General features: G+C 71.0%; 46 protein-coding genes (2 of these 46 only partly in view). 26 read left to right on the top strand and 20 right to left on the bottom strand.

Annotated elements, in window-relative coordinates; translation table 11 throughout:
* The 4 genes in view from ACO2Q3_RS21010 to ACO2Q3_RS20995 are tightly spaced (each overlapping or abutting the next) and all read left to right on the top strand, a layout consistent with a single transcriptional unit that may run on beyond the window.
* On the top strand, nucleotides 1-225 hold the 3' portion of the coding sequence (locus tag ACO2Q3_RS21010; RefSeq protein WP_423310140.1) for a hypothetical protein. It extends 66 nt beyond the left edge of the window; only the last 225 of its 291 coding nucleotides appear in the window; its start codon lies beyond the left edge, outside the window; the stop codon is at nucleotides 223-225.
* Nucleotides 225-695, top strand: a complete 471-nt coding sequence (locus ACO2Q3_RS21005; protein WP_423310138.1) for a glycoside hydrolase family 73 protein — start codon at nucleotides 225-227, stop codon at nucleotides 693-695. Before ACO2Q3_RS21010 ends, ACO2Q3_RS21005 begins: the two co-directional genes overlap by 1 nt.
* Complete coding sequence (locus tag ACO2Q3_RS21000) at nucleotides 692-1,033, top strand: hypothetical protein (protein WP_423310136.1); 342 nt, start codon at nucleotides 692-694, stop codon at nucleotides 1,031-1,033. The genes ACO2Q3_RS21005 and ACO2Q3_RS21000 overlap by 4 nt, the downstream gene beginning before the upstream one ends.
* Nucleotides 1,030-1,497: a hypothetical protein gene (locus tag ACO2Q3_RS20995; RefSeq protein WP_423310134.1), complete on the top strand. Its 468-nt coding sequence runs from the start codon at nucleotides 1,030-1,032 to the stop codon at nucleotides 1,495-1,497. Before ACO2Q3_RS21000 ends, ACO2Q3_RS20995 begins: the two co-directional genes overlap by 4 nt.
* Before the next feature lie 26 nt (nucleotides 1,498-1,523).
* Here the strand turns inward: ACO2Q3_RS20995 and ACO2Q3_RS20990 are convergent, their stop codons facing one another.
* A complete protein-coding gene (locus tag ACO2Q3_RS20990) occupies nucleotides 1,524-2,168 on the bottom strand; it encodes a TetR/AcrR family transcriptional regulator (RefSeq protein WP_423310132.1) in 645 nt (214 codons plus the stop codon).
* Nucleotides 2,169-2,293: 125 nt separating this feature from the next.
* Between ACO2Q3_RS20990 and ACO2Q3_RS20985 the strand changes: the two genes are divergently transcribed.
* The 3 genes from ACO2Q3_RS20985 (at nucleotide 2,294) to ACO2Q3_RS20975 (ending at nucleotide 4,768) form a co-directional block, all read left to right on the top strand.
* A complete protein-coding gene (locus ACO2Q3_RS20985) occupies nucleotides 2,294-3,565 on the top strand; it encodes a cytochrome P450 (RefSeq protein ID WP_423310130.1) in 1,272 nt (423 codons plus the stop codon).
* Between the two features lie 83 nt (nucleotides 3,566-3,648).
* On the top strand, nucleotides 3,649-4,209 hold the full coding sequence (locus tag ACO2Q3_RS20980; protein WP_423310128.1) for a TetR/AcrR family transcriptional regulator: 561 nt from the start codon (nucleotides 3,649-3,651) through the stop codon (nucleotides 4,207-4,209).
* 115 nt (nucleotides 4,210-4,324) lie between these two features.
* On the top strand, nucleotides 4,325-4,768 hold the full coding sequence (locus ACO2Q3_RS20975) for a tautomerase family protein (RefSeq protein ID WP_423310127.1): 444 nt from the start codon (nucleotides 4,325-4,327) through the stop codon (nucleotides 4,766-4,768).
* Nucleotides 4,769-4,774: 6 nt separating this feature from the next.
* Here ACO2Q3_RS20975 and ACO2Q3_RS20970 read toward each other — a convergent pair whose 3' ends face one another.
* Nucleotides 4,775-5,731, bottom strand: a complete 957-nt coding sequence (locus ACO2Q3_RS20970; protein WP_423310125.1) for a LysR substrate-binding domain-containing protein — start codon at nucleotides 5,729-5,731, stop codon at nucleotides 4,775-4,777.
* Between the two features lie 746 nt (nucleotides 5,732-6,477).
* Between ACO2Q3_RS20970 and ACO2Q3_RS20965 the strand changes: the two genes are divergently transcribed.
* Nucleotides 6,478-7,155 (top strand): TetR/AcrR family transcriptional regulator, encoded by a 678-nt coding sequence (locus ACO2Q3_RS20965; RefSeq protein WP_423310123.1) that lies wholly within the window; start codon nucleotides 6,478-6,480, stop codon nucleotides 7,153-7,155.
* A gap of 10 nt (nucleotides 7,156-7,165) precedes the next feature.
* Nucleotides 7,166-8,833 (top strand): carboxylesterase/lipase family protein, encoded by a 1,668-nt coding sequence (locus ACO2Q3_RS20960; RefSeq protein ID WP_423310400.1) that lies wholly within the window; start codon nucleotides 7,166-7,168, stop codon nucleotides 8,831-8,833.
* 10 nt (nucleotides 8,834-8,843) lie between these two features.
* Here ACO2Q3_RS20960 and ACO2Q3_RS20955 read toward each other — a convergent pair whose 3' ends face one another.
* Together ACO2Q3_RS20955 and ACO2Q3_RS20950 are read right to left on the bottom strand one after the other, a co-directional pair.
* Nucleotides 8,844-9,632 carry a hypothetical protein gene (locus tag ACO2Q3_RS20955; protein WP_423310121.1) on the bottom strand — a complete coding sequence of 263 codons (789 nt, stop codon included), beginning with the start codon at nucleotides 9,630-9,632 and terminating at the stop codon, nucleotides 8,844-8,846.
* A 97-nt stretch (nucleotides 9,633-9,729) separates the two neighbouring features.
* Nucleotides 9,730-10,152, bottom strand: coding sequence for a secondary thiamine-phosphate synthase enzyme YjbQ (locus ACO2Q3_RS20950; protein ID WP_423310119.1), 423 nt, complete (start codon nucleotides 10,150-10,152; stop codon nucleotides 9,730-9,732).
* A gap of 148 nt (nucleotides 10,153-10,300) precedes the next feature.
* Between ACO2Q3_RS20950 and ACO2Q3_RS20945 the strand changes: the two genes are divergently transcribed.
* The gene (locus tag ACO2Q3_RS20945; protein WP_423310117.1) at nucleotides 10,301-10,789 is read left to right on the top strand and encodes a hypothetical protein; all 489 of its coding nucleotides are present in this window, start codon (nucleotides 10,301-10,303) and stop codon (nucleotides 10,787-10,789) included.
* A gap of 180 nt (nucleotides 10,790-10,969) precedes the next feature.
* Here ACO2Q3_RS20945 and ACO2Q3_RS20940 read toward each other — a convergent pair whose 3' ends face one another.
* A complete protein-coding gene (locus ACO2Q3_RS20940) occupies nucleotides 10,970-12,199 on the bottom strand; it encodes an argininosuccinate synthase (RefSeq protein ID WP_423310115.1) in 1,230 nt (409 codons plus the stop codon).
* A 144-nt stretch (nucleotides 12,200-12,343) separates the two neighbouring features.
* On the opposite strand from ACO2Q3_RS20940, the gene ACO2Q3_RS20935 reads away from it, so the two are divergent.
* Both ACO2Q3_RS20935 and ACO2Q3_RS20930 read left to right on the top strand, forming a co-directional pair.
* Complete coding sequence (locus tag ACO2Q3_RS20935) at nucleotides 12,344-12,802, top strand: Lrp/AsnC family transcriptional regulator (protein WP_423310113.1); 459 nt, start codon at nucleotides 12,344-12,346, stop codon at nucleotides 12,800-12,802.
* Nucleotides 12,803-12,906: 104 nt separating this feature from the next.
* A complete protein-coding gene (locus tag ACO2Q3_RS20930; RefSeq protein WP_423310111.1) occupies nucleotides 12,907-13,140 on the top strand; it encodes a hypothetical protein in 234 nt (77 codons plus the stop codon).
* A gap of 48 nt (nucleotides 13,141-13,188) precedes the next feature.
* Here the strand turns inward: ACO2Q3_RS20930 and ACO2Q3_RS20925 are convergent, their stop codons facing one another.
* Both ACO2Q3_RS20925 and ppsA read right to left on the bottom strand, forming a co-directional pair.
* Nucleotides 13,189-13,641, bottom strand: coding sequence for a host attachment protein (locus ACO2Q3_RS20925; protein WP_423310109.1), 453 nt, complete (start codon nucleotides 13,639-13,641; stop codon nucleotides 13,189-13,191).
* 137 nt (nucleotides 13,642-13,778) lie between these two features.
* Nucleotides 13,779-16,187, bottom strand: coding sequence for a phosphoenolpyruvate synthase (ppsA, locus tag ACO2Q3_RS20920; RefSeq protein ID WP_423310107.1), 2,409 nt, complete (start codon nucleotides 16,185-16,187; stop codon nucleotides 13,779-13,781).
* A 267-nt stretch (nucleotides 16,188-16,454) separates the two neighbouring features.
* Between ppsA and ACO2Q3_RS20915 the strand changes: the two genes are divergently transcribed.
* Nucleotides 16,455-16,658 (top strand): hypothetical protein, encoded by a 204-nt coding sequence (locus tag ACO2Q3_RS20915; protein WP_423310105.1) that lies wholly within the window; start codon nucleotides 16,455-16,457, stop codon nucleotides 16,656-16,658.
* A gap of 54 nt (nucleotides 16,659-16,712) precedes the next feature.
* Nucleotides 16,713-25,322, top strand: a complete 8,610-nt coding sequence (locus tag ACO2Q3_RS20910) for a GH36-type glycosyl hydrolase domain-containing protein (RefSeq protein WP_423310103.1) — start codon at nucleotides 16,713-16,715, stop codon at nucleotides 25,320-25,322.
* A 26-nt stretch (nucleotides 25,323-25,348) separates the two neighbouring features.
* Here ACO2Q3_RS20910 and ftsH read toward each other — a convergent pair whose 3' ends face one another.
* From ftsH to ACO2Q3_RS20890, 4 genes are all read right to left on the bottom strand, one after another.
* Nucleotides 25,349-27,247, bottom strand: a complete 1,899-nt coding sequence (gene ftsH / locus ACO2Q3_RS20905; protein ID WP_423310101.1) for an ATP-dependent zinc metalloprotease FtsH — start codon at nucleotides 27,245-27,247, stop codon at nucleotides 25,349-25,351.
* Between the two features lie 89 nt (nucleotides 27,248-27,336).
* Nucleotides 27,337-28,542, bottom strand: coding sequence for an efflux RND transporter periplasmic adaptor subunit (locus ACO2Q3_RS20900; protein WP_423310099.1), 1,206 nt, complete (start codon nucleotides 28,540-28,542; stop codon nucleotides 27,337-27,339).
* 2 nt (nucleotides 28,543-28,544) lie between these two features.
* Nucleotides 28,545-30,908, bottom strand: coding sequence for an ABC transporter permease (locus tag ACO2Q3_RS20895; protein WP_423310398.1), 2,364 nt, complete (start codon nucleotides 30,906-30,908; stop codon nucleotides 28,545-28,547).
* 5 nt (nucleotides 30,909-30,913) lie between these two features.
* Nucleotides 30,914-31,624 carry an ABC transporter ATP-binding protein gene (locus tag ACO2Q3_RS20890; protein WP_423310097.1) on the bottom strand — a complete coding sequence of 237 codons (711 nt, stop codon included), beginning with the start codon at nucleotides 31,622-31,624 and terminating at the stop codon, nucleotides 30,914-30,916.
* A gap of 156 nt (nucleotides 31,625-31,780) precedes the next feature.
* On the opposite strand from ACO2Q3_RS20890, the gene ACO2Q3_RS20885 reads away from it, so the two are divergent.
* Entirely contained in the window at nucleotides 31,781-32,065 is a 285-nt protein-coding gene (locus ACO2Q3_RS20885) for a hypothetical protein (protein WP_423310095.1), read from the top strand.
* A gap of 22 nt (nucleotides 32,066-32,087) precedes the next feature.
* On the opposite strand, the gene ACO2Q3_RS20880 is transcribed toward ACO2Q3_RS20885, so the two are convergent.
* The 6 genes from ACO2Q3_RS20880 to ACO2Q3_RS20855 form a co-directional block, all read right to left on the bottom strand.
* Nucleotides 32,088-33,863 carry a PHA/PHB synthase family protein gene (locus tag ACO2Q3_RS20880; RefSeq protein ID WP_423310093.1) on the bottom strand — a complete coding sequence of 592 codons (1,776 nt, stop codon included), beginning with the start codon at nucleotides 33,861-33,863 and terminating at the stop codon, nucleotides 32,088-32,090.
* A gap of 91 nt (nucleotides 33,864-33,954) precedes the next feature.
* Nucleotides 33,955-36,243: a CoA transferase gene (locus ACO2Q3_RS20875; protein ID WP_423310091.1), complete on the bottom strand. Its 2,289-nt coding sequence runs from the start codon at nucleotides 36,241-36,243 to the stop codon at nucleotides 33,955-33,957.
* Nucleotides 36,244-36,373: 130 nt separating this feature from the next.
* Nucleotides 36,374-37,048 carry a glycerol-3-phosphate 1-O-acyltransferase PlsY gene (gene plsY, locus ACO2Q3_RS20870; protein ID WP_423310089.1) on the bottom strand — a complete coding sequence of 225 codons (675 nt, stop codon included), beginning with the start codon at nucleotides 37,046-37,048 and terminating at the stop codon, nucleotides 36,374-36,376.
* A gap of 5 nt (nucleotides 37,049-37,053) precedes the next feature.
* The gene (locus ACO2Q3_RS20865; protein WP_423310087.1) at nucleotides 37,054-38,280 is read right to left on the bottom strand and encodes a CaiB/BaiF CoA transferase family protein; all 1,227 of its coding nucleotides are present in this window, start codon (nucleotides 38,278-38,280) and stop codon (nucleotides 37,054-37,056) included.
* Between the two features lie 167 nt (nucleotides 38,281-38,447).
* Nucleotides 38,448-38,735 (bottom strand): PAAR domain-containing protein, encoded by a 288-nt coding sequence (locus ACO2Q3_RS20860; protein ID WP_423310085.1) that lies wholly within the window; start codon nucleotides 38,733-38,735, stop codon nucleotides 38,448-38,450.
* Nucleotides 38,736-38,816: 81 nt separating this feature from the next.
* Nucleotides 38,817-39,362 carry a DUF6931 family protein gene (locus ACO2Q3_RS20855; protein WP_423310083.1) on the bottom strand — a complete coding sequence of 182 codons (546 nt, stop codon included), beginning with the start codon at nucleotides 39,360-39,362 and terminating at the stop codon, nucleotides 38,817-38,819.
* Nucleotides 39,363-39,503: 141 nt separating this feature from the next.
* Here ACO2Q3_RS20855 and tssA point away from each other — a divergent pair, with 141 nt between their 5' ends.
* The 10 genes from tssA (at nucleotide 39,504) to ACO2Q3_RS20805 (ending at nucleotide 50,904) form a co-directional block, all read left to right on the top strand.
* The gene (tssA, locus tag ACO2Q3_RS20850; protein ID WP_423310081.1) at nucleotides 39,504-40,640 is read left to right on the top strand and encodes a type VI secretion system protein TssA; all 1,137 of its coding nucleotides are present in this window, start codon (nucleotides 39,504-39,506) and stop codon (nucleotides 40,638-40,640) included.
* Nucleotides 40,641-40,690: 50 nt separating this feature from the next.
* Entirely contained in the window at nucleotides 40,691-41,203 is a 513-nt protein-coding gene (tssB, locus tag ACO2Q3_RS20845; protein ID WP_423310079.1) for a type VI secretion system contractile sheath small subunit, read from the top strand.
* Nucleotides 41,203-42,696, top strand: a complete 1,494-nt coding sequence (gene tssC, locus ACO2Q3_RS20840; RefSeq protein ID WP_423310077.1) for a type VI secretion system contractile sheath large subunit — start codon at nucleotides 41,203-41,205, stop codon at nucleotides 42,694-42,696. Before tssB ends, tssC (ACO2Q3_RS20840) begins: the two co-directional genes overlap by 1 nt.
* A complete protein-coding gene (gene tssC, locus ACO2Q3_RS20835; protein WP_423310075.1) occupies nucleotides 42,693-44,270 on the top strand; it encodes a type VI secretion system contractile sheath large subunit in 1,578 nt (525 codons plus the stop codon). The genes tssC (ACO2Q3_RS20840) and tssC (ACO2Q3_RS20835) overlap by 4 nt, the downstream gene beginning before the upstream one ends.
* A 24-nt stretch (nucleotides 44,271-44,294) precedes the next feature.
* Complete coding sequence (locus tag ACO2Q3_RS20830) at nucleotides 44,295-45,095, top strand: type VI secretion system accessory protein TagJ (protein WP_423310073.1); 801 nt, start codon at nucleotides 44,295-44,297, stop codon at nucleotides 45,093-45,095.
* 7 nt (nucleotides 45,096-45,102) lie between these two features.
* Nucleotides 45,103-45,594, top strand: a complete 492-nt coding sequence (gene tssE, locus ACO2Q3_RS20825; protein WP_423310071.1) for a type VI secretion system baseplate subunit TssE — start codon at nucleotides 45,103-45,105, stop codon at nucleotides 45,592-45,594.
* Nucleotides 45,587-47,401, top strand: coding sequence for a type VI secretion system baseplate subunit TssF (gene tssF / locus ACO2Q3_RS20820; RefSeq protein ID WP_423310069.1), 1,815 nt, complete (start codon nucleotides 45,587-45,589; stop codon nucleotides 47,399-47,401). The genes tssE and tssF overlap by 8 nt, the downstream gene beginning before the upstream one ends.
* Complete coding sequence (tssG, locus tag ACO2Q3_RS20815) at nucleotides 47,365-48,420, top strand: type VI secretion system baseplate subunit TssG (protein ID WP_423310067.1); 1,056 nt, start codon at nucleotides 47,365-47,367, stop codon at nucleotides 48,418-48,420. Before tssF ends, tssG begins: the two co-directional genes overlap by 37 nt.
* Before the next feature lie 52 nt (nucleotides 48,421-48,472).
* Nucleotides 48,473-50,008 carry a class I SAM-dependent methyltransferase gene (locus ACO2Q3_RS20810; RefSeq protein ID WP_423310065.1) on the top strand — a complete coding sequence of 512 codons (1,536 nt, stop codon included), beginning with the start codon at nucleotides 48,473-48,475 and terminating at the stop codon, nucleotides 50,006-50,008.
* A 197-nt stretch (nucleotides 50,009-50,205) separates the two neighbouring features.
* The gene (locus ACO2Q3_RS20805; RefSeq protein ID WP_423310063.1) at nucleotides 50,206-50,904 is read left to right on the top strand and encodes a hypothetical protein; all 699 of its coding nucleotides are present in this window, start codon (nucleotides 50,206-50,208) and stop codon (nucleotides 50,902-50,904) included.
* A 15-nt stretch (nucleotides 50,905-50,919) separates the two neighbouring features.
* On the opposite strand, the gene ACO2Q3_RS20800 is transcribed toward ACO2Q3_RS20805, so the two are convergent.
* The 3 genes from ACO2Q3_RS20800 to tssH form a co-directional block, all read right to left on the bottom strand.
* Nucleotides 50,920-52,788 (bottom strand): type VI secretion system Vgr family protein, encoded by a 1,869-nt coding sequence (locus ACO2Q3_RS20800; protein ID WP_423310061.1) that lies wholly within the window; start codon nucleotides 52,786-52,788, stop codon nucleotides 50,920-50,922.
* Nucleotides 52,789-52,903: 115 nt separating this feature from the next.
* Complete coding sequence (locus ACO2Q3_RS20795; RefSeq protein WP_423310059.1) at nucleotides 52,904-53,389, bottom strand: Hcp family type VI secretion system effector; 486 nt, start codon at nucleotides 53,387-53,389, stop codon at nucleotides 52,904-52,906.
* Between the two features lie 177 nt (nucleotides 53,390-53,566).
* Entirely contained in the window at nucleotides 53,567-56,284 is a 2,718-nt protein-coding gene (gene tssH, locus ACO2Q3_RS20790) for a type VI secretion system ATPase TssH (RefSeq protein ID WP_423310057.1), read from the bottom strand.
* Between the two features lie 312 nt (nucleotides 56,285-56,596).
* Here tssH and tagH point away from each other — a divergent pair, with 312 nt between their 5' ends.
* A protein-coding gene (tagH, locus tag ACO2Q3_RS20785; protein ID WP_423310055.1) for a type VI secretion system-associated FHA domain protein TagH crosses the window boundary here: on the top strand, nucleotides 56,597-56,863 show its beginning. 1,290 nt of this gene lie beyond the right edge of the window; the window shows 267 of its 1,557 coding nt (coding positions 1-267); the start codon lies at nucleotides 56,597-56,599; its stop codon lies off the right edge, out of view.

The raw sequence follows: 56,863 nt of genomic DNA, 5'->3' as shown, positions 1-56,863 counted from the left end.
GCGCTGGTCCTGGCTGCGGCCTTCCCGGACCTGCGCCACGACGACCTGTTCAAGACCCTGGCCCAGGCGATCGTCATCACCGGCCTGATCAACCTGGCGGCCGGGTTCTATTTCGGCGCCAGCAAGGCGGCCGAGCGACGCCCCGGCCCCGGCGACCCGCCGCCGCCCGCGACCGCTGATCCGCTCCCGGAGTCCCCCGCCCTGCAACAAGGACATGGCCTGTGATGCTGAACCCCGACGTCATCGCTGCGGCCAGGGCCGCAGAGGGCAAGTGGAAGATCCCGGCGAGCATCAGCCTCGCGCAATACGGGCTGGAGAGCGGCTGGGGCCAGCACATGCCGCCAGGTTCCTGGAACCCCTTCGGCATAAAGGCCCTGCCCGGCCAGCCGTCAGTGAGCGTGCCGACGCGGGAGTTCGTGCACGGCCGCTACATCCTGGTGAATGCGCCATTCCGCGCCTTCGCATCCATCGCCGACGCCTTCGAGCACCATGCGCGGCTGCTGGCCACCGGCGCGCCTTACGCCCGCGCGCGGAGCCTGCTGCCGAACGTCGAGGCCTTCGCCAACGCTCTCACCGGCGTCTATGCCACCGACCCGCACTACGGCGCCGAGCTGGTCGCCATCATCCACGGCGACGAGCTGGCGCAGTACGATGCGCTACAAGGCGCAGCCGCCCCGGTGGCGCAGCCGGCGTGAGGCCGCTCGCCGCCCTGGCGCTGCTCCCGGCGCTGGCCGGGTGCGCGGTGGTCTCGGTGCGGGCCGAGGGCGGCCGGCCGAGCGTCGGCGTCTATCCGTTCGGCGTGCATATCAGCCGCGGAGACGCGCAGGCCGTGAGTGTCAGCGCCCGGGCCGCCGGCCTGTCCTATGGCTGCGGGTTCGGCACCGCCGGCCTCGCGCGCCTGGACTGCGACCTGATCGATGTCCGCGCCTGCAGCGCGGCCCTGGTCCATGCGCCGGTCTCCGATCCTTCCCTCCTCGACCGCTTGGCCGGGGCAACCCGGGCGCAATGCCCGAAAATCGAGGTGACGCCGTGAAGATCCTGCTCATTTCAGCTGCGGCCGGCTCAGCACTGGGCCTGGCCGCCTGCGCCACCCCCTTCAAGGGCGACATCGCCTCGATGGACGCCTCGGCGCAGGGGGCGAACATCAATGGCGGCACCGGGGCCACGGCCGGCGCCGTGACGCTGAAAGGCCACTTCGTGCCGGCGCTGGCCGCCGACGGCAAGACGCCGATCCTGGGCCAGGACGAATGCGGCCGGGCCGTGCCGCTGGACGCCTATTCGATCCTGCACGGCAGCGCGACGGCCTCGGCCACGGGTACGGGCGGTGCCAGCCCGCAGATCGCCGTGGCGGCCAACACCATGTCGGCCGCAGGCGCCTCGGCGCGCTATGCCGCGCTGGGCGGGGGCGCAGCGCCGACCGCGGACGTGGTCGCCGCCTCCAAGGACTGCAGCAAGGCCGTCCCCGAAACCGCCTCGGCCACGGCCCTCGCCCACTAGGGCGCGGCTGGCCGGTCAGCCAAGGCTCAGGCGCCGAAGCTCGCCCGCACGGTGTCCAGCGCCGTGCGGCGGATGGGGTCCAGGTCCATCTTGGGGTCGACCAGCAGCTGCACCGAGAGCCCCAGCTCCAGGCTGCCGATCATCAGGGCCGCGGCGTCAGCGTCGAGGCCGGGCCGGATGGATCCATCGGCCTGGCCCTGGGCGACCAGGGCGGCGAGGCGCTCGCGGACCCGCTCGTGCTGGGCGGCGAAGGCGGCGCGCAGTTCGCTGACCTCGGCGACCGCGCTCGACAGCAGCATGAAATAGGTGCGCAGCTCCTCGCTGGTCGCCAGGGCGGTCAGATAGACGTCCATCATCAGCAGCAGCGCCTCGAGGCCGGTCAGTTCGTCGGGGCGACGATCCAGGCGGACGGCCTCGAAGGCGGTGTGCGCGTGCTCGATCACCGCATCGATCAGGCCCCGCTTGGAGCCGAACCTCTGGGTCACCAGGCTGCGGCTGTAGCCGGCGCGGGCGCCGATCGCTTCGAAGGTGGCCGCGCCGACACCCTGCTCGGAAACGATCGACACCACGGCCTGCACCAGCCCGCGCCCAGACTCCGCACGGCGAGCGGCCTGGGTGCGTCGAGCCTTCGGGGGTGTCGCTGGGGAATGCTTGAGCACGTCGTCAGCCATTTAGTAGTTGTCCGGCTAATATGTTGCGGCTATCGACTCCGCAAGGCCAGCGCGGCGTCGCGGACGATAGCTTTCTGACGCCCGCGCGCCCTCCTGCCAACGCCTGACCCGGAGCCGTCCTGCCCATGGCCCTCACCACCGCCGAATGCGTCGCCACCGTCGTCGACCCCAAGGCCCACGCCGACCCGGCGCGGCTGAACGCGGCCTATGCCTGGCTGCGCCAGAACGATCCGTTCGCCCGGGCGCAGATCGACGGCTTCGACCCCTTCCACCTGGTCACCCGCCACGCCGACATCCTTGAGATCAGCCGCGACAACAGCCTGTTCCCGTACGGCGACTTCCCCTCGACGCTGGCGCCGCACCAGGCCGTCGAGGCGGGACGCGCCGCCAAGGCTCAGGGGCGTCCGCTGCTCTACACCCTGGTGCAGATGGATGAGCCGGATCACATGAAGTACCGCGCCCTGACCCAGGCGTGGTTCATGCCGCAGAACCTGCGCAAGCTGGAGGGCCGCATCCGCGAGCTGGCCCGCCAGGTGGTGGCGCGCATGGAAGCACTTGGCGGCGAATGCGACTTCGTCAACGAGGTGGCGCTGCACTATCCGCTGCACGTGATCATGGAGATCCTGGGCGTTCCGGCCGAGCACGAGCCGCGCATGCTGCAGCTGACCCAGGAACTGTTCGGCGCCACCGATCCCGATCTGCGGCGCGGGGGCGACGAGTCGCCCGAGGCTCGGCAGATGGCCATCCAGGCGGTGCTGGCCGACTTCTTTGGCTACTTCAACGCCCTGACCGAGGACAGGCGGGCCAACCCGCGCGACGACGTCGCCAGCGTGATCGCCAACGCCGAGATCGACGGCGAGCGGATTTCCGCCTTCGACGCCGTGTCCTACTACGTGATCATCGCCACCGCCGGCCACGACACCACCTCGTCTTCGACGGCCGGCGCCATGTGGGCCCTGGCCGAACGGCCGGACCAACTGGCCAAGGTCAAGGCCGATCCCTCGCTGATCGGCGGCCTGGTGGACGAGTCGATCCGCTGGACCACGCCGGTTCGCCACTTCATGCGCAGCGCCGCGCGCGACACCGAGATCGCCGGCCGGCGGGTAAAGGCGGGCGAGTGGTTCATGCTCTGCTATCCGTCGGGCAACCGCGACGAGACGGTGTTCGAGGCGCCGCTCGAGTTCCGCGTCGACCGGAGCCCCAACCGGCACCTGGCCTTCGGCTATGGCGCCCACCTCTGCCTGGGTCAGCATCTGGCCAAGATGGAGATGCGCATCCTCTGGGAGGAGCTGCTGCCCCGCCTGAAGTCGGTCGAGCTGGCCGGCGAGGCGCAGCTGTCCGAGGCCAATTTCGTCAACGGGCCCAAGAAGCTGCCGATCCGCTACGTGTTCGAGTAGCGCCGCGGAGGCCGCAAGGGACGGTTGATATCCAGCCCACGGCGCTCAATGATGTCGGCCGACCTCATTGAGACAGGGCTTCCATGCGCATCACGTCAGAGCAGGCGAGCGAGAACCACAGGCGGGTGGTCGAAGCGGCCTCGAGGCTGTTTCGCGAGCACGGCTTCGATGGGGTCAGCGTGGCCGACATCATGAAAGCCGCCGGCTTCACGCATGGCGGCTTCTACAATCACTTCCGGTCCAAGGAAGCCCTGGCCGTGGAGGCGCTGGAGCACGCCTTTGCCGAGATGGCCGCCCAGCGTGAACGCGCCGCAACGCTTCAGGCCATGACGGACGACTACCTTTCCGATCTGCATCGACGCGCGCGGGGCCGGGGCTGCCCGGCGGCCGCCCTGGCCGGCGATGCCCCGCGCCAGCCGGACCCTGTGCGCAGCGCCTTAGCCAGGGGAACGGAGGAGATGATCAACGCCTTTGCCTCGCGCCTGTCACCGGCGCTGGGCGACGCTGAGCGCCGGACCCAGGCGGTGGACTTGCTCTGTCGCCTGACCGGCGCCCTTACCCTGGCCCGCGCGACCCCCGACGGCGATCCGCTGAGCGAGGAACTGCTGGCGGCCGCCCGCGCCGCCTGCGCCGCGATGATCTGAGCGTATATCCGATCGCCTGGCCCGGGCGTGTCCCTTGACAGCCACGCGGACTCAATGATGATATTTATCATCATTATTGTTCGTCCACGACGCCCGATGGGGCGGGAGATCGCCGATGCCGCTCTGGAAGATCTATCATCCCGTCGACGCCTTCTCGGCGCAGGACAAGCGGGCCATGGCCGAGCGGATCACCTCGATCTACGCCCAGCTGCCCAAGTTCTACGTCGGCGTCGTGTTCCAGGAGGTTTCCACGGACAACTTCTACATCGGCGGCGAGCCGGCCGACGACTTCGTGCGCATCTGGGTCGACCACATCGCCCGGCAGTTCAGCGAAGAGTCGATGAAGGGCAAATTCCTCAAGGCGGTCAGCCGCCTGCTGTCGCCCTATCTGGGCGAGCGGGACCTGCGCTGGGAGATGCACGTCGACGAGACGCCGTTCAGCCTTTGGTCGATCGAGGGTCTGCGCCCGCCGCTGCCGGACTCGGTGGCGGAGGTTCGCTGGAAGACGGACAACCGCGCCACGGCGTACGCCGAGGGCGAAGGCGCGCCAGCCGGGTAGCGGCCCTCAGGCAGCGACGTCCAGCAACAATTCGGTGTGTCCGGTCTCGCCCTGCGGCAGCTCGGCCTGGATCCAGTCGATGAACCGCCAGAGGTCGTCGGCGGGGCGCGGCGTGCGCCGCCACACCACCCACGTGCGCCGCCCCGTGGGAAGCGAGACGTCGATCGGCGCCACCAGCCTGCCCTCGCCGATAGCCGCCCAGGCCACCACGGTGCAGGCCAGGAACAGCCCCTGCCCCGCCAGCGCGGCCTGCATGCCGAGGGCCGGATCGCCGATCTCGACACCGCGCAGCACCGGCTCACTATAGAAGCCCGCCCGGTTCAGCCATGACCGCCACGCCCGCCGGCTGTGCAGCAGTAGCGGCAGCCTGGCGACTGCCGAGGGTGTCGACAGGTCGTGATCCGCCGCATAGGCGGGCGAGCACACGGGAAACACGCGCTCGTCGAACAGGGCCAGTCCTTCGAAGCCGTCCGGCGGCGTCACGCCGCCGGCGATGATCGCGACGTCCACACGACGGAAGTCCGGCATTTCGCCGTCGGCATGGGTGCGCACCGCCGCGTCGGGGATCTGCGCCTGGAGACGGCCGAACGCCCCGGAAAGCCATGCCGCCGCCGCGCAGCTGGGCATGCTGATGGTGATAGACGCCGGACGGGCGCGTTGCACGTCCTCCACGGCGCGGCCCAGCAGGTCTGCTGCGCCCCGATAGGCCTCGATCAGTTCAAGGCAGGCAGCGGTCGGGGTCAGCGCGCCGGGTTCGCGGTTGAACAGCAGCGCGCCCAGCCTCTGCTCCAGCTTGGAGAGCGTCGTGCTGATGGCGGCATGGGTAATACCCAGTTCCTCACCGGCGCTGCGCATCGTGGGATGGCGCGAAAGGGTCTCCAGGACGCGCAGAGCGCTGAGCGTCGGCAGGTCCGTCTCCTGACCGCCGCGAACAACAACTGATGTGGTGCTGATCCTCTTCATCCTGCCGCCCGCCGATTGGTACTGTTAAGCAATGACAATCAATGCATCGAAATAGATTTGCACCATTGTCACAAATGCGCAGACGGTGACGTTGCGACAGAGCATTTTGTCACTACGGTACAAATATCGCGCGCAATCGAATGGGATAAATACATTCGATTTCGGCCCGGCGCGGCGCAGCCTATAGCAGCAGCCAGTGGGCTCTGCCACGGACAATTTTGACGTGAGCGGCATGGCCTTGCCGAAAAATGGCAGGATAGCGCACGTCTTGGATTATTCTTTGCTGATTTGGCGCTTCGGAGAAACGCCGCATCCGTTCTGGCGTCGGCGCGCGGCACGAAATTCCGACCGCAGTGCCGCCGCGTCTAATCTTGAGGAGCAAGAGGTGTAGCCGGCAGCGGACAATGCGCGCTCCCCACTCGCCCCCCCAGCAACCTGCGCACCCGGCGAAGCGCTTCGGCGGCCCGCCTCGTCGGACGACGGAAACACGCACGGGCGTGTCGCCCGGCCGGCGCGCCTCGATCTCAATGATCTTCACTATCGACTGAATTACTGTTGACAGGTCCGCCGAGCAAACACAGCCTCTGCTCACGCGACATAGAGCGCGGGGCCGAACCGGCTGCGGAGGAACCACCCTGAAGACCCACGTACTGAGGTTGGGCGCCCCGCCCGCGTGCAGGATTGACAAGGCCCGGCGGCGTGCAGACTACGCGCATCGCGGGCGCGGCCCGTCGCAGGAGGGCCTGATGAGCGAGCGTTCCACGGCGAAGCGGACGAGCCGCACCAAGGCCGAGCAGCGCGCCGAGACCCTGGAGCAGATTCTCGACGCGGCCGAATACCTGTTCTCGCGCAGCGGGCTGCATGGGGTCACCCTGCGCGACGTGGCCCTGCGGGTCGGCGTGCACACCACGCTGCTGCACTACTATTTCGCCGACAAGCGCGAGCTGTTCGACGCCGTTTTCGCCCGCCGCGCCGCCACCACCAGTGGACGGCGGATCGCGGCCCTCGAGCGCTATGAGGCCGAGACCGGCGACCATCCGACCGTGGAGGGCGCGCTGCACGCCTTCCTCGATACCGATCTGGACCTCTACATCCAGGGCGGCGAGCCGTGGATGAACTGGGCCGCCTTCTGCGCGCGGGTCAGCAATACCCCCGAGGGCGCGGCGCTGATGGACGAGCATTTCGACCCCGTGGTGCTGAAGCTGGTGTCGATCCTCAAGCGCGCGCTGCCGGGCACGCCGGAGGCGGACATCTTCTGGGGCTACCACTTCGTCACCGGCTCGCTGATGAATACCCTGGCCCGCACGGGCCGCATCGATCGCCTGTCCGGCGGTCTTTGCGCCTCGGCCGACTTCGAGGCGGTGAAGCAGCGGATGGCCAGGTTCATGGCCGCCGGCTTCCTGGCCCTGAGCGCCCAGCCTTGAGCGCGCCGCCCTGACCCGCGCGCGCGCCATCGTTCGGCGGATCGCCGGATGCCTGGCCGGGGCGCTGTTCGCCCTGGCCACGCAAACCCACGCCCAGACGCCAGGCGACAACGCGCTGACCGTCGAGGCGCAGGCCGGCGCCGTGCATGGCGCGGTCGAGGGCGGCGTGCGCGTGTTCCGCGGTCTGCCGTATGCCCAGCCGCCTACCGGGGCCTGGCGCTGGCGACCGCCGCGGCCGGCGGACCCCTGGACCGGCGTGCGCGAGGCCACGACCTTCGGTCCCGCCTGCATGCAGCCCGTGGCCCCGCCCGGCGGCCTCTACGGCGACAGCCCCGCGCGGATGGACGAGGACTGCCTCAGCCTCAACATCTGGACGCCGCCACAGGCCAAGGGCGCTCCGGTGCTGGTCTGGATCCATGGCGGCGCCCTGCTCGGCGGCTCCGGAAGCGACGCGTCCTACGACGGCGCGCGGCTGGCCGCGCAGGGCCTGGTGGTGGTGACCATCAACTACCGGCTGGGCGTGCTAGGCTGGCTGGCGCACCCAGAGCTCAGCGCCGAGTCGCCGGCAGGGATATCCGGCAACTATGGCCTGATGGACCAGATCGCCGCCCTGGCCTGGGTGAAGCGCAACATCGCCGCCTTCGGGGGCGACCCGGACAAGGTGACCATCGCCGGGCAGTCGGCGGGCGCGCTGTCGGTGCTCTACCTGATGGCCGCGCCGCCCGCCCGCGGCCTCTTCCAGCGGGCCATCGTGCAGAGCGGCTACATGGTCCCGGCCCCGGCCCTGAAGCGCGCCGGTTTTGGCGCCCCTGCGGCCGAGAAGGTGGGCGAGCTGATCGGCTTGAGCCTGGGCGCCCAGGACCTGACCGCGCTCCGCGCCCTCGACGCGCGCACCCTGACCAACCGGGCGACGATGGCCGGCTTCCTACCCATGGGCGTCGCCGACGGGCGCCTGTTGCCGCGCCAGCTGACGGAGACCTTCGACCGGGGCGAGCAGGCGCCTGTGGCGGTCATGGCCGGCTTCACCACCGGCGAGACCCGATCACTGCGCGGCCTGGTCCCCAAGCCCCCTTCAGGCGGGGCCGCGGGGTACGAGGCGGCCATCCGCAGCCGCTATGGCGACCTCGCCGACGCCTACCTCAAGCTCTATCCGGCGGCGACCGAAGACGAGTCGCTGCTGGCCGCCAGTCGCGACGCCCTTTACGGCTGGACCGCCCAGCGCGTGGCGGACAAGCAGACCGCCCTGGGCCAGCCGGCCTATCTGTACGTCTTCGATCACGGCTACCCCGCCGCCGACGGCGCCGGCCTGCATGCCTTCCACGCCGCGGAGATTCCGTTCGCCTTCGGCACGCTGGACCGGCTGCCGCCCCACTGGCCGCGGCCGCCGGACACGCCCGCCGAAGCCGCCCTGAGCGACGCCATGGTCGGCTATTGGGCCAGCTTTGCGCAGGGCGGGGCGCCGACCGCCGCCGGCGCGCCGGCGTGGCCGGCCTATGGTGACGCGAAAGGCTATATGGACTTTGCCGCCACGCCGGTGGCCGGGCACGATCCGATGCCGGGGATGTATCCGCTCAATGAGGCCATCGCCTGCCGCCGCGCCAAGGCCGCCCGGCCCTGGGGTTGGCTGCCGGGGCCGGCGGGACCGTCGACGCCGGCCAAGGTCTCCGGCTGCGACTGACGCCAGGCCTTCAGGCCGCCGGTCTGGCCGCCGGCGCGTGGCCGCCGGCCCGCTGCGGCAGCACCATGATCAGCAGCACCATCACCACGCCGATCACCAGGCTGGCCATCGGTCGGCTGAGCGCCAGACCGCCGTCGTTCAGCGGCTTGTCCAGGAAGTCCCCCACGGTCGCGCCCAGGGGGCGGGTCAGGATGAAGGCGGCCCAGAACAGCGGCACGCGCGAGACCCGGGTGAAGAAATAGGCTGCGGCCACAAGGGCGATCGCCGCGGCGAACACGGCCGCGCCCCCCAGGTAGCCCAGGCCGGTGTCGTCGGCCATCCAGTCGCCCAGCGCCGTGCCGAGGGTCTGCGAGAAGGTGATGGTCAGCCAGTAGAAGGCTTCCGCCCTCGGCGTGGTGACGCTGTCCACCGACACCGTGCCCTCCACCCATCGCCACGCGGCCAGCGAGATCACCACCAGAGTCAGCAGCAGGCTGGCGCCGCCCGCATAGCCGATGCCCAACGAGCGGTCGGCGAAGTCGGCCATGGTGGTGCCCGCCGTGGTCGAGGCCACGATGGTCGCCCAGTACAGCGCCGGGTGGAACCGCCGGGCCCGGATCTGCACCACCACCAGCACGGCCAGCAGCCCCAGGAACAGGGCCGTCCCGGCCAGATAGCCCCAGTTGAAGGTCATGGTGACCGTATCGCCGCCGGTCTCGCCCAGGGTGGTCGCCAGGATCTTGATCACCCAGAATCCGAGGGTCACCGCGGGCGCCTTGCTGGCGACGAAGTCCTTGGGGGCAGTGGCGGCGGTGGTCAAGCGAGGGTCTCCACGAGGCTTCGCGCATGGTCCTATAGCGCGCCGCATCGCCGCCGCCTTGCGCCGAGATTGGCGATTCCCAATGCGGGGGCGCGACCTATTCTCCTTGCAGCAGGCAGACGACCTGACGGCTATGCGGCGCACGGCGGTGCTCGAACAGGTAGACGGCCTGCCAGGTCCCCAGCGCCAGGCGCCCATCGATCAGCGGAATCTGCAGCGACACCTGGGTCAGGGCCGTCCGGATGTGCGCCGGCATGTCGTCCGGCCCCTCGTCGTCGTGAGCGTAGAGCCGGCGATCCTCCGGCGCGATCCGCGCGAAGAAGGCTTCGAGGTCGGAGCGCACCTCCGGTGCAGCGTTCTCCTGGATCAGCAGCGACGCCGAGGTGTGGCGGCAGAAGAGGGTCAGCAGGCCAGTGTTCATCCCCTGGTCGCCGACCCAGCCGCGCACCGCGCGGGTGATATCGACCAGGCCCTGGCCGTGGGTCTCGAAGCTCAAGGTCCCCGCCGCCTGCCGCATCATGGCGCGATCTCCACAGTGGCCCCGGTGGCCAAGCGCCCCGGCCGCGGCCTGGTTTCAGCCACGCTTCCCAGGCTGTCCAGGGCTGGCGGGTCACGTCCGTTTCTGACGCAGCGACCAGCCAAGGTCTCCTCATACGCCGGAGGACATCATGGCGCCGCAACCTCGCTCCCTTTCCCGCCCCGCGCTTCGCCGCCTTCGCCAGCGCATCGAGGCGCGCGACGCCGCCGATCGCCGCGCCCTGGACGTGGAGCTGTTCCATCTGGTCAGCGACCAGCCGGTGCGCCTGACCGGCGAGCACGAGAGCAGCGTCTGCCGCCGGTGCGGCCTCCGGCTCCGGGGCGCGCACTGGGTGATCGAGGGTGGCGCGCCAGGTTGCGGCGGCCAGGCGGGGCGCGCGGTGGTCCCCTTCTACCTGACCTGCGCGGAGGACGCCTTCGCCTGGACCTGCCAGACCGGCCTGTCCGACCAGGCGCTGCGGCTGGAGCTGCTCGACGTCGACAGTCCGCTCTGGGAAGCCCAGCTCTCCCGCCCCGGCGAGCCGCCGGCGTGCGGCCGCTCCGCGGAGATGGGCGAAGCCCTGATCCTGGCGGCCCTGACCGCGCTGATCCGCACCGAGGCGGAGGTTATGGCGGAGTAGCCGGCGCCGCACTCTGCCTCCCTCCCCCTTGTGGGGAGGGAAAGATCGCGCAGCGATCAGGGTGGGGAAGTGCGGGGCCGTGCGCCGGCCAGTCCGATGAGTCTATGCACCGGCAGGCGTTCCCCACCCTGCCCGCTTTGCGGGCTGTCCCTCCCCATGAAGGGGAGGGAGGAACGGCGCCTACGCCCTGCGGTCCCGGTTGGCCTTGACCCTCAGGCGCAGGGCGTTGAGGCGGATGAAGCCGGCGGCGTCGCGGTGGTCGTAGGCGACCTTGCCCTCCTCGAAGGTGACCAGGTCCTGGTCGTAGAGGGAATAGGGGCTGGTGCGGCCGATGACGGTGACGTTGCCCTTGTAGAGCTTCACGCGGACCTGGCCGGTGACCATCTGCTGCGACAGGTCGATGGCGGCCTGCAGCATCTCGCGCTCGGGGGCGAACCAGAAGCCGTTGTAGATCAGCTCCGCATAGCGGGGCATCAGCTCGTCCTTCAGGTGCATCGAGCCGCGGTCGAGGGTGATCGACTCGATGCCGCGGTGGGCGGCCAAGAGGATGGTCCCGCCGGGGGTCTCGTAGACGCCGCGCGACTTCATGCCGACGAAGCGGTTCTCCACCAGGTCCAGGCGGCCGACGCCGTTGTCGTGGCCGAGCTGGTTCAGCTTGGTCAGCAGCGCCGCCGGCGACAGGCGCTCGCCGTCGATGGCGACCGGGTCGCCCTTCTCGAAGTCCATCGTGAAGATGGTCGGCTTGTCGGGCGCATCCTCCGGCGAGATCGTCCGCTGGTGCACGAACTCGGGGGCTTCCAGCGCCGGGTCCTCCAGCACCTTGCCCTCCGACGAGGAGTGCAGCAGGTTCGCATCGACGCTGAACGGCGCCTCGCCGCGCTTGTCCTTGGCGATCGGGATCTGGTTCTGCTCGGCGTATTCCAGCATCGCCTCGCGGGACTTGAAGTCCCACTCCCGCCAGGGGGCGATCACCCGCAGGTCCGGGGCCAGCGCAGTGACGGCCAGTTCGTAGCGCACCTGATCGTTGCCCTTGCCTGTCGAGCCGTGCGCCACGGCGTCCGCCCCGGTCCGCCGGGCGACCTCCACCAGAGCTCTGGCGATCAGCGGCCGGGCGATCGCCGTGCCGAGCAGGTACTGGCCCTCGTAGACGGTGTTGGCGCGGAACATCGGGAACACGAAGTCGCGCACGAAGTCCTCGCGCAGATCCTCCACGAACACATGCTCGGGGCGCACGCCCAGCCCGAGAGCCTTCTCGCGCGCCGGACCCAGTTCATCGCCCTGCCCCAGGTCGGCGGTGAAGGTCACCACCTCCGCCCCCAGCCGCGACTGCAACCAGCGGATCACGATCGAGCTGTCCAGCCCGCCCGAATAGGCCAGCACCACCTTTCTCGCCGGCGCCTGCGCGTCCATGCCCTGTCTCCTGTCCGCGACCGAACGGGGCCGCTGCGCAAGGTTAGGCAAGTCAGCGCGCCATTTCCGTGCAAAGATGCCGCGATAGAGAGCTGAATTGGCTCAATGTGCCAAACATGGCGCAATAATCAGGAGCTTCTGCCAATGACGTTGGACGCCCTGGACCGCCGCATCCTGCGCGCCCTGCAGCGCGACGGGCGGATGGCCAATGTCGAGCTGGCGCGCGAGGTGGGTCTTTCGCCCTCGCCCTGCCTGCGCCGGGTGCGGCTGTTGGAAGAGGCCGGGGTGATCGAGCGCTATGCGGCGGTGGTCGACGGCGGCAAGGTCGGCCTGGGGCTGACGGTGTTCGCCCGGGTCTGGTTCCGGGGCCAGGACGCCGAAAGCACCGCCGGCTTCATCGCCGCCATCCAGGACCTGCCGCAGATCGTCGAGTGCCACCTGATGGTCGGCGACTGCGACGCCCTGCTGCGCATCGTGGTGGCGGACCTCGACGCCTACTGGCGTTTCCAGGCCGACCGGCTGACGCGCATCGCCAATGTCCGCAACGTCAAGACCGACGTGCCCATGGCGACCGTCAAGCGCGCCGGCGAAATTCCGGTCTAGAGCGCCCGCCAGGCCCGTCGGGCGACGGTGGCGGATTGTCCGAGCAACCCGCGCCGAGCTTGCGCGTTGGGCGTGTCGGGAACCCGACATCGTTGGGGCAGGCAGTGATCTATCGCGCGTTCAGCATGACAACGGCCGGCGGCTATGCCGGGTGGACCGAAATCACCGCCGACTCCGACGAGGCGGCGCTGGCTCAGGCCCGCCGCCAGAGCGGGCGCAGGCCAGTCGACCTGTGGTGCGGCGGCCGGTTCGTGGGCCGGATCGAGCATGGCGACGTGGAGCCTCTGGAGCACCGCGGCGAACGTGATGGCGGCGGCGCCGCAAGCGATGCAGCCTGAAGTCCGGATCCCGCGCGCCTCGGAAGCAAGGCGTCAGAAGCCTTCACCTCAGACCTGGGCGATCCGGCTGTAGTTCAGGCCGCCGAACCATTCGCCCAGATCGTGATCGCGCACCTTGGTCAGATCCTTGCCCAGCACGTCGACGACATGGACGTCCTTGCCCAGCCCATCGCGGAGTTGGCCGACCAGGCGCTTCGGCGCCGCCAGCACCACGCCGTCCAGCGCCCTGCTGCGCGCCAGGCTGGTGACGCGTTCGGCCACCTGCGAGACGAACGCCTCCTTGCCGGCGCGGGCCTGATCCTCGCGCGCCACGGCATGGCGATGGCCGTCCGGCCCGCCCATGGTCTCGGTCGGCGCGCCGCCGCGCCCGGCGTAGGGCGGACCCTTGCGAGCGCTGTGGTTCTCCAGCTTCTCCACGGTGATGAAGTCGCCCGTTTCAGATGACCGTTCCACCAGTCGCGCGTGACCGCCATCGGTGATGACGAACAGGAACCTGGCCATGGGCTTAACCTCAGAGATCGCGCAATGCGTCGGGCCGCCCTGCGCGCGTGGCCGCCGAAAGGCCCGGAACGAAGGGCCTCTCCCGAGCGGAGACGGCCTCAGGATGCGCCTTGTCCGGCGCCGCGCCTTGACCTGCCTCAAGCCGGCCGGGCCGCGGCCGCCTCCGCCTCGGCGACGATCTGCAATGTCCGGAGCAGGCTGTCGGCGTTGACGCTGAGGCTGTCGATGCCGGCGGCCACCAGCATGGGCACGATCTCAGGATAGGTCGCCGGCGCCTCGCCGCAGATGCCCACCGGCCGGTCGTTGCGCCTCGCCCCGGTGATCGCCAGGCGCAGCATTTCCAGAACCCCCGGGTCGCGCTCGTCGAAGTCGAACGCCACCACCTCGGAATTGCGGTCCACACCCAGCACCAGCTGGGTCAGGTCGTTGGAGCCGATGGAAAAGCCGTCGAACTCGGCGGCGAAGGCGTCGATCTGGATGACGTTGTTGGGGATCTCGCACATCACGTAGACCTCCAGCCCGTCCTCACCGCGGCGAAGGCCGTGCGCGGCCATGGCGGCCAGCACCTGGCGCGCCTCGTCCACCCGGCGGCAGAACGGGACCATCACCTTGAGGTTGGTCAGGCCCATCTCCTGGCGTACGCGCCGCAGCGCAGCGCATTCCAGGGCGAAGCCGTCGGCATAGCGTGGGTGGGCGTAGCGGGCGGCGCCGCGGAAGCCCAGCATCGGGTTCTCCTCCGCCGGCTCGAAGTCCGCGCCGCCCACCAGCTGGGCGTATTCGTTGGTCTTGAAGTCGGACAGCCGCACGATCACCGGCCGTGGATGGAAGGCGGCGGCGATCATGCCCACGCCCTCGGCCAGGCTGCGCACGAAATAGTCCCGCGGGCTGGGGTCCGCGCGGCTGAGGCGCGCCACTTCCGCCCGCTCCCTCGCCGAGGTCAGGCGCTCCGGATGCGCCGCCGCCATGGGGTGCAGGCGGATCTGTTCGGAGATGATGAACTCCATGCGCGCCAGGCCCACGCCCGCGGCGGGCAGCGCGGCGACATGGAAGGCGCGGCCGGGCTGGGCCAGGTTGAGCATCACCCGGGTGCGCGGATGGGCCACCGTATCCAGATCCACGCGCTCCACCCGGAACGGGACCGCCCCATCGTAGACATGCCCCGCCTCCCCCTCGGCGCAGGACACCGTCACCGTCTGACCGGTGGCCAGGCGCGTGGTGGCGTCCCCGGCGCCCACCACCGCGGGCACCCCCAGCTCGCGCGCGACGATGGCGGCGTGACAGGTGCGCGCGCCCTCGTCCGTGACGATGGCGCCGGCGGTCTTCATCACCGGCTGCCAGTCCGGGCTGGTGGTTCGCGCGACCAGCACTTCGCCGGGCTGGAACGCCTCCAGGTCGGCGGAGCCGTCCACCCGGCGCACGATCCCGCCGGCGATCCGCTCGCCCACCGCCCGGCCGGTGACCAGGGCGGCCGCCGGCGGCGCATCGAGGCGCCAGGTCTCGAGCGTGGCGGCGTCGCGGCGCGAGGCGACCGTCTCCGGCCGGGCCTGAAGCACATAGAGGCGCCCGTCGCCGGCGTCCTTGGCCCACTCGATGTCCATCGGCGTGGGCCGGCCGGCGCGGGTGGAATAGTGATCCTCGATGCGCACGGCGACGTCGGCCAGGTCCAGCACCTCGGCGTCGGTGAGGCAGAAGCGATCGCGGTCCCTGCGGGCGACGGCGAAGGTCTTCAGCGCCCCGCCCTGCCGGACCAGCCGCGTCGCCTTCTCGCCGAGCGTGCGGTGCAGCACCATGCGATGGCCCTGCCGCAGGGTGGGCTTGTGCACATAGAACTCATCAGCCCCTACGGCGCCCTGCACCAGGGTCTCGCCCAGGCCGTAGACGCCGGTGACGAAGACCACGTCGCGAAAGCCGGTCTCGGTGTCGAGGGTGAAGGTCACCCCGCTGCTGGCGCGGTCGGAATGCACCATGCGCATCACCGCGACCGACAGGGCGACCTTCATGTGATCGAAGCCGTTGTCCGCGCGGTAGACCACCGCCCGGTCGGTGAACAGCGAGGCGAAACATCGTCGGCACGCGTCGACCACCGCCGCCTCGCCCTTCACATGCAGAAAGGTCTCGTGCTGGCCGGCGAAACTGGCCGTGGGCAAGTCCTCGGCCGTGGCCGAGCTGCGCACCGCCACGGTGAGTCCGGGTCCGTACTGGCGTTTCAGGGTGCGGTACGCCCGGCGGATCTCACCGGCCAGGCGCTCGCCTCCCGTGGCCGCATAGACCAGCGCCCGGGCCTGCGCCGCCCGCTCGGCGAGGCTCGCCACGTCCGTCAGGTCCAGTCCGCTGAACAGGGCGGCCAGCTGGCTGGCGATCCCCGCCCCGGCCAGGGCGTCGCGATAGGCCGCCGCCGTGAGGGCGAAGCCGTCGGGCGCGGTCACCGCCGCCCCCTTCAGCAGCCGATGCAACTCGCCCAGGGACGCGGTCTTGCCGCCGACCAGCGGTACGTCGGCAAGGCCGATGTCATCGAACCAGCGGACGTAGCCTGTCGCCTCGGCCATGTGCTGGGTCCTTCCGCCAGATTCAGCCAGCACCCTGCCTTGCAGGACCGAACGTGCGCCTTGACCTCCCTCAAGGCGGCGCCCTGTCGAGGGCGCCGTGCTCGCGAACGTCCAATGGTCGGGCAACCTTGATCTGCATCAAGGGCCTCGCCCCGGAAGGCGTGGTTAATGAAACCCTTATGGCGAGCAGGGACGCCGGGCATGCATACCTTCAGGGTCGTCAGAGAGCCGCAGGGGTGGAGCGTACGGCTGGGCAATGGAATGTGCATGCCCTTCTGGTCGCGCGCCCTGGCAGTCCAGGAGGCGAGCAGCCTGTGCGAGGCGCTCCGCCGCCATCACCAGCAGGCGGAAGTGGTGATCGACGACCCGGAACCGGGCGGTCCGCCAGGGGCAGGCGACCGCCTTTCGGCCGACCGCCTGTCATTCTTGCTGCGTTCGATCCAACGGGTCCCGCACGGCAGGCAGACCTGATCGGGGTTGATGATGGCTGCAGCCGCGCCCCACCGACGCAAGGCGTCGCGAAGCGTGCGGGAGCAGCCTCGGTTCGCGCCAGGCCTTCTTGCGCAGGACGGCCAGCGGTTCCGGTGGGATAGCCAGCCGATCCGGTCGGAACTGTTCGGCGTCGAGCGGCTGGAGGAGCATGCGCGCGCCCTGGCCGCAGCCCAGACGACCGCCCCAGGCCATGGTCGCGGCCATGACGAACTGGCCCGGCGGCTGGCCTCCAACGAAGCGGCCCTGATCGGCGCCTTCCGCGACACGGCGACGGCCGTCGAGGAAGGCTCCGCCATCACACCTGCCGCAGAGTGGCTGATCGACAACTTCCACGTGGTCGAGGAGCAGATCCGGGACGTCCGCGCGCATCTGCCACCCGGCTACTACCGCCAGCTGCCCAAGCTGGCGGGGGGGCCGTTCGCCGGGCTTCCGCGGGTGTTCGGCCTCAGCTGGGCCTTCGTCGCCCACAACGACAGCCTGTTCGATCCTGGGGTGCTGTGCCGCTACGTGCACGCCTATCAGGAGGTCCAGCCGCTCACCATCGGCGAACTGTGGGCGATCGCCATCAGCCTGCGCCTGGTGCTGGTTGAGAACCTGCGGCGGCTGGCGGATCGGGTGCTGGCGAGCCGCACCGCCCGGGAGCAGGCCAACGCCCTGGCCGACCGTCTGCTGGGCGCGGGCGGCCAGGCGCCGGAGCCGCCGCAGGTCGCCCTGGCGCCGCTGCAGCAGGCCGACTTCCCTGACGCCTTCTTCGTACAGCTGGTCCAGCGCCTGCGCGACCAGGACCCCGGCCTCGCCCCCGCCCTCGCCTGGGTCGAGGCGCGACTGGCGGCGCGGGGCGCGAGCGCCGAGGCGGTGGTGGCCGAAGAGCATCTGCGCCAGATGTCGGGCAGCATCACCGTGCGCAACATCATCACCAGCATGCGCCTGATCTCGAACGTGGACTGGACGGAACTGGTCGAACGGGTGAGCCTCGTCGACGCCGTGCTGGCGGCCGGCAGCCGCCTGGCGGAAATGGATTTTCCCACCCGCAACCTCTACCGCAGCGCCATCGAGGCGCTGTCGCGCGGCTCGGACCTGAGCGAGATCGAGGTGGCGCGCGCCGCCCTGACCGCGGCCCGCACCGCCGGCGCCCTGGCCACCGACAGCGTGCAGGCGCGGCTGTCGGATCCCGGGTACTATCTGATCGCCGCAGGACGACCGGCCTTCGAGGCGGCGATCGGCTATCGCTCGCCCTGGCGCGACAGGCCGGGCCGGCTCTACCGCGGGCTGGGCATCAGCGGGTACGTCGGCGCCGGGGCTGTGGTGGCGTCGCTGATCCTGGCCGCCCCACTGCTGCTCCTGGCCGGGCTCGGCGTGCACGGGGTCTGGCTCGCGGCGCTCGGGGTCCTGGGCGTGGCGCCCGCGATCGACCTGGCCGTGGCCGTCGTCAACCAGATGGTCACGCGCGGCTTTCGCGCCACCCTGCTGCCCGCCTTGGGCCTGGAGGAGGGCATCCCCGACCGCCTGCGCACCCTGGTGGCGATCCCCACCCTGCTGACGTCGCGCCCGGCGATCGACACGCTGATCGAGCGCCTGGAGATCCACTACCTCTCCAGCCCGAAGGGGGCGCTGCACTTTGCCCTGGTCACGGACTGGGCCGACGCCGACGCCGAGACGGCGGATGGCGACCAGACCCTGCTGGAGGCCGCGCGGGCGGGGGTTGCCGACCTCAATCGCCGCCATGGCCCCATGCCCGGCGCCGACCGGTTCCTGCTGCTGCACCGCCGCCGGCTCTGGAACCCCGGTGAAGGGCGCTGGATCGGGTGGGAGCGCAAGCGTGGCAAGCTCTCGGAGCTCAACCGCCTGCTGCGGGGGGCCAGCGACACCAGCTTCATCGACCCGCCATCGGTTCCGGCCGACGTCCGCTACGTGATCACCCTGGATTCCGACACCCGCCTGCCGCGCGAGACCGTCACGCGGCTGATCGGCAAGATGGCGCATCCGCTGAACCGTCCGCGCCTGGACCCGCAGCGCGGCCGGGTCGTCGAGGGCTACGCCCTGTTGCAGCCCAGGGTCACCCCGTCCCTGCCGGTGGGCCGGGAAGGTTCGCTGTTCCTGCGCATATTCTCCAGCGCGAGCGGCATCGACCCCTATGCCGCCGCCGTCTCCGACGTCTACCAGGACCTGTTCGGCGAAGGATCCTATACCGGCAAGGGCATCTACGATGTCGACGCCTTCGAGGCGGCGCTCGCCGGGCGCACGCCGGAGCGCACCCTCCTGAGCCACGACCTGTTCGAGGGCGTGTTCGCCCGGGCCGGCCTGGCGTCGGACACCGAGGTGGTGGAGGACTTTCCCGCCCGCTACGACGTGGCCGCCCTGCGTCACCACCGCTGGGCGCGCGGCGACTGGCAGTTGCTGCCCTGGATCGTCGGGCGCGGACCGCCCGGTTGCGATCCCGCCGCCTATGCCGGCGTCCCGGCCATCGGGCGCTGGAAGATGCTGGACAACCTGCGGCGGTCGCTGTCTGCGCCGTCCAACGTCCTGGCGCTGCTGGCGGCCTGCGCGGCGCCCAGCCCTGCGCCGGCCGTGTGGACCGGGTTCATCCTGCTCACCATGGCCCTGCCGCCGCTGCTGCCCGTGGCCGCGGCCGTCGCCCGGCGGCGACCGGGCGTGCCGTTGCTGGCGCACCTGCGCGCCATCGGCGGCGATGTGCGGCTGGCCGGCGTGCAACTGTCGCTGATGCTCGTCTTCCTGGGCCACCAGGCCTGGCTGATGGGCGACGCCATCCTGCGCACCCTGTGGCGCCTGACCGTGACCCATCGACACCTGCTGGAGTGGACGCCGACGGCGCAGGCGGCCTTCGGACCACGCCCGACCCTGGGCGCCTTCTATCGCCGCATGTCCGGGGGCGTCGCCGCCGGGGCCGCCGCCGCGGGCGTCGCCTGGTGGTCCGGCGGCGCGGCCTGGCTGATCGCCGGCCCGCTGGCCGCGGCCTGGATCGCCTCCCCCGCGGTGGCGCTCTGGGCCAGCCGTTCGGAGCCCTCCCGCGATCGCCGTCCCCTGACGAGTGAGGAACAGGCCGCCTTCCGGCGCATCGCCCGGCGCACCTGGCGCTTCTTCGAGACCTTTGTCACCGGCCGCTCGCACCATCTGCCGCCGGACAATTTCCAGGAAACGCCCGAGCCGGTGGTGGCCCGGCGCACCTCGCCGACCAATATTGGCCTCTACCTGCTGTCGGTGATCTGCGCCCAGGATCTGGGCTGGATCGGCCTGGGCGAGGCCGTCGCGCGCCTGGAGGCGACCCTGGCCACCATGGGCCGGCTCGCCCGCAGCCACGGCCACTTCTACAACTGGTACGACACCGAGGACCTTCGCCCGCTCGAGCCCGGCTATGTCTCGTCCGTCGACAGCGGCAATCTGGCGGGTCACCTGATCGCGCTGGCGGGCGCCTGCCGGGCGTGGACAAGCGACCGACCAGACCCCGCCACGCGCCGCGCCGGCCTGCTGGACGTCCTCGGGCTCGCCCGGGAGGCCCTGGAGGCGCTTCCGGGCGTGGGCGCCGGCTGGTCGCCGGCCCGGCGCCGCGTCGCCGCGGAACTGGAGGCGTTCGCGCGGCGGCTCGACCTTGATCGACAGACCTGGGACACGGAGGCGATGGTCCCCGAGCCGCTGCCCGGGCCGCTGCCCGATCCGCTGCCCGATCCGCTGGACGACATCCTGGAGCGGTTGTCCGACGCCGCTCACGCCGTGGCCATCGAGGAAGGTGAGCCGGACGGCTCTGACCTGCTGTTCTGGGTGGAGGCGGCGCGGCGTTGCCTCGAGAGCCACCGCCGTGACGGTGAGGCGCCCGCCGGCGCCCCCCTCGCCGAGCGGCTGGCCCTCCTGGAGGCCTCGGCCCGATCGATGGCGCTGGCGATGGACTTCGCCTTCCTGCTGGACCCGGACCGGCTGCTGCTGTCGATCGGCTTCCAGGCCTCCGAGGGCCTGCTCGACGAGAACTGCTACGACTTGCTGGCGTCCGAGGCGCGCCTGGCCAGCTTCATCGCCATCGCCAAGGGCGACGCGCCGGCCCGCCACTGGTTCCGCCTGGGCCGCGCGGTGACGCCGATCGGCGATGGCGCGGCGCTGATCTCATGGTCGGGCTCGATGTTCGAATACCTGATGCCGGCCCTGGTCATGCGCACCCCGAGCGGCGCCCTGCTGGAACAGACCGGGCGACTGGTGGTGCGCCGGCAGATCGAATACGGCCGCGCCCAGCACCGGCCCTGGGGCATATCGGAATCCGCGTTCAACGCCCGCGACCTGGAATTCACCTACCAGTATTCGAACTTCGGCGTGCCGGGCCTGGGCCTGAAGCGTGGCCTGGCGGACAATCTGGTGATCGCTCCCTATGCCACGGCGCTGGCGGCGATGGTCGACCCCCGCGCGGCCGCCCGCAATTTCCAGCGGCTGGCCGAGCTGGGCGCGAGCGGGCGTCACGGCTTCTACGAGGCGATCGATTTCACGCCCCCTCGCGTGCCCGAGGGGGAACAGGGCGCCATCGTCCGCACCTTCATGGCGCACCACCAGGGCATGAGCATCGTCGCCCTGGCCGACACCCTGCTGGATGGCCGCATGCGCGAGCGCTTCCATGCCGACCCCATGGTCCAGGCCACCGACCTGCTGCTGCAGGAACGGGTGCCGCGCGACGTGGTCGAGGTCCCGCCGCTGGTCGCGGAGTCGGCCACCGCGATCCGCGCCCGCACGGCGGAAGGCGGCGGCTGGCGCGAGGCCGACCCGTGGAGCGCGACGCCGGACACCCACATGCTGTCGAATGGCCGCTATGCGGTGATGCTCACCGCGGCGGGCTCGGGCTTCAGCACCTGGCGCGACTTCGCCGTGACCCGCTGGCGCGAGGACCCGACCTGCGACGACTGGGGCAGCTACATCTTCCTGCGCGACGTGCAGAGCGACGAGGTGTGGTCGGCCGGGCTGCAGCCCACCCCCGCCTCGGCCGGCGACTATCAGGTGGTGTTCAACGAGGAGAAGGCCGAGTTCGCGCGCCGGGACGGAACGATCACCACCACCCTGGAAGTCGTGGTCTCCGCGGAGGACGACGCCGAGGTGCGCCGGCTGACGATCACCAACCAGGGCCCCACCGTGCGCGAGATCGAGGTGACGTCCTATGCCGAGCTGGTGCTCGCCCCAGCCGCCGCCGACCGTTCACACCCGGCCTTCTCCAAGCTGTTCGTCGAGACCGAGCACCTGCCGGCGACGGGAACGTTGCTGGCGCATCGCCGCCGCCGCGCGCCGGAGGAACCCGAGATCTGGGCGGCCCACCTGGCGGTGGTGGAAGGCGAAGTCATCATCAAGCGCGAGTTCGAGACCGACCGCGCGCGCTTCATCGGCCGCGGGCGGGGCATTCATGCGCCCATCGCGGTGGTCAGCGGACGGCCCCTGTCCGGCACCACCGGAACGGTGCTGGACCCGGTGTTCGTCCTGCGCCGGCGCGTGCAGGTCGCGCCGGGCCGCAGCGCGCGCATCGACTTCTGGACCATGGCGGCCGCCTCGCGCGGCGAGATCCTCGGCCTGGTGGACAAGCACCACGACAAGGGGGCGTTCGAGCGCGCCGCCGCCCTGGCCTGGACCCAGGCCCAGGTGCAGCTGCACCACCTCGGCATAGACCGCGGCCAGGCGGGCCAGTTCCAGCGGCTGGCCGCGCGCCTGATCTACGCCTCCCCGACCCTGCGGCCGCCCTCGGACGTGGTGCGCGCCGGCGCCGGCGGACAGCCCGACCTCTGGAGCGTCGGCATCTCCGGCGATCTGCCGATCATCCTGGTGCGGATCGACGATGCGCATCAGGCGCCCCTGGCGCGCGAGGCGCTGGACGCCGTCGAATACCTCCGCGCCAAGCGGCTGGCGGTAGACCTGGTGATCCTGAACGAGCGCGGCGCCTCCTATGTGCACGACCTGCAGGTCGAGCTGGAGGCCGTGGTCCGCGCCAACCAGTCCCGGCCGCAGATGGCCCAGGACCGGGCGGCCGGCCATATCTACATCCTGCGCGCCGACCTGATCAGCGACGGCCTGCGCGCCCTCCTCGCGTCCACCGCGCGGGTGGTGCTTGTGGGCGAGCGCGGCCGGTTGTCCGACCAGATCGCCCATGCGCCGCAGCTCAGGGCGCTGTTCCGGCCCTCGACGCGCCGTCCGCCCCCGCCCTCCGACCTGCAGATCGCCCACCCGCCGCCGGAGGTCGAGTACTTCAACGGCCTCGGCGGCTTCGCCGACGACGGGCGCGAATACGTGGTCGTCACCGCGCCGGGGCAGTCCACCCCGGCCCCCTGGGGAAACGTGATCGCCAACGCCGAATTCGGCTTCCAGGTGACCGCGGAGGGCGGCGGCCACACCTGGTCGGGCAACGCCAAGGAGCGCCAGCTGACGCCATGGTCGAACGACCCCGTATCGGAGGTCGCCGGCCAGGTGATCTATGTGCGCGACCAGGCCAGCGGCGAGCTGTGGACCGCGACGGCCCAGCCGGTGCGCGACGAGGCGGCGACCTATCTCGCCCGGCACGGGTTCGGCTACAGTCGCTTCGAACACGCCGCGCGCGGCCTCGCCCTGGACCTGCTGGAGTACGTCCCGCTGGACCTGCCGGTGCGCATTTCCCGCCTGACCATCCGCAACACCGCCACGCGCGCCCGCCGGCTGTCGGTGACCGGCTATGTCGAATGGGTGCTTGGCCCGTCCCGCGAGGCCGCCGCGCCGTTCGTCTCCACGCGCATCGACGATCGGACCGGCGCCATGCTGGCGCAGAACGCCTGGTACCCCGGCTTCGCGGAGCGGGTCGCCTTCCTGGACATGGCCGGCCTGCAGCAGAGCTGGACCGCCGACCGCCGCGAGTTCATCGGTCGCAACGGCGTGCTCGACGACCCGGCCGCCCTGGCGGACGGCGCTCCCCTTTCCCGGCGGACCGGAGCGGGTCTCGATCCCTGCGGCGCCCTGCAGCGGGTGTTCGACCTGGCGCCGGGCGCAAGCATCGAGGTCGTGCTGCTGCTGGGCGACGCGGCCGACGAGGCGGACGCCCGGCGTATCGTCGGAACCCTGCGCGCCGCCGACCTCGACGGCCTGCTGGAAGACGTCCGCGCGCACTGGACGCGGACCCTGGGCGCCCTGCAGGTGCGGACCCCGGACCGGTCGATGGACATCATGCTCAACGGCTGGCTGCTGTATCAGACCCTGGCCTGCCGCATCTGGGCCCGCACCGGCTTCTACCAGGCCAGCGGCGCCTACGGCTTTCGCGATCAGATCCAGGACGTGATGGCTCTGGCCGCCAGCCGGCCGGAGATCATGCGCGAGCACCTGATCCGCGCGGCGGGGCGGCAGTTTCCGGAGGGAGACGTGCAGCACTGGTGGCTGCCGCACACCGGCCAGGGCGTCCGAACGCGGATATCCGACGACCGGCTCTGGCTGCCGCTGGGGGTCTGCCACTACCTTGAGGCCACCGGCGATGAATCCCTGCTCGAGGCGACGGCGCCCTTCATCGGCGGTCCCGTGCTGGCGGCCGACCACGCCGAAGCCTTCTTCCAGCCCGACACGACGCTCGAGGTCGCCGACGTCTACGAGCATTGCGCCCGCGCGATCGAGGTCAGCCTGGCGCTGGGCGCGCATGGCCTGCCGCTGATCGGCGGCGGCGATTGGAACGACGGCATGAACCGCGTGGGCCTCGCCGGCCGAGGCGAAAGCGTCTGGCTGGGATGGTTCCAGATCGTCGTGCTCTCGCAGTTCGCCGCCGTCGCCGAGCGCCGCGGCGACGCCCGGGCCGCCGCCTGGCGCGCCCACGTCGACGCCCTGCGCCGGTCGCTGGAGCACGAGGCCTGGGACGGCGAGTGGTATCGCCGCGGCTGGTACGACGACGGCGCGCCCCTGGGGTCGGTGGCCAGCGACGAGTGCCGCATCGACTCCATCGCCCAGTCGTGGGCCGTGCTGTCCGGCGCGGCGGACCCGGCGCGGGCGCGGGCGGCCATGGCGTCGCTGGAACGCGACCTGATCCTGCCGCAGGAGAACCTGGCCCTGCTGTTCACCCCGCCGTTCGATCGTTCCGACCACGACCCCGGCTACATCAAGGGCTATCCGCCGGGGGTGCGCGAGAACGGGGGCCAGTACACCCACGCCGCGCTGTGGACGGTGCTGGCCTTTGCCGAGTTGGGGGAAGGCGACAAGGCGGCAGCCCTGTTCTGGATCCTCAACCCGATCAACCATGCGCGCACCCGCACCGACGTGCACCGCTACAAGGTCGAGCCCTATGTGGTCGCCGCCGACGTCTATGCCGCCCCGCAGCATCTCGGCCGTGGCGGCTGGACCTGGTACACCGGCTCGGCCGGCTGGATGCAGCGCGCTGGCGTCGAGGGCATTCTCGGCCTGCGGGTCACGGCCGGAGGGCTGAGCATCCAGCCCCGTATCCCGCACGCCTGGCCGGGCTTTTCGGCCACCTTGCGCCACGGCGGCGACGTCTACGAGATCACCGTCGACAACCCTGCCGGCGACGGCGGCGCCGTCGCGACCCTGACCCTCGACGGTCGCCCGCTGGACCCCGCGGGCAAGGTCCCCCTGGTTGGCGATGGCGAGACCCATCGGGTGCACGTCACCCTGGGTCCGGGCGCCGAGGGCGCGCACGCACCCGGTTGAGGGCGATCGGCGCGCTGCGCGACCGCTCAGGCGTCCGCGTGTTCGGGGGCGGGCGCGGGCGCCAGGGCGCGCAGGGCCGGAAACTCGTCGCCGGTCAGGGTCTCGCGGGTCAGCAGCAACTCGGCCCCCGCGTCGAGATCCGCACGGCGGCGCACCAGCACCCCGGCGGCCACCACCTGGGCGGCGTCGATGATCCGCCGCACCGCCAGGTCGATCTCCCGCGCCGTCCCTTCGGCGGCCGCGACATAGCGGTCTTCCGGCGCCAGCAGGAACGCCTGCGGATGTGGGGCGTAGACCCGCTCGCCGACGGTGGCGTCCATGCCGTGCCTGGTGACCATCTCGACGGCGATCTCGGTGGCCCGCTGCAGATCGTCCGCCGCCCCTGTCGAGACGTCGCCGTCATAGATCAGCGCCTCGGCGGCGCGGCCGCCCAGCAGCACGGCGATGCGGCTTTCCAGGTCGCTGCGCGCCAGCAGGAAGCGGTCCTCGGTCGGCCGCTGGATGGTGTAGCCCAGGGCCCCCACACCGCGCGGGATGATCGAGACCTTCTGCACCGGGTCGCCCCCCGGCAGGCTGGCGGCCACCAGGGCGTGGCCCATCTCGTGGAAGGCGACACGCCGGCGTTCGGCGGCGTTCAGCACCCGGCTCTTCTTCTCCGGCCCGGCGATGATCCGCTCGATGGCGACGGTGAAGTCGGCCAGGGTCACGGCGGCGCCGCGCCGGCGGGTGGCGACAATCGCAGCCTCGTTGACCAGGTTGGCCAGGTCCGCGCCGGTGAAGCCGGTGGTCAGCCCCGCGACCTGGTCGAGCTCCAGGTCGGGCGCGGTGGAAATCTGCCGCGCATGCACCTTGAGAATCTCCAGCCGGCCCTTGTGATCCGGCCGGTCGACCAGCACCTGCCGATCGAAGCGCCCGGCGCGCAGCAGCGCGGGATCCAGGATCTCCGGCCGGTTGGTGGCGGCCAGCAGGATCACCCCGCCGCGGGGATCGAATCCGTCCAGCTCGGCCAGCAACTGGTTGAGGGTCTGCTCCTTCTCGTCCATGCCGCCGGCGATGGCGCCGCTGCGGCTGCGGCCGAGGGCGTCCAGCTCGTCGATGAAGATGATGCAGGGCGCCGCCTTGCGGGCCTGGTCGAACAGGTCGCGCACCCGCGCCGCGCCGACGCCCACGAACAGCTCGACGAAGGCCGAGCCCGAGATGGAGAAGAACGGAACGCCCGCCTCGCCGGCGACGGCCCGGGCCAGCAGGGTCTTGCCGGTTCCCGGCGGACCGACCAGCAATATCCCCTTGGGCACGCGCGCGCCCAGCCGGCCGAAGGTGGTGGGGTCCTTCAGGAAGGCGACCACCTCCTGCAGCTCGAACTTGGCCTCGTCCACCCCGGCCACGTCGGCGAAGGTCACCTTGGTGTCCGTCTCGGCGTAGATCTTGGCGTTGGCGTGGCCCACCGCATTCAGGCCGCCCATGCCCAGCGCCCCCATCCGCCGGGCGAGGAACATCCAGACCAGGTAGAACAGGAAGATCGGCCCCACCCAGGACAGCAGCGTGGCCAGAAGACCGCCCGACGCCTGACCCTTCACCACCACGCCCTTGGCGGCCAGGGCCTGCGCCAGCTCGGGGTCCACACGGTCGCTGACGAAGCCGGTCTTGCCGTCCTTCAGCCGGCCCTCGATGGTGTTCTGGCTCACGGTGACCTCGGCCACCTTGCCCTGGCCGACCAGGGTCAGGAACTGGCTGTAGGGCATGGTCTGGGTCTGGCCGACATAGGCCACCAGCCACTGCGCCAGGATCAGCACCAGCGCCACGGCGATCACGTAGCCTACGGTGAGGTGGCCATGCCCAGGGTCGGGCCCACCCTTGTCGCCCGAGGCGCGCTGGGGCGGCTTGGGGTCCGTCGGCGTGCGGCCGGCCGGCGTGCGATCAGGCATCGACGCGTCTTCCTTGCTTCCAGGGCGCCACCCTTGCGGCGCCGCACCGCGGGCCGCGTTGACCTGGCTCAACCCCGGCGCGCCGCGCCTCAACGGCCCTCGGCCCGCGGCCTGACCCGCACCCCGTCACGCACCTTGTCCGAGGGGAACACCACCAGACGATCGCCGGCGGCCAGGCCGGAGAGGATCTCCGCCTGCCGGTCGGTGATCGCCCCCACCTGCACCGGCCGCAGCCGCGCGCGGCCGTCCTCGAGCCGGAACACCGCCCAGCCGCCGTTGTCGCGCACCAGGGCGCCGAGCGGAGCCAGCAGGGCCGACGGCGTCTCGCGCAGGAACACGCGGCCCCAGACCCGATAGCCGGGGGCGAGGCCCGCCCAGCTCGACGGCGGGCCGGTGAACTGCAGCATCACCAGCGCCCGTTGCTCCTCCACGCCCAAGGCGGAGATCTTGGTGTAGCCCTGCGGCTCGACCAGCCGCACCTCGGCGGGGATCGGCCGCGCGCCGCCCCAGTCGTAGATCTCGGCGCGCTGGCCCTGGCGCATGCGCACCGCGTCCTGCGACAGGAACTCGATCTGCGCCTCCAGGCCGTGGGTGTCGCCGATCTCGATCAGCGGGGCGCCGGCGGCGACCGCACGCTCGCTCTGCTGATCGAGGCGGACCACCACCCCGCCGGCCGGCGAGGTGACGGTGACCAGGCCCGCGCCGGCGGCCTCCGGCCCGGTGAGGGCCGAGCGGGCGGCCACCACGTCGGCCCGCCGCGCGCGCACGTCGGCCTCGGCGGCGACCAGGGCGCTGCGCGCCGCGTCGGCGGCGGCGCGGGCGTTGTCCAGCGCGGCCTGCGCGGCGAACCCCTTGCGCCAGAGGGTGGTGGTGCGGTCGAGATCGGCGGCGCTGCGCACCACCTCGGCCTTCAGCCGCTGGGCCTGGGCCTCGGCGGCGGCCTGCGCCGAGTTGGCCGCGGCGATGGCCGCCTCCGCCTGGGCCCGCGCGCGCGGATCGAGGAAGGCCGGCGGCGTCGGCCGCAGCCGCGCCACTATGGTGCGCCCGGCGACCACTGTGTCGCCCACCTCCAGCGGCAGGCGCTCCAGCCGTCCCGCCACCGGGGCGGAGACCACGTAGGCCTGGCGCACCCGCGCCTGACCCTGGTCGGCGGCGGTTTCGGCGATCGGGCCGCGCGTGGCGACGGCGACGTCCACCGCCAGGGGGCGCGGCGCGAACAGGAAGGCCAGCAACCCTGCCGTGGCCAGCGCCAGCAAGGCGATCAGCAGCCAGCGGATCTGCGACTTGCGCGCCATCCTCACTCCTTGGACTTCAGCACGGACACGAGGTCCAGGGACCACACGCGCGAGACCACCAGGGCGCCGGCCACGGCGATCGCCGTCAGGTAGGCGGCCAGCGAGCGGCCGTAGGCGTCGGCGGTGATGATGGCCGGGATGCGCATCTCCTCGTGCGAGAAGGCGACCGACAGGGTCTGCGCCAGCGCCTGTCCGCCCAGCACGCCCAGCGGGGTCGCGGCGAGGCCGAGGAACATCAGTTCCCCGGCCAGGATGTAGGCGCACTCCGCCTCGCCAAAGCCCAGCACGCGCAGGGTCGCCAGATCCCGCGCCCGGTCGGAGAGATCGATGCGGCAGACGTTGTAGGCGATGCCGAAGGCGATGGCCGAGGCGAAGGCCAGGTAGAGGGTCATCTCCACGGTCATCGTCCCCGCCACGGACCTGCGCCACTCGGCGACCACGTCGTCGCGCGAACTGGAGCCGACGATCAGCGGGGCGCCGACGATGGCGTCGTAGAAGGCGGGCCGGCGGTCCGTGGCGGTGCGCAAGTTCGCGCCCGAGGCCAGGTCGCCCTCGCCCATCAGCCGGTTCAGCTCGCCCCGCGCCATGTAGGCGCTGAGCCCGGCATAGTCGCGGGCGATTGCGGTCACCGGCAACAGCACCCGGGGCCGCCGGTCCTCGTACACCTCCACCTCCGCCTGGTCGCCGGCCTGCACGCCCAGCCGCCGGGCCAGGCTGTCGGACAGCACCAGCCCACGGCCCTCGAAGCCGATCGGCCGGTCACGGCCGTCCAGCGGCCGGGCCAGGCTCGCCCCGGGGTCGAGGCCGAACAGGATGGTCTTCTCTTCGCGCCCGCCGACGCGGATGCGCGCCGAGGCGATGCGGATCGGCTCGGCGGCGATCACCCCCGGCAGGCGGGCGGCCTCGGCCACGGCCCGGGCGTCGCGCGCCTCGGCGAAGCCGATGACGTCGGTCCACCGCCGGGCGCGGAAATAGGCCTGGTCCATGATCTCGTCGACGCTGCCGAAGAAGAACTGGGTGCCGATCAGCAGCGACAGGCTGAGGCCGAAGCCGGTCATGGTCAGCAGCGCCCGCCCGGGATAGCGCTCGAAGCTGCGCACGATCATCCGGGTGGGCTGGTCCAGGGCGGCCCACAGCGGCAGGCGCTCGATCAGGCCCCGGCGGAACACGGCCGGGGTCGGCGGCTGCATGGCCACCGCCGGGCTCAGCCGCACGGCGCGGCGCACCGCCAGCAGCGACCCCGCGGCCGCGGCGGCCATCGACACCAGGCTGGCGCCGGCGAAAGCGATCCACGAGAACCGCCGCTCGAACTGGGTGAAGCGCACGAAGTGGCTGAAGAGGCCGGTCAGCGCCCCGGCCAGCCACGCGCCCAGCAGCGCCCCGGCGACGGCGCCGATCAGGCCGATCACCAGCGCCAGCCGCAGGTAGTTGGAGGCCGCCTCCCAGTCCTCGTAGCCGAACGCCTTCAGAAGGCCGATCTGCTCGCGCTCGCTGTCGACCATCCGGCCTAGCACCAGGCTGACCAGGCCCGCGGCCACCGCCAGGAAGATCGGCGGGATCACCAGGGCCATGATGCCCAGCTGCTTGATATGCTCGTCCTGGAACTTGGTGGAGACCTGGTCCTCGCGCAGGTAGGCCGGCTGGCCGCCGTAGGGCGCCAGCAGCCGGTCGACCGCCGCCAGGGCCGCCGGTCCCGACGCCCCGGGCGCCAGCTTCAGGGACACGCTGCTGAACGCCCCGCCCAGGCCCGTCGCCCGCTCCACCCAGGGCCGCGGCGCCCAGAACACCCCCTGGTGCGCGTCGTCGGGCAGCTGCGAGGCCGGTCCCGGCAGATAGGCGAACTCGGCCGAGAGGGCCGCGCCGACCACGATCACGCTGAAGCGCCGCCCGTCGATCACCATCCACAGCCGCTGGCCCAGGCCCACGTGGGCGGCGTCCAGGAAGGTCTTCAGCGCCACCGCCTCGTCGGCGCGGCCGGGCGCGGGCATGCGGCCCTGCACCAGCACCATGCGGTTGAGGCCGGCCTGGTCGTCATCCGGCAGGGAGATCAGCCGGGCGGTGGCCGGACGCTCCAGGCCCGGGACCTGCATCAGCCCCACCTTCATGGCCCGCGCGTCCACCGCCACGACGCCGTCGATGCGCGCCAGGTCGCGGGTGACCGACAGCGGCGCGCGCTTGGCCGTGGCGAACACGTCGGCGAAGCGGGCGGCGGCGTACTCGCGCTGCTGCGCGGACCGCAGCGCTTCCTGGGTGGAGAAGGCGGTCACCGAGACAGCCACGCCGCAGGCGATCAGCAGGGCGATGGCCGCCGCCTGCCACTTCAGCCGCCACAGGTCGCGCAGTAGCTTGCGGTCGAGGGCGCGCATGCGGCTCACCACTTCAGCTCTGAGGGCGCGCGGCGGGCCGGATTGGCCACCACCTCGGCGACGGCGCCGTCGGAGAAACGCACCACCCGGTCAGCGATGTCGGCCACCACGGCATTGTGGGTGACGATCATGGTGGTGGCGCCGGCCTCTCCAGCCACGCCGACGATCGCCTCCAGGACCTGCACCCCGCTCTTGCTGTCTAGCGAGCCGGTGGGCTCGTCGCACAGCAGCACCTTCGGCCGCTTGGCGATGGCCCGCGCCACGGCGACGCGCTGCTGCTGGCCGCCGGACAGCTGCGCCGGGAAGTGATCGACGCGGTCCTTCAGCCCCACCAGGCCCAGGGCCTCGGCCGGCGACATCGGGCTTTCGGCGATCTCGGTGATCAGCTCCACGTTCTCGCCGGCCGTCAGGCTGGCCGACAGGTTGAAGAACTGGAAGATGAAGCCCACCGATCGGCGCCGATAGCGGGTCAGCTCGCGGTCGCTGGCGCGCGTCAGGTCCTGCCCGTCGAACAGCGCCTGCCCCGAGCTGGCGCGGTCCAGGCCGCCGAGGATGTTGAGCAGGGTCGATTTGCCCGACCCCGACGGGCCGAGCAGCACGAGGATCTCGCCCCTGCGGATGTCGAGATCGACACCTTGCAGGGCGTGCACCTCGCCCGCGCCCGTCCGGTAGGTCTTTGTCAGGCCGCGGACCTCGAAGACGTTCTCGGTCTGCATGGGGCGACCCTAGCGACCGCGATGCGCGCAGCCTTGATCCGGCTCAATCGCGCGGCGGCATGCGCCGGCCATGGCCAGGTCCGAGGATCTTGCGCCAGATCAAGTCGGCCGGCGGGCATGGCGCCATGCTGGCGGCGCATGCACGCGGAGACCCCGATGCCCCCGACCACACCCTTCCCGACGGCGCCCGCGGCGGACACGGCCGAGCACCTGTTCCAGGCGGCCCTGGCCTTTCCTGGCCAGGACGAGGCGTTGCGCTTCTGGGCCCGGGGCTGCGGCCTCTATTCCCGCTACTTCGCCGCCCTCGCCAGGGCGGAGGGGCCGGAAAGCGTGCTGGCGGCCAATGCCGCCCTGCTGAGCGGCGGCCTCGACGCCTTCGCCGAAGGGGTCCGGACCGCCCAGCGCCTGGGCGGTGGCGGCGCCGGAACAGCGCCCGGCTAGGCCCGGCTAGGGCAGACCACAGCTAGCGCTGCAGCACGTAGGTTCCTGGGGCCGGCCCCAGGGCGGACGCCGGGGCGCGCGCGGGAACCCGCTCCGGCGAGGACAGGCCGTCCAGCCAGCTCACCCAGGCGGGCCACCACGAGCCCGGCGTCTGGGCGGCGGCGGCGGCCCAGACGTCCGGGTCGACATAGTCGTCGCCCGCGGCGCTGCGGCCGATCCGGTAATAGGCCCCCCGCTTGCCGGGCGGGCTGACGACGCTGGAATTGTGCCCCCCGCCGGTGAGCACGAAGGTGGTGTCGGCCGCGCCATAGAGCTGGATCTTGTGCACGCTGCGCCAGGGGGCGATGTAGTCGCGCTCAGCGCCCAGGGCGAAGATCGGCGCGTGGATGTCCTTGGGCGCCAGGGCCCCGCCCTCGACGGGGTAGCGGCCGTGGGCGAAGCGGTTCTCCAGGAACAGCTGGCGAAGGTACTCGCTGTGCATCCGCGCCGGCATACGGGTGGCGTCGGTCAGCCAGGCGTCCAGGTCGGTAGGCGTCGTGGCCCGGCCCAGCAGGTAGCGTTCGACGATGCGGGCGAACAGCATCTCGTTGGCGCGCAGGGCGTAGAAGGCGCTGGACATCTGCCGGGCGTCCAGGAAGCCCTGCTGATCCATCATGTCCTCCAGCAGGGCCAGCTGGCTTTCGTCGATGAACAGCATCAGCTCGCCGGCCTCGTCGAAGTCGGTCTGCGCCGCCAGCAGGGTCACCGACGCCAGCCGCAGGTCGCCGCCCCGGTCCATCGCCGCCGCCGCGATGGCCAGCACCGTGCCGCCCAGGCAGTAGCCCACCGCGTGCACCTTCTCGTCCGGGACGATGCGGCCGACTTCGTCCAGCGCGGCCATCACGCCGCGCAAGCGGTAGTCCTCGAAACTGGCCTCCCGCAGGTCCGCGCCCGGATTGCGCCACGAGATGATGAACACCGTGAAGCCCTGCGCCGTCAGGTAGCGCACCAGGGAGTCCGGCGGCGTCAGGTCCAGGATGTAGTACTTCATGATCCACGCCGGGGTGATCAGGATCGGCTCGCGGCGCACCTCGTCCGTCGTCGGCGCGTACTGGATCAACTCCATGAGATCGTTGCGGAACACCACCTCGCCGGGGGTGACGGCCAGGGTCTCGCCGACGGCAAAGGCCTCCTGCCCCTTCACCGCTTCGCCGCGCGCCAGGCGACCCACGTCGTCGGCCAGCAGGGCCGCGCCGTTCAGGAAGTTGGCCCCGCCGCTGGCCCACGCCGCCTCGACGACCTCGGGGTTGCTCCACGGGAAGTTCACCGGCGCCAGGGCGTTCAGGGCGAAGCCGCCCAGGAACGCCACCCGCCGGGCGTGGTGCGCCTCCACGCCGCGCACGCCGTCGGTGGCCGCGCGCCACTGCGCCTCCGCCGCCAGCTGCGCCTGGGCCAGCAGGCTGAACGGCGGGCGGCTCCAGCCCGGATGGCGGAAGCGCCGGTCGCCCTGTTCGGGCCGGAACGCCCAGTCCTGCGGCTCGCCGCCGCCGGCCTGGCCAGCCAGGGCGGTGGTCGCCTCCAGCCAGCGGCGCGACAGCGCCGCCATCCGGCCGGGCGAAATCGACAGGTGAAACGCCCAGTCCGCCCAAGCCGAGACAGCCGCCCACGGCGACTGCCCGCCCAGCACCTCCCCCGCCCGGCCCTTCAGCCGCCGGTCGAAGGCGTCGGCGGCCTCGGCGAACGATGAACCGCCTGGCTCAGGCGCCGACGCCGTTGGCGGCTGCAGGGCAAGGTCGGCGACGATCGGTTCGTGCAGCATGGTCAGGCTCCGGGCGCCCCGCCATCCTGGCCGAAGCGGATCGCCGCGCCTTGCGCCGCGTCAATCCCGGCTGCGGTCGCTGAACCTCCGCTCAGGCCTGCAGCACCGCCCCGCTCTCGACCAGCGCCGCGATGCGGTCCTCGGCGACGCCGTAGTCGCGCAGCACCTCCAGGCTGTGCTGCGCCAGCAGCGGCGCCGGGTGGGGAAAGCGGGCCGGGGTGCGCAGGAAGCGGGCGTAGCCGGTCGCGCCGGTGACGGTTCCCTTGGGGTGGGCATAGGTCTCCAGGTAGCCGTTCTCGGCGAGGAACGGATCGGCGTAGGTCTCCGGCGCGGTGATGACGGGCGCGGCGGGAACGCCGGCGGCGTCCAGCCGGGCCAGGGCCTCGGCGCGGTCCAGCGGGCGCAGGGCGGCCGCGATCGCCGCGGCGAGCGGGCCGTCGCGGGGCGCCGTCAGCGCCGCCGCCGCGTCGCCGGGCTCCAGGCCCAGCGCCTCGCAGAGCCCGCGATAGTGGGCCTCGGTCGGGCAGGCCAGGGCGATCCAGCCGCCCTCGCATTCGTAGAACCGCTCCAGGGCGCTGGAGCCCAGGCAGTCGCGCGAGCCCATCGCCGCGGGCGGCGCGCCGGCGAAGCTGACCAGCTGGCCGATCTGGGCCATCACGCTGGTGGTGGCCAGGCTGGTGCTGATCTCCTGCCCCTCGCCCGTGCGCTCGCGGGCCAGCAAGGCGGCGACGATGGCGAAGGCGCTCATCGCCGCGGTGGTCACGTCGTTGACCGGAATGGCGTGGAACACCGGCTCGTCGTCCTCGCCGCCCTGCGCCTGCATCAGCCCGCTCTCGGCCTGCAGCAACGGGTCGAACGCCGGCAGGGTCTGGCGCGCCACGTCGTCGCCATAGCCGGTGACCGACAGGCTGATGATCCGCGGATTGATCTGGCGCAGCTGTTCGTAGGTGATGCCGAGCCGCTCGCGCACGCCGTAGCGGAAGTTGTCGAGCACCACGTCGGCGCCGGCGACCATCTCCAGGAACACCTGCCGCGCGGCGTCCTGTTTCAGGTCCAGCGCCAGGCCGCGCTTGCCGCGGTTGTACGACAGGAAGGTCGGCGGGTTGCGGAACGGGTCGCCCTCGGGCCCCTCGACCTTGATCACGTCCGCGCCGAAACTGGCCAGGATGGTCGCGGCATAGGGCGCGGCGATGACGTTGCCGAGGTCGAGGATCTTCACCCCCGCAAGCGGCGCCGCGGCGGCTGCGGCGCCAGCGCCAGCCGGGGCCTCGGCGATCGCGCGGGCCGGGATCGCTTCCAGGTCGACGGTGCGGCACAGCCGGGGCTCGACCGCCGGCGTGCCCGCCAGCCGGACCGAGGACCCGGGCATGCTCACCACGCCCAGCTCGGGATGGTCCAGCTCCAGCCGGATGCGGTTCGCCGCCACGGTCGGGCCCGAGAACCAGGCCTCGCGCGTGCCCACCGGGCCGCAGGGCACGTCCGCGGCCTGCAGCACCTCCAGCCACTCGGCCCGCGGCCGGGTCAGAAACTTCTCCTGCAGCAGCGCCAGGGTGACGAAGGCCCCGGGCTGCACCAGGGCGGCGTCCAGGTCGCCGTCGATCTCGGGATGGACCAGCACCTCGCCCAGCACATCGGTGGCGTCCAGCGCGCGCATGTAGAAGTTGGGGAACAGGGTGCCGAGGAACAGGAACAGGCCGTCGGCGCACTCGTAGAGCCGGTAGCTGGGCGCCCCGCCGCGCGGCGAGGTCCACAGCACCGCGGGTGGCGCGCCGTGAAGCACCGTGCCGGAGACGACCTGGGCCGCGCCATTCAGGCCGGTGACCACCACGCCCTGCCCCTGCCCGGACCGCTCGCGCTCGACCAGGGCCGCGCCGATCGCCGCCGCCAGGCAGTTGGCCTGGGCGTAATAGGCCTGGGGTGTGACCAGGTGCACCGGCGAATGGGCGTAGGACGGCTGGCGCATGGCGATGCTGGTGATCGCCGACAGCAGGGTGTGCGACGGCGGAAAGCCGCTCCAGCGCCCGGTCTCGCCGTAGGGCGGCGCCCAGGCGTGGACGAGGCGCGGATGGGCCGCGGTGAGGGTTTCGGCGTCCAGACCCAGCCCGGCGAGCACGCCGGGCGGCTGGTCGAAGATCGCCACGTCCGCCCCAGCGATCAGCGTCCTGGCGGCCGCCAGGCCGTCCGGCGTCCCGATGTCCAGCACCAGGCGCTGCTTGTTGCGGTTCCAGGCCAGGTAGCCGGGTTCGGTCAGGCCCCGTTCCACCCCGGTGGGATCGAGCTTGATCACCTCGGCGCCGAAATCGGCCAGGTGCATCGCCGCCATGGCGCCCACGAAATAGCCGGAAAAATCGAGCACGCGCAGCCCGGCGAAAGCCGACATCGACCGCCTCCCAAATACAATCTTGTTATGCTTGGGCGCCGACAAGCCGCAGCGCCGCGGTCAGCCTAGCATCGCCGCGTTCGGCTCGACAATCGTGGCCGGGGCGCGGCTTGGCGCGGCCAGCGTCCGGTCAGTCGCCGGCGGGCTGGGGACTGGCCTGGCCGATGCGCGGCTCCACGCCGGCCAGCAGCCGCCGGATGTTGGCCCGGTGCCGGACGATCACATAGAGGCTGCCGGCGATCACCAGCAGCCGGTAGGCCGCGGGCTGCGGCAGCACGCAGATCAGCACGATCGCCGTCGCCGCCCCCAGCATCGAGCCCAGCGACATGATCCGCCAGAGCGCCAGCACGACGATCACCGCCGCCGCCGCGCCCAGGCCCACCGGCCAGGCGAGCGCCAGCAGCACGCCCAGCCCGGTCGCCGCCGACTTGCCGCCGGTGAACCCCAGCCAGATCGAGCGGCTGTGCCCCAGCACCACCGCCAGCCCCGCCAGGCAGACGCCCCACGCTTCCCAGGCCTGCAGGTCCGGCGCGCCCGCGGCCAGCGACGGCCAGGCGTAGAGCCACGGGAAGAACCAGCGGACGAAGACGATCGCCGCCGCGCCCTTCAGCAGGTCCGCCACGATCACCACCGCCGCCGGCCCCTTGCCAAGGGTCCGCAGGACGTTCGTCGCCCCGGTGGACCCGGAGCCGTGCGCGCGGATGTCGATGCCCTTCAGCAGCCGGCCGGCCAGGTAGCCGCTCGGCGTCGCGCCCAGCAGATAGGCGACCGCCACGCCGGCGCCGGCCGCGATCCAGAACAGCATGGGGCTCACCTGGCGCCTGCCGAGGCCGGATGCTGCGCGCCCTGGATGGCGGCGCCGGACTGGATCAGCTCGTCGATCTGGTCGGCGGTCAGGCCGGCGGACTCCAGCACCTCGCGGGTGTGCTCGCCGAGCTTGGGCGCGGCCATGCCCACCGCGGGCGCGCCTTCGGGGAAGCGCGCCGGCGCGGCGGCCACCCGGAACGACCCGCCCCAGCCATCCGCCACCGGCTGGAAGCACCCCGCCGCCTCGGCGAACGGCGCCTCGACCAGTTCCTCCAGGGTGCCGAGCGGCGCATGGGCGACGTCGAGCTCGGTCAGCCGGGCGCAGGCTTCCTCCAGGGTCAGCTGCGCAAAGCCGTCGTCGACGATCTGGCACAGCTCGCGGATCGCGAGCGGGTCGGTGACCGGCGCCTCGAAGCGCGGGTCCGCCAGGAGCTCGGGCCGGTCCACCACCAGCATGGTGTTGGTGAAGTCGTCGAGCGTGCGCGGCATCAGATAGACCCAGCGGTCGTCGCGGGTGCGGAAGAAGCCGGAGTGCGCCACCATCCGCTCCGAGCGGGGCCGGGCGGTGGTCACCTGGCCGAACCGCAGCAGGGCGCTGAGGTCCCAGCTGATCGCATAGGCCGCCGCGCGGATCAGGCTGGTCTCGACCAGCCGGCCGCGGCCGGTCTGGTGGCGCTCGTGCACGGCGGCCAGGATCGCCGACACCGTCGCCAGCGCCGTGGTGTGGTCGCCGAAGCCGGGGCGAGAGCCGAACGGCGCCTGGTCGGACGGGATCGTCGCATGCGCCACGCCCGAGCGCGCCCAGAAGGCGGTCAGGTCGAAGGCGGGGGTGTCGGCCTCCGGTCCGGTCAGGCCGTAGCCGGTCACGGCCGCATAGATCAGCCGCGGCATCTCGGCCTTGAGGCTGTCGTAGTCCAGACCCTGGCGCTTCAGGCCGCCGGGACGGACGTTGGTGATGAAGATGTCGGCCTCGCGCAGCAGGGCCTTCAGCGCCTCGACGGCCCCGGGCCGGGCCAGGTCCAGCACGATGCCCCTCTTGCCGCGGTTCTCGTTGGTGAAGATCGGATTGCCCGGGCTTTCCGGCGTGTCGGGATAGTAGACCCGGGTGGCGTCGCCGATCGGCCGCTCGACCTTGATGACGTCCGCGCCCCAATCGGCCAGCACGGCGGCGGTGCTGGGCCCGGCCACCCAGGTGGACATCTCGACGACCTTCAATCCCTCGAGCAGCATGTCGTCTCCCGGTCCGTGGCGCGCGGCGCGTCGGGCGCGCCCCCGTCTCCACCCGTCATCCGGCCAATGCCCGGTGCGGCGGTTCGGACCCGTTCTGCGGCGTGGCGCGGCGCGCCGTCAATGCCCACGCGACCGCCAGGCGCCCCGACGGGTCAGCCGGCGTGCGCTCAGCCGATCAGCACCGTGAACAGGCCGAGCACGATCACGCCGCCGTGGGCCGTCATGTCGCCCAGGCGCGCGGCCGGCAGGCTGTTGACGAAGACCGTGAACGAGCCGAGGGCGATGACGTCCGGCGGCCCGACGCACACCGCCATGTCCGACACCCGGGCCTGGGGCAGCATGCCGGTGAGCACGGTCGGCGAGCCCATGGCGATCGGCCCGCCCACGTGCGGCACCACCCCCGTCACCATCGGACAGGTGTGCATGTCGGTGATGCGCGCCGCTGGCTGACCCATGGGCTCCCCGAACCGGACGTGGCGATGACCTCAGGCTAGACCCGCGCCGCTCGCGGCGCCAGAGCACAAGGTCCTGGGGCCTCAGGGCCTGGAAGCGCCCTCGGCGGCGATGCGGTTGCCCTGGTCCAGCGCCCAGGCCAGGGCGCCGCTATGATTGTCGGTGCGCACGGCGGCCATGACCACCGCCGCGGCCCCCAGGCGACCGGCCGTGGTCGGTGGCGCGGGCACCGCCGCCTGGCCTTCCGGCGAGATGGACCCCCCCGAAAAGTAGGCGGCCAGGGCGGCGACGCGGCCCGGGCTCTGCGGATCGGCGGCGGACGCGGCCTCATAGGCCGCGCGACGGCGCGGCTCGGAGGGGTCCGACACCCACGCCAGGGCGGCGTCCAGGGCGGGATCCTGCTGGTCGGGCGGGGACAGATGCCGCACCGCGGCGCTGGCCCAGACGACCGCCTCGTAGCGGGGCAGCGCCTGGCCCAGGAAATAGGCGGCCTCGCGCAGGCGGCCGGCGGATCTCAGGTCGTCGAAGAACGCATCGGGCGCCGCAAGCGGGTCGTCCGGGGCCGCCCACCCCAGCAGGCGGGCCACCTGCCCGGCCTCCGTCCAGCGCACCTTGGCCCAGCGCCCCATGGCAAAGTCCCCTCCGCGCGCGCCTCCGGAATCCCGGGACAGCATGGCGCTCAGTTGGCCCAGCGGCACAAGTTTGCGCTATGGCCGCGCAGCGTTCGCATGATAGCGTTCTTCCATTCAAGGGGGATGTGCGACGATCCTATGGCTTCACCAGCAACCATTGATATCGAGGCGCTGCTGGCCCCTATTTCCGACGACGCTCCGGCCGGCGTCGATCTGCGGCAGGACTCCTCGCCGAGCTCGGTCTACTTCCAGCTGAAGGACGCCCGCAGCGCCGCCCGCCGGGCCGAACGCGCCGCCGACGAGGAGGGCGAGGACCGCCAGGTCGCCGAGTGGCAGACGATCCTGAGCCTGGCTCCGACGGTGCTGGCCGAGCAGTCCAAGGACCTGGAGATCACCGCCTGGTACATCGAGGCGCTGCTGCGGGCGCACGGGTTCGCCGGCCTGCGCGACGGCTTCGCCCTGACCGCGGCGATGCTGGAGCGCTACTGGGACAGCTTCCATTCGCTGCAGGACGACGACGGCCTCGTCACGCGGTTGGCGCCGCTTTCCGGGCTGAACGGGGTGGAGTCTGACGGCACCCTGATCCAGCCGCTGCGCAAGGTCGTCATCACGGTGGCGAGCGGCGAGCACAAGGCCTTCTCCTACTACGACTACGAACAGGCGACGGCGATCTCGCAGATCGCCGACGCCGCGGCGCGCCAGCGGCGGATCGACAAGGGCGGTGTCACCCTCGAGGTGTTCTCGTCCAGCGTCGCCGCCGGCGGCGGCCGCTACTACATCGGGCTGATCGAAGACCTCGACGGCGCGATCACCCAGTTCAAGGCGCTGGCGAGCCTGCTCGACGGCAAGGCCGGGGCGGACTCGCCGCCCACCTCGCTGATCCAGGACCTGCTCGATTCCATCCTGCAGACGGTGCGCACCCTGTCGAAGGATCTGGTGGCGGCCGTAGCGCCGGCGCCGGCCGCCGCCGAGGAGGCTGCGGCGACGGGCGGCGAAGCGACGTCGGGCGCCGCGGCGCCGGCCGCCGCCGGCGGCATTCCGGCCACGGGCAACGCCCTGCGAAACCGCGAGGACGCCCTGCGCATGATGCTGCAGCTGGCCGAATACTTCCGCGCCACCGAGCCGCAGTCGCCGATCTCCAACATGCTGGAGGAGGCCGTGCGGCGCGCGCGCATGTCGTTCTCCGACCTGCTGGCCGAGCTGGTGCCGGATCAGGCGCAATGGCGCACGGCGCTGACCAACATCGGTATCCGCCCGCCCGACGCGGCGGGATGAAATCCTGGCGGCGACGGCCGTCCAAGTCTTGAGCTCAAAGGGAAGCTGAAATGGCGAGCATCAATCAGAAGCTGGAACGGGTCCGCAAGCCGCGTGTCCACATCAAGTACGAGGTCGAGACGGATGGCGCCCAGGTGGAGCGCGAGCTCCCCTTCGTCGTGGGGGTGATGGGGGATTTCTCCGGCAATCCCACCACGCCGCTGCGGCCGCTGAGCGAGCGCAAGTTCGTGCAGATCGACCGGGACAACTTCGATGACGTGATGGCGCGCATCGCGCCGGAGCTGAACATCAAGGTCGACAACACCCTGGCCGGCGACGACAGCCAGATGGCGGTGCAGCTGAAGTTCAAGTCGATGGCCGACTTCGAGCCGGGCTCGATCGTCAACCAGGTTCCGGCTCTGAAGTCGCTGCTGGAAACCCGCAACCAGCTGCGCGACCTGATGACCAAGGTCGATCGCTCGACCGACCTGGAAAACCTGCTGGAGCGCGTGCTGCAGAACAAGGAAGAGCTGCAGAAGCTGTCCGGTGAACTTGGTATCAACCTGCCCGAGGAGAAGGCCTGATGGCTGCCGAAACCGAAGTCGCGCCTCAGGCAGGCGCACAAGCCGCCACTGCTGAGCTCAGCCTGCTGGACCAGGCCATCTCGGCCACCAAGCAGACCGAGCCGGATCAGGCGCAGGCGCTGATCAAGACGCTCACCAACGAGGCGATGAAGGGCACCTTCACCTTCTCGAAGAACCTGACGATCTCGTTCAACCAGGCCATCGCCCTGCTGGACGAGCAGCTGTCCAAGCAGGTCGCCGCCATCCTGCACAACCCCGAGTTCACCAAGCTCGAGGGCTCCTGGCGCGGGCTGAACCACCTGGTGATGAACTCCGAGACCGGCACCCAGCTGAAGATCAAGGTCCTCAACATCTCCAAGAAGGAGCTGGCCAAGGACCTGGCCAAGGCGGTCGAGTTCGACCAGTCGGACACCTTCAAGCGCATCTACGAGAGCGAATTCGGCATCGCCGGCGGCGAGCCCTACGGCGCGCTGATCGGCGACTACGAGTTCACCAACCACCCCGAGGACCTCGACTGCCTGACCAGCATGTCGAACGTCGCGGCGGCCTCCTATGCCCCGTTCATCTCGGCCACCAACGCCAAGATGTTCGGCCTGTCGGACTTCCGTGAACTGAGCAAGCCGCGCGACCTGAAGAAGACTTTCTCGTCGCTGGAATACGCGCGCTGGCGCAGCTTCCGCGACACCGAGGACTCGGCGTTCGTCACCCTGACCATGCCCCGCGTCCTGGCGCGCGTGCCCTATGGCGAGATGACCAAGGCGATCGAGGAGTTCGCGTTCGAGGAGGCGCCCAAGGACGCCAAGGGCAACGAGAAGGCGCTCGAGCACGACGAGTACTGCTGGATGAACGCGGCCTATGTGCTGGGCACCCGCCTGACCGACGCCTTCGCGCAGTACGGCTGGTGCACCGCCATCCGCGGCGCCGAGGGCGGCGGCAAGGTCGAGAACCTGCCGATGCACACCTTCCGCAGCGACGACGGCGACGTCGACATGACCTGCCCCACCGAGATCGGCATCACCGACCGGCGGGAATTCGAACTGGCCGAATGCGGGTTCATGCCGCTGTCGCACTACAAGAACACCGACTACGCGGTGTTCTTCGGCGGCCAGACCGCGCAGAAGCCGAAGAAGTACGACCGGCCCGACGCCACGGCCAACGCCGCGATCTCGGCCCGCCTGCCCTACGTCATGGCGGTCTCGCGCTTCGCCCACTTCCTGAAGGTGATGGCGCGCGACAAGATCGGCTCCTTCATGGAAGTCGACGACTGCTCGCAATGGCTGAACCGCTGGATCATGAACTATGTGAACGCCAGCGATAACGCCAGCGCCGAGGCCAAGGCCCGCTATCCGCTGCGCGACGCGAAGATCGAGGTGAAGGAAATCCCGGGCAAGCCGGGCTCCTACAACGCCGTGGCCTACCTGCGTCCGTGGCTGCAGATGGAAGAGCTGACGGCCTCGATGCGGATGGTCGCGAAGATCCCGTCGAAGTCTTGACCGAGACCGGCTCGCCGGTTTCCGGGGGCGACCCGCCAGGGCCGCCCTCCGCCGCCCCCCTCGCGGCGACGCCCGGAGCCTCGGCTCCGGGCGCCGTCCGGTCGGCCCTGGCGGATCGCATCGGCGAGCTGACCCTGCCCACCGCCGACGGCGCCACGCCCGCTGACCGGCTGTGCCTGTTCGAGGCGCTGAAGAAGCGCTTCGGACCCGACTTCGAGGGCGCGCGGCTCGAGCGCGAGGCGCTCAGCGCCGCCATCGACCGCGAGATCGCCGCCATCGACCGGGCGCTGAGCGCCCAGGTCAACGCCATCCTGCACGCGCCGGCCCTGCAGGCGCTTGAGGCGCGCTGGCGCGGGCTGCGCTACATCACCGGCGTCGCCTACGACTGCGAACGCGCCAAGGTGCGCGTGCTGAGCGCCAGCTGGGGCGAGGTGGTGCGCGACCTGGAACGGGCCGCCGACTTCGACCAGAGCTCGCTGTTCCGCAAGGTCTACACCGAGGAATTCGGCATGCCCGGCGGCGAGCCGTACGGGCTGATGATCGCCGACTACGAGATCCGGCACCGGTCGAGCGCGCATCATCCCACCGACGACGTCGGCGCCCTGAAGGCGCTGTCGATGGTCGCCGCCGCCGCCTTCTGCCCGTTCATCATGGGCGTGGCGCCGCGCATGCTGCAGCTCGACAGCTTCCGCGAGCTGGGCCGGCCGCGGAACCTGCAGACCGTGTTCGCCCAGCCAGAGTACCAGCGCTGGCATTCGGTGCGCGACGGCGACGACATGCGGTTCATCGGCCTGACCCTGCCGCGCATCCTGATGCGCCGTCCCTACGCCGCCGACCCCACGCGCGTCGACGGCTTCTGCTTCCGCGAGGCGACGCACCCGCTGGGCGGCGAGGGGCATCTGTGGGGCGCCAGCGCCTTCGCCTTCGGCGCCGTGGTGCTGCGCGCCTTCGCCAGCAACGGCTGGTTCGCCGACCTGCGCGGGGCCCCGCGCGACGAGCTTCGCGGCGGCCTGGTGACCGACCTGACCGTGGCCGGCTTCGCCACCGACGCCCCCGGCGTCGCCACCAAGCCGTCGGTGGAATACCAGGTCTCCGAGGCGCAGGAGCGCGAGCTGGCGGACCTGGGCCTGATCGCCCTGCGCAAGAGCCCCTATACCGACTTCTCGGTGTTCTACGGCAACCCCTCGCTGCAGCGGCCGGCGCGCTACGACCGCGCCGAGGCCAACGTCAACGCCAAGCTCTCCAGCATGCTGCAGTACACCCTCTGCGTCTCCCGTTTCGCCCACTATATCAAGGTGTTGGGCCGCGACCGGGTGGGCTCGACGATGACCGCCGAGCAGTGCCAGGAGTTCCTCAACAAATGGCTGATCAACTACTGCGAAGGCTCCGACAGCGCCTCCAACGAGGTCAAGGCCCGCTACCCGCTGCGCGAGGGCCGGGTGGAAGTCCGCGAAACGCCTGGCAAGCCGGGCGCCTACTCCTGTACCGTCTTCCTGCGCCCGCACTACCAGCTGGACGACATCTCCACCGGCTTCAGGCTGATCACTGAACTCGCGCCGAAGCTCGCCGCCTGATCCACACTGGGGGAAACGCTGACCATGGCTGCCGACATCAAGGGCCTGCTGGACGCGGGGAAGCTGGACGAAGCGATCGAGGCGATGAACGCGGAGGTCCGCGCCAAGCCGACCGACGTCAACGCCCGCGCCGGCCTGGTGGAGCTGCTCTGCTACGCCGGCAACCTGGAGCGGGCCGACAAGCTGCTGGACGCCATCTCCAGCCTCGATCCGTCCACCGCGCTCGGCATCGCCCTCTATCGCCAGCTGGTCCGCGCCGAGCAGGCGCGCGGCCAGTTCTACCTGGACGGCCGGGTGCCGGAGTTCCTCAGCCAGCCGGACGCCGTCAGCCAGCTGGAGATGCGCGCCGCGGTGCTGATGCGCGATGGCGACGCCGCCGGCGCGCTGCAGCTGCTGGCCGAGCGCGACGCGCTGCACCCGCCCGTCACCGGCGAGGCGGACGGCGTGGCCTTCGACGACTTCCGCGACCTCGACGACCTCAACGCCACGCACCTGGAGGTGCTGACCGCGACCGGCAAGTACTACTGGGTGCCGCTCAGCATCGTCACCGCCATCGAGCTGCGCCCACCGGAGCGGCGGCGCGACCTGCTGTGGCGCCGGGCCAACCTGTGCGTCACCGAGGGCCCCGACGGCGAGGTCTACCTGCCGGCCATCTACTGGTCGGCCCAGGCGACCCCCGAACAGCGGCTGGGCCACACCACCGACTTCGAGGGCGGCGAGGATGCGCCGATCCGGGGGCTCGGCCTGCGCAGCTTCCTGGTCGGCGACGACAGCCGCACGCTGCTGGAGCTGGGCACGGTGAAGTTCGCCAACCCCGGCGCCTGACCTGGCCATGCCCGAGCCCCTGGTCAACCTGCTCCCCTCGCTGCTGGACCGGCTGATCGACGACGATCCCGACGCCCTGCAGGACGTGCAGCGCACGCGCAGCCAGCAGCTGTTCGCGCTGCGCAACGCCGTGCGCCGGGACCTGGAGGCGCTGCTCAACAGTCACTGCCGCTGCCTGTCGCCGGCGCCGGAACTGACCGAGCTGAAGCAGTCGGTGATCGAGTACGGGGTGCGCGACTTCCTGGCGGAGTACGCCGGCGGGCTGGAGTTCCGGGAGTCCTTCCGCACCGCCCTGCAGGAGACGATCCGCCGCTTCGAACCGCGCTTCATCCGCGTACAGGTGACCCTGCGCGACGAGGGCGACCGGCTGGACCGCACGCTGCGCTTCCGCATCGACGCCCTGATGTACGCCGAGCCGGCGCCGGAGCCGGTGAGCTTCGATTCCACCCTCGACCCCTCCAGCCAGACCTTTTCGGTGACCGGCTTCTCAGATGGCTGACGATCTTCTGTCCTACTACAACCGCGAGCTCTCCTACCTGCGCAAGCAGGGCGGCGAGTTCGCCCAGCAGCATCCCAAGGTGGCCGGCCGCCTGCGGATGAGCGGCGACGTGATCGAGGACCCCCACGTCTCGCGCCTGCTGGAAGGGACCGCCTTCCTCAACGCCCGCATCCGGCGCAAGCTCGACGACGAGTTTCCGGAACTCACCGACGGCCTGCTGGGCCACCTCTATCCCCACTACCTGGCGCCGATCCCGTCGATGGCGATCGTGCAGCTGCAGCCCAGCCCCGATCTTACCGAGCCGCGTATCGTGCCCCGCGGCGAGACCTTGCTCAGCGAGCCCGTGGCAGGCGAGCGTTGCAGTTTCCGCACGACCCAGGCCGTGGAGGTCGCGCCGCTGGAGGTCGCCGGCGCCGCCCTCTCCGGCCGTCCGCTGGTCGGGCCCCTGTCGCCGAAGGGCTGCGTGGGCGTGCTGCGCCTGACCCTGCGCACCACCAACAAGGACGCCAGCTTCGCCAAGTCGGCGCCCGACCGGCTGCGCTTCTTCCTCAAGGGCTCGCCGTCCGAAGCGCTGCAGCTGTACGAACTGCTGCTCAACAACACCGGCGCCGTGGCGCTGGCCGAGAACCGCGACGACGCCGAGCCGCTGGTGCTGGCCGCCGACGCCATCCAGCCCGGCGGCTTTGCGGCCGACGAGGCGATGATCCCGCACTCGCCGCGCTCGGCCCCGGGCTATCGGCTGCTGACCGAGTACTTCGCCTTCCCGGAGAAGTTCCTGTTCTTCGACGTCTGCGGCCTGGCGCCGAAGCTGCGCCGCCTGAAGGGCCGCTCGCTGGACATCTTCGTCTACGTCACCCGCTCGGCGCTGGAGCTGGAGCTGGGCGCCACCAAGGACTCCTTCGCCCTCGGCTGCACGCCGGTGATCAACCTGTTCGAACACCGCTGCGACCCGATCACCATCACCGGCCAATCGGGCGAGTACCAGATCACCCCCGACAGCCGCCGGCCCGGCGCCCTGGAGGTCTATTCGGTCGACAAGGTGACGGTCAGCTCGCCGGACGGTGACACGCGTTCGGTGCGGCCGATCTTCGGCCTGACCCACGCCGGGGCGATGCGCAAGGAAACCTGGTTCTGGCACGCCGCCCAGCGCGAGGCGCAGTTCGGCGAGACCGCGCGCGAGACCTTCCTCAGCTTCGTCGACCTGGACGGCAACCCCGCTCAGGCCGCCGACTGGGTGGCGTCGGTGGAGACCACCTGCAGCAATCGCGACCTGGCCGGCAAGCTGCCGTTCGGCGGCGGCCATCCGCACATGCGCCTGGCGCGCGAGGCGGCCGGCGTCGGCGCGATCAGCTGCCTGACCGCGCCCACCGCGCCGATCCGGCTGAGCAATAGGCGCGAGAACATCTGGCGGCTGATCTCGCATCTGCTGCTGAACCACCTGTCGCTGGTGGACGGCGCCTACGGCCCCGAGGCCCTGCGCGAGATCCTGCTGCTGTACGACCTGCGCGGCGCCCCGGAGACCCGGGCGATGATCGACAGCCTGATCGGCGTGGAGGCCCGGCGCAGCACGGCGCGGGCGCCGAACCGCGACATGGGGGTCCTGTGCCGCGGCGTGGACGTGACCCTGCAGTTCGACGAGCAGCCCACCTCGGGCGCGGGTGTCTTCCTGCTGGCCGCGGTGCTCGAGCGCTTCCTGGCGCACTATGTTTCCATCAACACGTTCACGCGGCTGACCGCGAGGGTCAAAGGCCGCGCCGGAGTGCTTCGCACATGGCCACCGAGAGCCGGGGACCTGACGCTTCTCTGATCGAAGCGCTGGAGACCTCTCCCGAGCGCTTCGAGCTGGTCCAGGCGGTGCGCATCCTGGAGCGGGCGGCCGCCCTGGCGGGCGGGGCCGGCAGCGGGCGCGTCGGCGGCGACGCCGATCCGCGCGACGAGGCGGTGCGCCTGCGCGCGGCGCCGGACCTGGGCTTCCCGGCCGCGGAGCTGGCCGGCTACGAGGCGGGCGAGGGCCGGCCGGCCCTGTCGGTGACGGCCCTGGGGCTCAACGGCCCCAGCGGCGTGCTGCCCTACTACTATTCCGAGATGGTGCTGGAGGCGCAGCGGGGTCGCAACGGCGCCATGCGCGACTTCCTCGACATCTTCAATCACCGTTCCCTGTCGCTGTTCGTGCGCGCGGCCGAGAAGTACCGCATCGCCCAGGGCTTCGAGCGGTGCGGCGGGTCGGCCGAGGATCCGATCAGCGGGGTGCTCTACGCCCTGGTTGGGCTGGGCGAGCCATCGCTGCGCGGCCGACTGGCGGCGCCGGACAACGCGATCGCCTACTACGCCGGCCTCTACGCCCACCAGCCGCGCACCTCCGAAGGGCTGGCGCAGATCCTCAGCGACTACTTCGAGCAGCCCGCCGTCGTGCATCAGTTCAAGGGCTCGTGGGGCTTTCTGCCGCCGCAGGAGCAGACCCGGCTGACCTCTGGACCGACGGCCGGCGCCTTCTCCCAGCTGGGCGTGGACAGCGTCTGCGGCTCGCGCGTGTTCGACGTGCAGAGCGCCTTTCGCATCAGCCTGGGGCCGATGTCCTACGAGGCGTTCATGGCCTTCCTGCCCGGCTCGCCGCAGATGGCGGCGCTGAACGCCCTGACCCGCGTCTACGTTGGGCCGGCGCTGGTGTTCGACGTGCAGCTGATCCTGGCGGCCGACGAGATCCCGCCCCTGTCGCTGGCGCGGGACGTCGCCGGCGGCGCCAGGCTGGGCTGGAACACCTGGCTGCCTACTTCCGGCGCCCGCGAGGACGCCGCCGACGCCGTGTTCGACGGAGAAGCGGCCTAGGCTCGGGTAGATATAAGCGCTGGAAATCGGCCCAGGCGGCCAAGGGGATCACATGCAGGGCTGGGGCGGCGGCTACGTCACCGACATCGAGTACGACGACGGCTTCTATGCCGGTCAGGCGCCCCTGCGCCTGAGCCTGGCCAGCGCCATCAACGGCGTCGAGCCGCCCGAGCTGGGGGGCGCCTTCGCCTACTGCGAGCTGGGCTGCGGCCGCGGCTCCACCAGCCTGGTGCTGGCCGCCTGCTATCCGGACGCCGAGTTCCACGCCGTGGACTTCAATCCGGCGCACATCGCCAGCGCCCGGTCCCGGGCCCGGGCCGCGGGCCTGCGCAACATCACCTTCCACGAGCTGAGCTTCGAGGACCTGACCGGCCCCGGCGCACCGCCGCTGCCGCAGTTCGACATCGTCACCATGCACGGCGTGTGGAGCTGGGTGTCGCCGCAGCTGCAGTCGGCGATCGTCGCCTTCCTGGGCCAGCGCCTGCAGCCGGGCGGGCTGGTCTACGTCAGCTACAACGCCATGCCCGGCTGGAGCGACTCCGCCCCCCTGCAGCGGCTGGTCAAGGAGCTGGCCGGCGAGGTGTCGGCCCGCAGCGACGTCGCCGCCGAACAGGCCGTGCGCATGACCCTGCGGCTCGCCGAGCTGAAGGGCATTCCCGAGCGGATGCAGGAGTCGCTGTCGCGCATCGCCGGGGTGCTGAAGGACGGGCACCGCACCTATCTGGCGCATGAGCACCTGAACGAACACGCCCGCCCGCTCTACCACCTGGACGTGGCCCGCGCCTTCGACCAGGCCAAGCTGAGCTATGCCGGATCCACCGACATCATCCGCAACTTCCACAACATGGTGGTGACGGCCGAGCAGCAGAACCTGCTGGCCTCGATCGCCTCGCCGGACCTGCGCGAGACGGTGAAGGACTTCTGCGCCGACACCCGCTTCAGGACCGACGCCTATGTCCGGGGCCTGCGGCGGATGACGGCCGAGCGTCGCCAGCAGCTGCTGTCCGGCCTGCGCCTGACCCTGCTGCGCCACCCGCCCGAAGCCTTCCACCTGAACCTGCCCGACGGCTCGGCCTGGCGGCCGGAACCGGCGGTCTACCTGCCGGTCCTGAATGCGCTGAAGACCCGGCCGCATCGCATCGCCGAGCTGCTCAGCCTGCCGGAGCTGCCGGCCGAGCACGCGGTCAACGCCACCGAGCTGATCGGCATCCTCTGCGGGGCGAACCTGGCGGCGATCTACACGCCCCCGTCGACCGCCGCGCTGGAGGCGAGCGCCCGGCTCAACGCCACGATCCTGGCCGAGCCGACCGAGCGCCGGGCGATCCTCGCCGTCCCCGGCCTGGGCGGCGCCCTGGCGCTGGCGCCCGTCGACCTGGCGCTGTACGGCGACCTGCAGCGGGGCGTCACGCCGGACCCCGAGGACCTGGCCCGTCGCTTCATCGCGCTGTGCCGCCAGGGCGGCGGCCACCCGGTGATCGACGGCCGTTCGATCGAGGACGAGGCCGAGGCGATGGCCCTGGTCAGCGCCGACTACGCCGAACGCATCGCCCACGTCGCGCCGATCTGGAAGATGATGCAGATGGTCTAGGCGGACAGGGGGCCGGCCCGCGAGGCCGCTGCCCGGGCGCGAGAAGACCGTCGCAAGTCTCTGACTTTAAAGCGTGCCCAACGCTCGCGTCCGCTGCTGCGCGAGTCAAAATGTATCACCTTCCAATGACGAGTTCAGATGGAGTGCAAGCAAAGCTGTGACATGATCTTCAGCCTGTAATCCAGCGGAGCCGGCGGATGATCCCGTTCAAGAAGTTCAAGGACGAGGAGGAACCCTCGGCCGAGGAACAGGCGGAGGATGACAACTATCGCGATGCGCTGAACGCCTCTTCATCCTCCTCCAGCCCCAGCAGCGCATCGCCGGCCTCCAGCGAGAGCACGCCGCTGCTGCCTCAGGTCAACACCAGCATGACCGGCGCCCAGGCCGCCAACCGGATGCTCACAGGGGTCAATGTCATCACCGGGATCGCCACCCACCTGGTGCCCTTCCCCACCGGCGTAGGCCCCGCGATGACCGTGGCCAACATCGCTCTCAACGCCATGAACGGGCCGGAACTGGCCTGGCGGATCAGACGGTTGACGGCGCTGGAGTCGCTGTCCACCAACGAGGCGGCCAAGGCCTGCATGAACTACGCGATCACCCGGCTGCGGGCGCGCCAGACGAACGCGCGTGCGGCCATGATCCCGGGGCTCGGCGCGATCAATGCCGTCCAGCGCGGCGTCAACAAGGTGCACAAGAAGCAGAACAAGACGCTGGGCGTGCAACGGCGCACCTATGCGCTGGAGATCTACGAGGGCTTCGTCGCCGGCGACGCCGACTACGAAGGCATCATCGAGATCATCTGCACGAACGAGGAGAAGCAGCGCCTGCGCGATCGCGGCCAGAACGGCGAATTGATCGTTGCCTACGCCCTCAGCGCGGCCCGGACCTTCTAGCCGCCAGCCGCCCCCTCAGTTGATCATGGTGATGCCACCCTTCAGGGTGAGGATCGCGTCGGCCTTGACCGTGGTCAGGATCGAATTGACGTCCACGGACACGTCGCCGTCGATCTTGATCATCATGCCTTTGATGGTCACGCCCATCTGGTCGATCTTGATGCTGCTGCCGCCCACCGTGAGGGTGATCGACTGCATGGCGGTGGTGGAGGCCGCGCCCATGTCCAGGTTCAGGTCGTGGTTGCCCATGTCGAGCTGGGTCTTCGAGTTGCCCATGCTCAGGGTGTAGGACGCATTCCCCTGGTCGATCTTCTCGGTCAGGTTGCCCTGCTGGATGTCGATGCTGCGGTTGCCGGTCTCGACGATCAGGGTGTCGTCGTGATGCACGACCCGTTTGAAGTCCTTCTGGGCGTGGATGTAGATCTCTTCCGAGCCCGCCTTGTCCTCGAAGCGGATCTCGTTGCTGACGTCCGGCGTGCCGGCGTCGCCCCAGTTGGCGCCCCGCCAGCCGCTCTGGGTCTTGTTGGCCGGCACGTCGAAGGGCGGCTTGTTCTTGCCGTTGTAGACCATGCCGACAATGATCGGGTGGTCAGGGTCGCCGTTAAGGAACTCGACCACCACCTCGCTGTCGATGCGCGCGAAGAACTGCACCCCCATCTTGTTGTAGGCCCAGTTCTGCGCCACCCGCGCCCAGCGCGAGGTGTCGTCCTCGTCCCAGTGGAACTTGACCTTGCAGCGGCCGTGCTCGTCGGGCGTGTCGGTGACCGTCGCGGTCTGCGGGCCGCCGATATAGGGGCGCGGCGTGTCCCGCGGCGGGCGATAGGGAAAGTCCGCCGGGATGCTGACGAAGTCGTTGGTGTAGTCGGTGCCGCCCTCGAACGGCAGCTGCGAAAAGTCCCGGGCGTGGTGGACCACCCGCGTGGTCACGAAGCTGCCGGCGGTCTGGCCCGTGGCCGGCAGGTCGATGGCGTGGCCCGGGACCTGATGCCGGGTCCCGGTGGCCAGGCGGCAGTCGATGCTGACGCCCTCGACCCAGACCAGGCTGGCCTCTTCGGCCTCCATCCGCGCCGTCGCCAGGCGCGAGCCCTCGCCGTCGGTCTCATGCCGTCCGGGGTATTCCGAGACCTGCCGCGCGCTCAGCGCCGGCGGCTGCGCCTTGGCCAGGCCGTTGACCTGGGCGCCCATCACCGCGACCTCCTTGAAGTCCCAGGCGCCGTGCCGGAACGCCGAGGAGCCGACGCGGTAGCGCGGCTGCCAGGACAGCAGGTTCTCTTCCGCCACCAGCATGCCCGGATTGCCGCCGGCATAGTCGGCGGCGCCGTTGCCGACGATCAGGTCGCAGGTCGGCGACTCATGGTCGAAGCGGTAGAACAGCCCTTCATCCTCCCACAGCCGCGAGACCAGGGTGAAGTCGCTCTCGCCGTACTGCACCCAGTATTCCCGCTGGTCGCCGACGGCCTTGGGCTTGAAGCTGATCCCCCCCTCGGACAGCACCTGTTCGATCACCTGGTGCGAGGCCTTGTCGTGGAAGATGCGATAGCGCCGGTTGAGGGTCATCAACCACGCCGGCGGCACCAGCTCGACCACATGCAGGTGGTACCCGCGCACGGACGTGCGCAGCACCTCGAAGCGGCTGACGATGCCGTGGAACTTGCGCACCTCGTCGCGCACGCGCAGGGCGATGCCGAGCTTCTGGCCGAGGATTTCGCTGGGCTTCAGCGGCCGCCCCTGGCTGACGATTTCCAGCCGGAAGCGCGACAGGCTGGACAGCGCCTCCTCGCCCTCGAACGAGACGACGATGATCTTTTTCACGCCGGGCGCAAAGACTTCAACCGAGATCAGCCGCTCGGTCTGATCGAGCAGGAAGTCCTCTAGAGTGTCCACGGGCCCGCACTCTCAAAATGGCGATGACCGGGCGACGACGCCGCCCGGCCACCAGCATCAAACCCTCGACTGGCAGGCGGCGGCGGCGAGGCCGCGGGCCGCCCGCCGCAGGACGTCAGAACGGCTTGCCAGCGGCGAGGTCGTAGCCCTTCACCGTCGGGGTGCCATTGGCGTTGTCGCCTTCGAAGTCGGTGAACTTCTCGGTGATCTTGGTGAAGTTGAGCGAGATCGACTCCGTCGGCATGTCGCCGCCCGAGCTGATCGAATAGCCCGAGATCAGGCAGTTCTCGAGTTCGTAGTGCAGGTAGGTGACGTTGCCGCCGCCGCCGGTGGCGGTCTTGACGAAGTCGATCTCGAACTTCTTGCCCTTGGCGTCGGCCACGGCCAGGTCGAACAGGTTGATCGACGCCTTGTCCATGCCGTGGGACACGGTGATCTCGGAGATCGACGGCAGGCTGGCTTCGCGGTTGGCGGCGTTGCCGACCGGCGTGGAGATGCCCCGCCCGACGCCCCATTGGAAGCTGTTCAGCTCAATCCACTTCTTGTGCGCATCCTCGGTGACGGTGCCGTCGACACCATCGATCTTCAGATAAATCGCCACGAGTCTCTCCTGTCGTTGTCGTTCGAATTCGAAGGCGCGGGGATGGGCGCGCGTCCCGCGCGGCGCCCGGCCCCCGATCGGCCCCAACCGCTGCCGGTTGGGGAGCCGATCACGCCGAAATCACTGGCCTGATGGACTCTCTGCTCGTCGCCCCGCGCGCGCTGACGCGCTTAGAGATCACTCCAGACGGTAAGAAATAACGCCGTTATTGTCTAGCGACATTCCCACCGAGCGCACGCTCTGCCCCTGGGCCATGCGCTCGAGGAAGCGCTCGGAAATCTCCGGCAGCACCCCGCGCGAAAGCATGTTCTCGATGGCCCGCGCGCCGCTCTCGGCCACCTGGCTGCCGGCCACGACGTGGTCCACCAGTTCCGGCGGATACGAGAAGGTGGCGCCGTAGTTCTCCAGGATGCGCTCGCCGATCCGGCCCAGCTGCAGCTCGACGATCTTGCGCAGGGTCTCGTCGCTCAGCGGGAAGTACGGAACGATCGTCACCCGTCCCAGGAACGCCGGCTTGAAGATCTTCAAGAGCTCCGGGCGCAGCGCCTCCAGCAGCCCGGCCTCGTCGGGCATGGTCTCCGGATCGGCGCACAGCTTGGCGATGGTGTCGGTGCCGGCGTTGGAGGTCATGATGATCAGGGAGTTCTTGAAGTCGATGTCGCGGCCCTCGCCGTCGCGCAGCTGCCCCTTGTCGAACACCTGGTAGAAGACGTCCTGCACGCCCGGGTGGGCCTTCTCCATCTCGTCGAGCAGCACCACGCTGTAGGGCCGCCGCCGCACCGCCTCGGTCAGCACGCCGCCCTCGCCGAAGCCGACATAGCCGGGCGGGGAGCCGAGCAGCATCGAGACCTTATGCTCCTCCTTGAACTCCGACATGTTGATGACCGTCAGGTTCTGTCCGCCGCCGTACAGCAGCTCGGCCAGGGTCAGCGCGGTCTCGGTCTTGCCCACGCCGCTGGTGCCCACCATCAGGAACACGCCGGTGGGCTTGCGCGGATCGGTCAGCTTCGCACGCGAGGTGCGCATGGCCATGGCGATGGCTTCCAGCGCGTGGTCCTGGCCGATGATGCGCTTGCCCATCAGCGGCTTGAGGTCCAGCACCGTCTGGATCTCGTTGGCCACCATCCGGCCCAGCGGAATGCCGGTCCAGTTGGCGATCACCTCGGCCACCGCCTGGCCGTCGACGCTGACCTGCATCAGCGGCCGCTCGCCCTGCAGGGCGGCCAGCTCGGCCTGGGCGGCCTTGTAGCGCTCGCGCAGCGCCGCGGGGTCTTCCGCCGGCGGCGTCTCGCCGGCCGCCGCGTCCCCAGCGGGCGGAGCGGCTTCGGTCGCGGCGGCCGGGTCGCCGGCAGGCTTGTCGCCCGCGCCCTGGCCCGCGGCGGCCTCCAGCGCGTCGCGCATCTTTCGCAGATCGGCGACCAGGATCTTTTCCCGCGCCCAGCGCTGTTCCAGATCGGCCAGCTCGGCCTCGGCCGCGGCCTTGTCCTTGGCGGCCTTGTCCAGCGCCTCGGCATGGTCGACGCCGGTGGTCGCCTCGCGCTCCAGGATGCCGATGCCGGTGGTCAGCAGTTCGATGCGGCGGCGGCAGTCCTCGATCGGACCCGGCGTCGCCGCCTGGCTCATCGCCACCCGCGCGCAGGCCGTGTCGAGCACGCTGATGCTCTTGTCGGGCAGCTGGCGGGCGGGGATGTAGCGCATCGACAGGCGGACGGATTCCACCACCGCCTCATCCAGGATGCGCACCTTGTGGTGCTCCTCCAGCGTCTTGACCATGCCGCGCATCATGGCGACGGCGTTGTCGAGGCCGGGCTCCTCCACCACCACCGGCTGGAAGCGCCGGGCCAGCGCCGCGTCGCGCTCGAAGTACTTCTTGTATTCGGCCCAGGTCGTCGCCGCGACGGTGCGCAGCTCGCCGCGCGCCAGCGCCGGCTTGAGCAGGTTCGCCGCGTCGCCCTGGCCGGCCGCGCCGCCCGCGCCCACCAGGGTGTGCGCCTCGTCGATGAACAGGATGATCGGGACCGGCGAGTTGCGCACCTCCTCGATCACCGACTTCAGCCGGTTCTCGAACTCGCCCTTCATCCCCGCCCCCGCCTGCAGCAGGCTCAGGTCCAGGGTGCGCAGCACCACGTTCTGCATCGAGGGCGGCACGTCGCCGGCGGCGATGCGCAGGGCGAAGCCCTCGGCCACCGCGGTCTTGCCCACCCCCGGTTCGCCGGTGAGGATCGGGTTGTTCTGCCGGCGGCGGGTCAGGATGTCGATCACCTGGCGGATCTCGGCGTCGCGGCCGAGCACGGGATCGATCTTGCCGGCCTTGGCCCGGGCGGTCAGATCGATGGTGTACTGGTCCAGCGCGCCGCCGGCCATGCGCGCCTGAGCGCCGGCCTCCGCCTCCGGGACCTGGCCCGAACCGGCCGCGTCCTCGCTGGTCCCCTGGGTCAGGTTGGCGAGCTCGTTGCGCAGCGCCTCGGCCGGGACCTTGGCGAACTCGGCCGACGCCTCGCGCGCCACCGCGGCCAGGCCGTCGTCGTTCAGCAGGGCGGCAAGCAGGTGGCCGGAGCGGATCTTGCTGGCGCCGCCGCCCAGCGAGGCCAGGATCCAGGCCTCGCGCACCAGGGTCACCACCTGCGGCGCCAGGGCTGGCGGGCGGCTGTTGCCGGTCTTCAGCCGGTCGAGCACCTTGTTCAGCCCGGCCCCGAGCGCGCCGAGGTCGACGCCGTAATGGGTCAGGCAGGTCTGGAAATCGCCGCCCGGAATGTCGAGCAGCTTGAGCAGATAGTGCTCGATCTCGACGTTGTAGTGGGTGCGCGACAGCGTCATCCCCGCCGCGGCTTCGAGGGCCTGCCGGCATGGGTCATTGAGCTTCGCGACGAGAGAACGCAGATCGATCCCAGCCAAGTCAGACTCCCTTGCCTTCAGGTTCGGGCGTCCCTGGCGACGGTGGCGCAGGGAGGGTTCCCGATGGCTTCTCAGCAGGGACTTGCGCCATGATGGCGCGCCCTCCCCGTAGGCTCATCATGGCCGTCCGGGGGGCCGGCGCCAAGCCATCCGCGTAACATCGTCAGGTGAATCTCGCCCGCGCGGGGGCGACCGCGGCGCGGCGAGCGCTTTGCCACGCAAGCGCTTACTCGTGTAAGGATTCCCTCATCGTATGGCGGCAGAGAGGGACCCCTGTCGCCCTCGTGTCCGACAGCGGAGTCAAGGGGCCGGATGGCGCTCAAGCTGGTCATCACCAACGTGCCGAAGCTGGACAACGGTGTCTCCACGACGCTGGCGCTGGACCGCAGCGGCGCGCTGATCGGACGCTCGGCCACGGCGGACTGGAGCCTGCCCGATCCGCACAGCTACATCTCATCGACCCATTGCGAGATCGAGTATCGCGACCAGGGCTATGTGCTGGTCGACCGCAGCCTCAACGGCACCCTGATCAACGGCGGCCCCGACCGGATGGCCGGCCCGCACCGGATCGCCCATGGC

It is taken from the genome of Caulobacter sp. KR2-114 (genome assembly GCF_049446115.1).
GTDB lineage: Bacteria > Pseudomonadota > Alphaproteobacteria > Caulobacterales > Caulobacteraceae > Acaudatibacter.
The sequence above is the reverse complement of the archived record's forward strand: the minus strand, read 5'-3'. Positions and strand labels throughout refer to the sequence as shown.

Excerpts from the sequence above, each read along its gene's own strand:
- ACO2Q3_RS21005 (WP_423310138.1), top strand. The coding sequence starts at position 225 with ATGCTGAACCCCGACGTCATCGCTGCGGCCAGGGCCGCAGAGGGCAAG.
- ACO2Q3_RS20990 (WP_423310132.1), bottom strand. The coding sequence starts at position 2,168 with ATGGCTGACGACGTGCTCAAGCATTCCCCAGCGACACCCCCGAAGGCT.
- ACO2Q3_RS20985 (WP_423310130.1), top strand. The coding sequence starts at position 2,294 with ATGGCCCTCACCACCGCCGAATGCGTCGCCACCGTCGTCGACCCCAAG.
- ACO2Q3_RS20980 (WP_423310128.1), top strand. The coding sequence starts at position 3,649 with ATGCGCATCACGTCAGAGCAGGCGAGCGAGAACCACAGGCGGGTGGTC.
- ACO2Q3_RS20975 (WP_423310127.1), top strand. The coding sequence starts at position 4,325 with ATGCCGCTCTGGAAGATCTATCATCCCGTCGACGCCTTCTCGGCGCAG.
- ACO2Q3_RS20970 (WP_423310125.1), bottom strand. The coding sequence starts at position 5,731 with ATGAAGAGGATCAGCACCACATCAGTTGTTGTTCGCGGCGGTCAGGAG.
- ACO2Q3_RS20965 (WP_423310123.1), top strand. The coding sequence starts at position 6,478 with ATGAGCGAGCGTTCCACGGCGAAGCGGACGAGCCGCACCAAGGCCGAG.
- ACO2Q3_RS20950 (WP_423310119.1), bottom strand. The coding sequence starts at position 10,152 with ATGATGCGGCAGGCGGCGGGGACCTTGAGCTTCGAGACCCACGGCCAG.
- ACO2Q3_RS20945 (WP_423310117.1), top strand. The coding sequence starts at position 10,301 with ATGGCGCCGCAACCTCGCTCCCTTTCCCGCCCCGCGCTTCGCCGCCTT.
- ACO2Q3_RS20940 (WP_423310115.1), bottom strand. The coding sequence starts at position 12,199 with ATGGACGCGCAGGCGCCGGCGAGAAAGGTGGTGCTGGCCTATTCGGGC.
- ACO2Q3_RS20935 (WP_423310113.1), top strand. The coding sequence starts at position 12,344 with ATGACGTTGGACGCCCTGGACCGCCGCATCCTGCGCGCCCTGCAGCGC.
- ACO2Q3_RS20925 (WP_423310109.1), bottom strand. The coding sequence starts at position 13,641 with ATGGCCAGGTTCCTGTTCGTCATCACCGATGGCGGTCACGCGCGACTG.
- ppsA (WP_423310107.1), bottom strand. The coding sequence starts at position 16,187 with ATGGCCGAGGCGACAGGCTACGTCCGCTGGTTCGATGACATCGGCCTT.
- ACO2Q3_RS20915 (WP_423310105.1), top strand. The coding sequence starts at position 16,455 with ATGCCCTTCTGGTCGCGCGCCCTGGCAGTCCAGGAGGCGAGCAGCCTG.
- ftsH (WP_423310101.1), bottom strand. The coding sequence starts at position 27,247 with ATGCCTGATCGCACGCCGGCCGGCCGCACGCCGACGGACCCCAAGCCG.
- ACO2Q3_RS20900 (WP_423310099.1), bottom strand. The coding sequence starts at position 28,542 with ATGGCGCGCAAGTCGCAGATCCGCTGGCTGCTGATCGCCTTGCTGGCG.
- ACO2Q3_RS20895 (WP_423310398.1), bottom strand. The coding sequence starts at position 30,908 with ATGCGCGCCCTCGACCGCAAGCTACTGCGCGACCTGTGGCGGCTGAAG.
- ACO2Q3_RS20890 (WP_423310097.1), bottom strand. The coding sequence starts at position 31,624 with ATGCAGACCGAGAACGTCTTCGAGGTCCGCGGCCTGACAAAGACCTAC.
- ACO2Q3_RS20885 (WP_423310095.1), top strand. The coding sequence starts at position 31,781 with ATGCCCCCGACCACACCCTTCCCGACGGCGCCCGCGGCGGACACGGCC.
- ACO2Q3_RS20880 (WP_423310093.1), bottom strand. The coding sequence starts at position 33,863 with ATGCTGCACGAACCGATCGTCGCCGACCTTGCCCTGCAGCCGCCAACG.
- ACO2Q3_RS20875 (WP_423310091.1), bottom strand. The coding sequence starts at position 36,243 with ATGTCGGCTTTCGCCGGGCTGCGCGTGCTCGATTTTTCCGGCTATTTC.
- plsY (WP_423310089.1), bottom strand. The coding sequence starts at position 37,048 with ATGCTGTTCTGGATCGCGGCCGGCGCCGGCGTGGCGGTCGCCTATCTG.
- ACO2Q3_RS20865 (WP_423310087.1), bottom strand. The coding sequence starts at position 38,280 with ATGCTGCTCGAGGGATTGAAGGTCGTCGAGATGTCCACCTGGGTGGCC.
- ACO2Q3_RS20860 (WP_423310085.1), bottom strand. The coding sequence starts at position 38,735 with ATGGGTCAGCCAGCGGCGCGCATCACCGACATGCACACCTGTCCGATG.
- ACO2Q3_RS20855 (WP_423310083.1), bottom strand. The coding sequence starts at position 39,362 with ATGGGGCGCTGGGCCAAGGTGCGCTGGACGGAGGCCGGGCAGGTGGCC.
- tssA (WP_423310081.1), top strand. The coding sequence starts at position 39,504 with ATGGCTTCACCAGCAACCATTGATATCGAGGCGCTGCTGGCCCCTATT.
- tssB (WP_423310079.1), top strand. The coding sequence starts at position 40,691 with ATGGCGAGCATCAATCAGAAGCTGGAACGGGTCCGCAAGCCGCGTGTC.
- tssC (WP_423310077.1), top strand. The coding sequence starts at position 41,203 with ATGGCTGCCGAAACCGAAGTCGCGCCTCAGGCAGGCGCACAAGCCGCC.
- ACO2Q3_RS20830 (WP_423310073.1), top strand. The coding sequence starts at position 44,295 with ATGGCTGCCGACATCAAGGGCCTGCTGGACGCGGGGAAGCTGGACGAA.
- tssE (WP_423310071.1), top strand. The coding sequence starts at position 45,103 with ATGCCCGAGCCCCTGGTCAACCTGCTCCCCTCGCTGCTGGACCGGCTG.
- tssF (WP_423310069.1), top strand. The coding sequence starts at position 45,587 with ATGGCTGACGATCTTCTGTCCTACTACAACCGCGAGCTCTCCTACCTG.
- tssG (WP_423310067.1), top strand. The coding sequence starts at position 47,365 with ATGGCCACCGAGAGCCGGGGACCTGACGCTTCTCTGATCGAAGCGCTG.
- ACO2Q3_RS20810 (WP_423310065.1), top strand. The coding sequence starts at position 48,473 with ATGCAGGGCTGGGGCGGCGGCTACGTCACCGACATCGAGTACGACGAC.
- ACO2Q3_RS20805 (WP_423310063.1), top strand. The coding sequence starts at position 50,206 with ATGATCCCGTTCAAGAAGTTCAAGGACGAGGAGGAACCCTCGGCCGAG.